The organism is Cupriavidus sp. 22TCCZM01-5 (assembly GCF_057798915.1).
This window is the reverse complement of sequence record NZ_JBYOJR010000041.1, coordinates 1-52,922: the sequence shown is the minus strand read 5'-3', so window position 1 is coordinate 52,922 and position 52,922 is coordinate 1. Positions and strand designations below refer to the sequence as shown.

Below are 52,922 nucleotides of genomic sequence, written 5' to 3'. Positions count from 1 at the left end.
GGCGATCGGGGCGTACTTGGCGATGCCGTGCGTGGTGGCTTCGGCGCGGTGGGCGGTGCCGAACGCGTCATTGACGTACACGTCGCACAGCTTGGCCATCTTCTGCGCCAGTTCGTCGCTGTTCTTCTTCTCGCCCTTGTTCACGCGGCAGTTTTCCAGCAGCACCACCTGGCCCGGCGCGACTTCCACGCCATCGACCCAGTTCTGCACCAGTTGCACCGGCTTGCCCAGCAGCTCGGACAGGCGCTTGGCAATCGGCGCCAGCGAGTCGGCCGGCTTGAATTCACCCTCGGTCGGGCGGCCCAGGTGCGACGTGACCATCACCGCGGCGCCGGCTGCCAGGCTGGCCTCGATCGCGGGCACCGAGGCGCGGATGCGAGTGTCCTCGGTGATGTTGCCGGCGTCGTCCTGCGGCACGTTCATGTCGGCGCGGATGAACACACGCTTGCCGGAGAGTTTGCCTTGGGAGATGAGGTCGGATAGACGCAGGACGGTGGTCATGACGGTGTGATGGCGCGAGATTTCGCTTGGATTTCGGGGAAACAAGCATTTTACCTGATCGTGGTCATTGCCTAGCCGATTCCGGGCCGTGTCCCGCCAGCGATGTGCATGCTTGCGCACAAGCACGCCGCGCAGTGTCTGATGGTCGACATCGTCCCCCACGAAAGCGGGGTGCGGCGTATATCCTCCTTGTGCCCCGAGTGGGGTAATGTACATAACGTCTGCACCGTCAGACACGCGAAATCACAGAGCCGGTCTATAACGGCCATAACAACAATAAGCTGCCGGGCAAGCCACAAGCATGCCGGGCGGGCAATTCGTCGAGAGTGCAGGGGAAGCAGATGAACGAAGCGGACATGCACGGTGCGATCCGTGGCTTGTACGAGGGTATTCTTGACCCTGGTGCGTGGCAGAGGAGCCTGCGCACCCTGACCGAGATGGCAGGTGCCGCGCACGCGTCGATGCTGGTGTGGGACACGGTGCGCGACCAGGTCAGCGTCAACGAGATCGTCAATCCGGTGCTCGAGCTGTTTACCGAGTACGAAGCCGAGTTCCAGTCCATCGATCCGGCCAAGCAGTTCGCGCCGCGCCTGAAACCTGGCGAATGGTATATCGACGCACGCGACCTCGGCCCGGGCGCCATGGCGCGCCATCCGTTCTACCGCGAGTTCTTCAACCGGTTCGACCTGCGCTCCTACGTGGCCTGCCTGGTCGAGCGCCAGCCGTACTACGAGGTCTATTTCTCGATGCAGCGCGCCACGTCGCAGCCGGTGTTTTCGACCGGCGATACGCGCGGCCTGGCCTGGGTGATCCCGCACATGCGCGGCGCCATCGCCCTGCGTGACCGCACGCAGAGCCTGTCGGCGCTGGCCAGCCTGTCGTCGCAGCTGGTGGAGCGCCTGAGTTTCGCGCTGCTGGTCATGTCGCCGCGCCGCCAGGTGCTGATGAGCAACCGCGCCGGCGAACAGTGGGCGCGGCGCCTGGACCCGGCCGGCAAGGTGTCGGAATGGACCCTGTCGCGCCCGTTCGGCGACATGCTGCAGGCCGCCTGCGACCCGCAGCGCGCTACCGCGGCGCAGGCCGCGTGCGCCACCGACGGCCATGGCAACAGCGCGCAGGTGATCGTGCTGCCGCTACCGCCAGCGCACGCCTTTGCCGCCGAATGGCAGGAGCCCGCCGCGCTCGTGGTCGTGCATGAGGACGGCGCCGCGCCGCCGATGCTGGGCACGGTCCTGCGCGAGCTGTACGGCCTCACGCCGGCCGAGACCCGCCTTGCCACCGCCCTCGCGACCGGCCAGGGCCTGCCGGAAGTCAGCGAACAACTGCGCATCCGTCACGAGACCGCCCGTACCCAGCTCAAGGCCGTGTTCCACAAGACCGGCACCGGCAGCCAGGCGCAGCTTTCGCACCTGCTGTCCCGGCTGGCGGCGGCGCTGGCAGGGGGCTGACCCCGCCAGGATTGCAGATGCCCTGACAAGAACAAGAAGGGAAGGCATGAACGAAGACGAGATGCACGAGACCATTCGCGCGCTCTACCAGGGCATCTTCGATGCCGATGCCTGGCAGCGCAGCCTCGCCGCGCTGTGCCAGTCCAGCGGCAGCGTGCATGCGGCGCTGGTGGTGCGCGACACGGTGCGCGACCGCGTGCTGGTCAACCAGGTGGTCAACCCGGTGGCCGAAGAGGTCGCCGCCTACCGCGACTACTACGAGGCCCTGGACCCGGCGATCCCGTTCGTGTCGCAGCTCACGGTGGGCAACTGGTATATCGACGCGCGCGAACTTGGGGAGCAGGCCATGCGCAGCCTGCCGTTCTATGGCGAATTCTTCCGGCAATACGGCCTGTCGTCGCTGATGGCTTGCCTGATCGAGCGCCAGCCGCACTATGAGGTGTTCCTGTCGTTGCAGCGGCCGCTAGGCGGCGAGCGCTACTCGCCGGAAGATGCCCGCGCGCTGGACTGGGCCATCCCGCACGTGCGCCACGCCATCGCGCTGCGCGACCGCACGCGCCAGGTGTCGACGCTTGCGCATGTCTCGGCCGAGTTGCTGGAGCGCTTGCCATTCGCGGTGATCGTCTTTGCCGAGGACGGCAAGGTCCTGCTCGCGAACCATTCCGGCGAGGCGTGGAGCCGCCGCCTGCTGCCCGTTGCGGCGCTAGGCGCCGGTGGCGGCGCCACCGTTGCCAGGGCCGAAGAATGGCGCCTGTCGCGACCGTTCCCCGAGGTGCTGCGCGCAGCCGGAGACCCGGTCATTGCCCAGCCGGCGCAGGCCCTGCGCGCGACTGGCCCCGATGGCCGCGAGGCCCAGGTCGTGGTGCTGCCGCTGCCGGCGGCGCACCACCTTGCGGTCGACTGGCAGCAGCCGGCCGTGCTGGTCGCGGTGCATGAGGCCGGCGCCCCGGCGATGGGGATTGCCGGCGTGCTGCGCGAACTATATGGACTCACGCCTGCCGAGATCCGGCTGGCCATGCTGCTGACGACGGGCATCGGCCTGCCGGAGGCGTGCGAGCAGCTCGGCATCCGGCGCGAAACCAGCCGCACCCAGCTCAAGGCGATCTTCACCAAGACCGGCACCGGCACGCAGGCGCAACTGGCGCACCTGCTGACGCGGCTTGGTGTGGTGCTGGGCGCCGGGCAGCCGCCGTCAGGCAAGCAGGCGTAGCGCGGTGTAGACCGCCATGCCCGCCGCGATCATGCCCACCATGCGGCGCGTGAACAGGTAGAACACCGCCGCGCTGACGCCGGCCACGAGCTTGTAGTTGGACGGCGCCAGCGTGAAATGGCCGTGCCAGGTCATCAGGTCGGGCAGGATGATCGCCGCGAGCGCGGCGGCCGGCGCGTAGCGCAGCGCGCGCTGGAGCCGGTCCGGTACGGTAACGTGTTCGCCCGCCATGAGGAACAGCGCGCGCGTGACAATGGTGAGGACGGCCATGCCGGCGAGCGCGATCCAGATCTCCGTGTGGCTCATGCCTGGTCCCCCTGTTCCGCCTGCGGGGCCACCGCGGCCCGGGCCGGCGCCCTGCGGCCCTGGATGCGGCGCAGCGTCGCGCGCGCGGCCAGTTCGTCGCTGGCCATGCCGGCGGCAATAGCGCCGATCACCGCCACCACCAGGCTCAGCCGGTAGGGCAGGTCAAAGCACAGCAGCGCGAGGATGGCCGACACCACCACGGCCAGCAGCGTCGAGCGTGAATTGATGGTGGCGAACATCACCGGGATCAGCGCCAGGGTGCCGGCCAGCCCAAGGCCCCAGCTGTCCGGGAACAGGCTTGCCAGCACGATGCCGATGATCGACGAGGTCTGCCACATGGCGAAGTTGGTCAGCGCCATGCCCCAGAAGTAGCCTTCCTTGCCCGGTTCATAGCCCGGCGTGCTGTAGCGCTGCATGAAGTAGACGAAATGCAGGTCGCCATTGAAGGAGCCGAGCAGCGTGCGCCGCCACAGCGGCATATAGCTGAAATGCGGCTGCAAGCCCGCGCTGAAGATCACGAAGCGCAGGTTCACGATGGCCGCGGTCAGCCACACCGTCCACAAAGGCAGGCCGGCCGCGAACAGGGGCAGCACCGCGAGCTGCGCCGAGCCCGCATAGACCAGCAGCGACATGCCGATGGCCTCGGGTACGGTCATGACGGACTTGCTCATCGCCACGCCCGTGACCAGGCCCCACGAGAACACGGCGGGCAGCGACGGCGCAAAAAAGCGCGCGCCTTCGATAAACGCGGCGCGCTCGGCCGGTGCAATGCGATGCCAGAGTCGCAACCAGGCCGAGGGTTGGGGGGAAGTCATGGGCAATGTCGGGGAGAAACGCGGGACGGCGCCGGCGCAGCGGGGGGCTGCCGGCATTGCACCATTATAGGGGCGGACGTCGCTTAGGTAAGCGGATACTTAACAAAATCCGGGCCAGCGTTGGCTGGCCCCCACGCCGGCCCGTGGAACCGGCTGCCAGGCGTGCCTCAGGGTGCGCCGCGATACACCCACTGCATCAGCGCGTCGTGGGCTTCCTGCGCCTGCGAGGCATTGGGGTGGTTGATGAAGCTCACCACCACGTAGCGCTCGCCGTTGAGCGCGTCCACATAGCCGGCCAGCGCGCGCACGTCCTGCAGCGTGCCGGTCTTCAGGTAGGCATTGCCGGCGGCATTGGCGCGCGTGAGCCGGTTGCGCAGGGTGCCGTCCACGCCGAGGATCGGCAGCGAATCGAGCAGTGCCGGGCCGACATTGCTGGCCGCCGCCTGCTGCAGCAGCCGCGCCATGTCATAGGCGCTGATGCGTTCCTCGCGCGACAGGCCCGAGCCGTTGTCCAGCACCAGCCCGGGCATGTCCAGGCCCTGGCGGCTCAGCCAGCGCTGCACCACGCGCGTGGAGCGCGCGGTGCTCGCAGGCCCGCCGCGGTCCATTTCCGCGCCGATGGTCAGGAACAGCTGGCGCGCCATCACGTTGTTCGAGAACTTGTTGATATCGCGCACGATCGTGCCCAGCGGCTGGCCATAGTGCCGGGCCAGCAGCACGGCGCCGCGCGGGACAGTGCCGCTGCGCAGCGCTGGCAGGTGCGTGAAGCGCCCGCCCGCGGCCTGCCACTCGGCCACGAAGCCGCCCCAGGTGAATTCGCTGTGCGACAGCGCGGCGATATTGAGCACGTGTTCGCCGCAATCGCTCGCATAGGCGCCCGAGAACGACGCCAGCACCGTGCCGTCCGGCTGCGCCGACACGGTCGGCGCGGCGCTCGACTGCCAGTCGCCGCAGCGGCCGTTGGTGAGCGTCAGGCGATTGTCCAGGCGCAGCTGCGCCAGTGCCGGCGTGACCGAGACCGCCACGGACCGGCTGGCGTCGTCGGGCGTCAGCGTGAACGACAGCGTCTTGAACGCGTACAGCAGCGCGTCCGGGCCGACGTTGTAGGCGCGCTGGACCTCGCCGTCGATGGTGCCATTGCCGTTCAGGCCATCGGCGAAGTAGCTGCGGTCGAGCACCAGGTCGCCGTTGATGGTGGTGGCGCCGGCCGTGCGCGCGCTGGCGACGAGCTTGGCCATTTCCTCGGGCACCAGCTTCGGGTCGCCGTGTCCGCGCAGGTAGACGTTGCCGTTGACCGTGCCGTAGCCGTCCGGCTGGCTGTCGGCATAGAGCGAAGTCTGCCAGCGGTAGTCGGGGCCCAGCAGCTGCAGGCCGGCGAAGGTGGTGACCAGCTTCATGGTCGAGGCCGGGTTCATCGGCTGCTGCGCGTTCCAGCTCGCGCGCGCCGCCGGGGCACCGATCTTGACCACGTAGAAGCTGGCGGCGCTGGCCGGCACATGCGCGCGCTGCAGCGCCGTGGCGACCTGTGCCGGCAGGCCGGCGCGGACCAGCGTGGCATCGGCCCGCGTGCTGGGGGAGGTCGTGGCGGAAGTCCTGGCAGCCTTGGCCGGGCGGGCCAGGACGGGTGGCTGGGCGGCGGCCAGCAGCAGGGCGGCGGCCGCGCAAAACAGGGTGATTCTTCTTGGCATGGCGGCCATGTTAACGCATGGCCGGTGGCTGCCGGATGACACGCTCGCCGGCCGGCTTGCGCCGGCCGGCGATCATGGCGTGCGCGGTGGCGCCAGGCGTCCCAGCAGCGACTTGAGCGTAGCCTGTTCCTGCTCGGTCAGGGCCGACGCCACGTGCGCGTCATGCGCGATGACGGCCTGCTTCGCGGCCTCGAGCGTGCGCTTGCCGCCAGGTGTCAGCACCAGGCTGTAGGCGCGGCGATCCCCGGCGGCGGGGCGGCGCGCGACCAGGTTCATCTCTTCCAGGGCATCGACCAGCAAGACCGCCCCCGAGCGCGCGATACCCAGGATGCGCGCCAGGTCCGTGAGCTTCAGTTTCGGGTTGCGCGAGATGATCACGAGGGCCGAGAAGCGCGGCGGCGTGATCTGCCATTGCGCCAGCGAGGCGACGAAGTCCTCGTAGATGCGGATCTGCGCGCGGCGGATCGCGTAGCCGACCAGGCTGTCGAGCACGCCGTAGTCGATATCCGGCACATGCGGGTCGAAGCCGCCGTCGGCCCCCGTCCCGGATGCCGCGGGGTCGGGCGCCAGCGGCTCGCGGGGCTTGCGCCGGGTTCTCACGGCACGCGTGCTTTTCGGCGTACCGGCGGCGGCTGCTGCTGCAAGCGCCGGCATGGCGGCGGGGGCGTCTGACAGATCGGGGCTCATTTGAGCAGTTTTCAGTTGCTGTTCTCGATTATCAGCATAACGCCGCCGCGCTGGTCAAAGCCATAGTGGTCTTGCGCACCGTCCCTGAGCATGCCACACGATGTCTTGTTGGGACCGGAAGTTCAGCCCAGCGCGGCGCCGCTCTCGCGCTGGTCGGCCTTGAGCGGGTCGGCCTTGAGCGACGGCACCGGGAAGGCGATGTCGTAGAGCCAGTTGTAGATCAGCGCGTAGACCATGTAGAAGCCGGCCACGGCAATGTCCATGATGAGCGCGTCGACCAGGCTGATGTCGAGGTACCAGGCCACCGACGGCAGGAACACCACCAGCAGGCCAAGCTCGAACAGGACGGCGTGCAGCGCGCGCACGACGACCGATTTGCGCAGCTGTCCGGTGAATCGCAGCATGGCCTTGTCGAAGATCAGGTTGTAGACGTAGTTCCAGCCCGCCGCGATCAGCGAGGCCACCGCGCCGATCAGCCCCATCTGGTGCAGTTCGTAGCCGAACACCACGCTGGCAAGCGGCGCGAACGCCAGCAGGCCGATGACTTCAAAGCCGACGGCGTGGCGGATCCGGTCACGGGTGTTGCGCATGGGGCTCTCCTGCAAAGTGTTCGATGGCGTGAAGTCTATCTACTTTCATGGGGATGCCAAGTTAGGTAGTATCGTCAAAACCGATACATCACCGGCCAGTCACGCCATGTCTCTTTCCCTCGACCAGCTCCAGGCTTTTGCCGCCGCCGCCGAAACGGGATCCTTTTCCGCTGCAGCGCGCCGGCTGGGCAAGGCCCAGTCGGTGATCAGCGCCGCGGTGGCAAACCTCGAGATCGATATCGGCAACGCGCTGTTCGACCGTTCCGGCCGCTACCCCGTGCTGACCCCGGCCGGCGAACGTCTGCTGGCGGAAGCGCGCGTGATCCTGGAACGCTGCGAACATTTCCGTGGTGTTGCCATGAGCCTGAGTGAGGGCGTGGAGACGCGGCTCGTCCTTGCCGTGGATGAGCTTTACCCGGAAGAGGCGCTCGGGATGCTGCTCGAGGAATTCTCGGGCCGTTTCCCCGCGGTCGAGCTGGAGCTGCTGTTCCCATTGATGGAAGACGTCAGCCGGCTGGTGCTCGAAGGCAGCGCGGACCTCGGCATCATGTGGCGGCAGGAGATCCTGCCGCCGGCGCTGGGTTTTCACGCGCTGGGCTGGGTACCGATGAAGATCCTTTGCGCGCCCGATCACCCGCTGGCGGGCGGCCAGCGCGTCGACTGGGAGGAGCTCAAGCGCCACCGCCAGCTCATGGTCGCGACCCGCACCGACAGCGAGGAGAAGATGCGGCTGCGCGTGGCGTCCGACGTCTGGTGGGTTGAAAGCCAGTGGGTGATCGTTGAACTGGTCAAGCGGGGTCTTGGGTGGGCATTCGTTCCGTGGCACGTAGTGGCCAATTCACCCGCGGCGGCGCAGCTGGTGTCGCCACCGCTGGCGTTCCAGGAGCAGGACTGGCCGGTAGCGCTCGAGTTGGTGTGGCATAAACAGCGCCCGCCTGGCAAAGCCGCTCGGTGGTTGCGGGAAAGGATTTGCGGCCAGGCATTGCCGCGGCCCAAAAACCCAGACTCCGGCCCGCGCGCAGCGCAGCCGTAGGCGTCCCACCGATGGCGCGGTTAGGAGGGGCCACCAAGTAATCCGGGTTCGCTCATCCGACGTGTCTGTAACCAAAAACGCGTGTTCGTGGTCGACGAACGGCCGAGGTGGTGAGAAGGCGGTACAGGGCATAGCCAGGCTGCCTGCCGCGTAGATGATCAGGATAGATTTACCGCTGCCCAACCGTAGCGGCCGGCGCCGCCCCCGATCCCGGCCCTTCCTGATGCCACCCCCCACCCAACGCCTTGATCAACACCACGCTAGCCGTATACTGCCGCCCCATCAGCGTCAACGCCGTCCGCTCAGCCGTGTAAGCCGTAGTCTGTGCGACCAGCACATCAAGCAGACTGGCCGTACCAGCCCGGTATCGGTTGTTGACCAGCGAAAGGGCATCCCGCGCCGCCCGCACCGCATCGTTCTGCACCACCGCTTCCTGCTCGAGCAGCCGCTGCGCCGCGAGATTGTCCTCGACTTCCTGGAACGCCCCCAGCACGGTCTGCCGGTAGTTGGCCACGGTCTGGTCATAGGCAGCGACGGCCTGCGCCTTGGCGGCGCTACGCAGGCCGCCATCGAACAGAGTGCCGGCCAGCCCTGCGCCGAGCGACCAGATGCGGTCGGGCAGCGATACCCAGCGTGCCAGCGTGCTCGCCGTCAGGCCGCCGCTGGCCGAAAGCGACAGCGTGGGATAGTAGGCGGCCTGCGCCACGCCGATCTGCGCGTTTGCCGATGCCATGCGGCGCTCCGCGGCGCCGATGTCGGGCCGCCGTTCCAGCAGCTGCGAAGGCACGGCTACCGGCACGCGCGGCGGCGAGCTGGAGAATTCGGCCTGGCCGAGCGTCAATTCCGAGGGCGGCTTGCCTACCAGCACCGCAATCGCATGTTCAAGCTGCGCGCGCGTGATCTGGATATCGATTTGCTGCGCCTGCGCGCTCTTGAGCTGCGTTTCGGACTGCAGCACGTCGGAGCGCTGGGCGGTGCCGGCCTTGTACTGGTTCTGCACGAGCTGCAGCGATTTGGCGTAATCGGCCACCGTGCGGTCCAGCAGCGCCTTCTGCGCATCGGCCACGCGCAGCAGGAAATAGCTCTGGGCGAGCGTCGCCTGCGCGGACAGCAGGGTCGAGGCGAGATCCGCCTGGCTCGCCTGCGCGCTGGCTTCGCTGCTTTCCACCTGGCGCCGCACGCGGCCCCAGACGTCCAGTTCCCAGTTCGCGCTCAGGGTGACACTCTGGCCGCTGATGGTGTTGCCGCTTGCGCCGCGTGCGCGCGACACACCGGCCTGCGCGTCCACCGTCGGGAAGAAGCCGGCGCGCGCGGCCTGCAGCGAGGCCAGCGCCTGCCGGTACTGCGCCTCGGCGGCCTTGATGTTCTGGTTCGAGATCTGCACCTGCGACATCAGCGCGTCGAGCTGGCTGTCGCCGAACACCTGCCACCATTCCGGCCGGGCATGGGTGTCCCGCGGTTCGGCGGTCTTCCACTCGCCGGTCCAGGCTTCGGCATCGGCAGGCGCTTCCTTGAACGCGGGCGAGACCGGCGCATCGGGCCGCTTGTAGTCGGGGCCGACGGCGCAGCCGGCCAGCAGCAGCGCGCAGGCGAGCGGCACGGGCGCGCCAAGGGCGAGGAGGCGGGAGAGGGAATTCATCATCGTCTTCATCATTCGGTGCCGGCAGCCGGCGCGGAGCCGTGCGGGGCGCCGCGGCGGCGTTCACGCCAGGCCTTCACTTTCAGGCGCCAGCGGTCCAGCGTCAGGTAGACCACCGGCGTGGTGTACAGGGTCAGCAGCTGGCTCACCGCCAGCCCGCCCACGATCGAGATCCCCAGCGGCGCGCGCAGCTCGGCGCCGTCGCCGCGGCCGATGGCCAGCGGCACCGCGCCGAGCAGCGCCGCCATGGTAGTCATCAGGATCGGGCGGAAGCGCAGCAGGCAGGCGCGGTGGATGGCGTCGCGCGGCGACAGCCCGTCGCGCCGCTCGGCATCGATGGCGAAGTCGATCATCATGATCGCGTTCTTCTTCACGATGCCGATCAAGAGGATCACGCCGATCAGCGCGATGATGCTGAACTCCGTCTTGAAGGCCAGCAGGGCCAGCAGCGCGCCCACGCCCGCCGACGGCAGCGTCGACAGGATCGTCAGCGGGTGCACATAGCTCTCATACAGCACGCCCAGCACGATGTAGATCGTGATGATGGCCGCCAGGATCAGGATCGGCTGGCTCTTGAGCGAGTCCTGGAACGCCTTGGCGCCGCCCTGGAAGTTGGCCTGCAGCGTCTCGGGCGCGCCGATCTGGGCCATGGCGCGCTTGATCGCATCGGTGGCCTGCGACAGCGAGAACCCTTCCGCGAGGTTGAACGAGATCGTCGACGCCGCGAACTGCCCCTGGTGGTTCACGCCCAGCGGCGTGCTGCTCGGCATGACCGTGGCGAATGCCGACAGGGGCACGCGGCGGCCGTTGCCCGTGACCACGTAGATGTCTTGCAGCGCGTGCGGACCCTCCAGGTATTCCTGGCTCAGTTCCATCACCACCCGGTACTGGTTGAGCGGGTTGTAGATGGTCGACACCAGGCGCTGGCCAAAGGCGTCGTTGAGCACCGCATCGACCTGCTGCGCGGTCACGCCCAGGCGCGACGCCGCGTCGCGGTCGATGATGATCGAAGTCTGCAGGCCCTTGTCGTTGGTGTCGGTGTCGACGTCCTCGATCCCCTTGATATTGGAGATGGCCGCGCGCACCTTCGGCTCCCAGTCGCGCAGCACCTGCAGGTCGTCGGACTGCAGCGTGAACTGGTACTGCGAGCTGCTCTGCCGGCCGCCGACGCGGATGTCCTGCACGGCCTGCAGGAACAGGCTTGCGCCCGGCTCCTTGGACAGCTTGATGCGCAGCCGCGCGATGATCGCGTCCGCGCTTTCCTTGCGCTGCGACAGCGGCTTGAGCGTGACGAACATCTGCCCGGTGTTGCGCTGCGAACCGCCGGTGAAGCCGGTGACGTTCTCCACAGCCGGATCCGACTGGACAATCCTGATGAAGCTGTCCAGCTTGGGCCGCATGGCCTGGAATGAGGTGGCCTGGTCGGCGCGGATGAAGCCGATCAGGCGGCCCGTGTCCTGCTGTGGGAAGAAGCCCTTGGGCACGATCACGTACAGCCAGACGTTGAGCGCCACCGTGGCCAGCAGGACCAGCCACACCACCGCGCTGTAGCGCAGCGCCACGGCCAGCGTGCGCGCATAGCCATCATGCAGCCAGCGGAACGCATGCTCGCTGGCGCGGAAGAAGCGGCCCCGCTCTTCCTCGGGCACGGCCGGGCGCAGCAGGCGCGCGCACATCATCGGCGTGGTGGTCAGCGACACCACCAGGGACACCAGGATGGCTACCGACAGCGTGATGGCGAACTCCTGGAACAGGCGCCCGACGATGCCGCCCATCATCAGCAGCGGGATGAACACGGCGATCAGCGACAGGCTCATCGACAGCACGGTAAAGCCGACTTCGCGCGCGCCGCGCAGCGCGGCGGCGAGCGGCTTCATGCCTTCCTCGATATGGCGCGAGATGTTTTCCAGCACCACGATGGCATCGTCCACCACGAAGCCGGTGGCAATCGTCAGCGCCATCAGCGACAGGTTGTTCAGCGAGAACCCGGCCAGGTACATCACCGAGAACGTGCCGATCAGCGACACTGGCACCGCCACGCTCGGGATGAACGTGGCGCGCACATTGCGCAGGAACAGGAACACCACCATGATCACCAGCGCCACCGAGATCATCAGCGTGTGCTCCACCTCGCGCAGCGACGCACGGATGGTCGGGGTGCGGTCCATCATCACGTCCATCGAGATGGCCGCGGGAATCATCTTCTGCAGCGTCGGCAGCATGTCGCGCACGCGGTCGACGGTCTCGATGATGTTGGCGCCCGGCGAGCGGTTGAGCACCAGCAGCACCGACGGCTTGCCGTTGGCGGAGCCAGCGTTGCGGATGTCCTGTACGGAATCGACTACGCTGGCCACGTCCTGCAGGCGTACCGGCACGGAGAATGAATTCGGTCCGCTGGCGGCCTTGTTGCCGCCGGTCGCGCCGCTGGTGACGGTGGTCGTGCCGCTGCTGGTCGTGATGGTGGTCACGGTCACGCCGTTGACCACCTTGGTGCTGACGCCGCCCGTGGCGGCGGCGTTGGCGGTGCTGGCGATCAGCGCGCCGGCCGACGCCGACGAGAAGGTGCCCGGCGTGGCGTAGCGGATGACGAGCGGCATGTAGTCGCTCGCCTTCATCGCCTGGTCGTTGGCATACACCTGCCAGTTGTTCGTGCGGTTCTCCAGCGTGCCCAGTGGCCGGTTGGCGTTGGTGGCGCTGATGGTATTGCGCACATCCTCAAGCGAGATGCCGTACTTGTTCAGCGCGGTCGGGTTCAGCTCAACGCGCACCGCCGGCAATGACGAGCCGCCGATCGTCACCTGGCCGACGCCTTCCACCTGCGACAGCTTCTGCGAAAGGATGGTCGAGGCCGCGTCATAGAGCTGGCCGCGCGACATGGTCGGCGACGTCAGCGCGATGATCATGATCGGCGCGTCGGCCGGGTTCACCTTGCGATAGGTGGGGTTGTTCGGCAGGCTGGTCGGCAGCGTCGCGCGCGAGGCGTTGATGGCCGCCTGCACGTCGCGCGCGGCGCCGTCGATATCGCGCGACAGGTCGAACTGCAGTGTCACGCGGGTCGAGCCGAGCGAGCTGCTGGAGGTGATCTCCGTCACGCCGGCAATGGTGCCCAGCGCGCGCTCCAGCGGCGTGGCCACCGTGGCAGCCATGGTCTCGGGGCTGGCACCGGGCAGCGAAGCCGATACCGAGATGGTCGGGAAGTCCACCTGCGGCAGCGGCGACACCGGCAGCAGGCGCAGCGCCGCCAGCCCCGCCAGCAGGATGCCGATGGTGAGCAGCGCCGTCGCGACCGGCCGGTGGATGAAGGTGGCGGACAGGTTCATCGCGGCCCCGCTGCCGACGCATCGCCTTCATCGCCGCCTTCTTCGGGGTCGCCGAAGCGGCGCTTGCGCCAGTCCTTGAGGCGATAGGCGATGCGGTCGAAGGCCAGGTAGATCACCGGCGTGGTGAACAGCGTGAGCACCTGGCTGAGCAGCAGGCCGCCGACCATGGTCACGCCCAGCGGGCGGCGCAGTTCCGAGCCGATGCCGGTGCCGAGCATCATCGGCAGCGCCGCCAGCAGTGCCGCCATGGTGGTCATCAGGATCGGGCGGAAACGCAGCAGGCAAGCCTGGAAGATGGCCTCGCGCGGGGCCATGCCGCCTTCGCGCTCGGCCTCGAGCGCGAAGTCGATCATCATGATGGCGTTCTTCTTGACGATGCCGATCAGCAGGATGATGCCGATGATCGCGATGATGCCCAGGTCCTGCCCCGCGAGCAGCAGCGCCAGCAGCGCGCCGACGCCCGCCGACGGCAGCGTGGACAGGATGGTCACCGGGTGGATGGTGCTCTCATACAGCACGCCCAGCACGATGTACATCGTCACCACCGCGGCCAGGATCAGCCACAGCGTGTTCGACAGCGACGCGCGGAACGCCAGCGCGGCGCCCTGGAACTCGGTCTGCATCGAGATCGGCAGGCCCAGTTCCTGTTCGACCTTGCTGATCTTGTCGACCGCGGCGCCCAGCGATTCGCCCGGGGCCAGGTTGAACGAGATGGTCGCGGCCGGGAACTGGCCCTGGTGGTTGATGACGAGCGGGCCGGTGCGCTCGCTGATGCGCGCAAACGCGCCCAGCGGCACCTGTCCGCCGGACGAAGAGGGCAGGCGCAGCTCCGCGAGCGACTGCGGGTCCTTGCGGAACTCGGGCATGGTTTCGAGCACCACGCGGTACTGGCTCGACTGCGTGAAGATGGTCGACACCAGGCGCTGGCCGAAGGCGCTGTACAGCGCGCTGTCGATCACCGCGGTGGTGATGCCGAAACGCGCGGCCGCATCGCGGTCGATGTCGACATAGGCGCGCAGGCCGTTGTTCTGCTGGTCGCTGACCACGTCGCGCAGTTCGGGCTCCTGGCGCAGGCGCTCGACCAGCCGCGGCACCCAGGTTGCCAGGTTCTGCGGATCGGGATCTTCCACCGTGAACTGGTATTGCGTGCGCGACACGCGGTCTTCGATCGTCAGGTCCTGCACCGGCTGCGTGTACAGCGAGATGCCGCCAAGCTTTTCCACCGCGTGCTGTAGCCGCTGCGTGACCACGTCGATCGGATCGCGCTCGCCCTTGGGCTTGAGGTTGATCAGCATGCGCCCGGCGTTGAGCGTGGTGTTGGAGCCGTCCACGCCGATGAACGAGGACACGCTGGCCACCGCCGGGTCTTGCGCCACGACCTTGGCCGCGGCCTGCTGCTTGAGGCCCATGGCCTGGAACGACGTGGTTTGCGCGGCCTCGGTGATGCCCTGGATCAGGCCAGTGTCCTGGACCGGGAAGAAGCCCTTGGGCACCAGCAGATACAGCAGCCCGGTCAGCACCAGCGTGGCGATGGCCACCACCAGCGTGGCCCTCTGGCGGTCGAGCACCCATTCGAGCGCGACGCCGTAGCGGTGGATCACGTTGTCGAAGAAGCGGCCGGTAGTCTTGTGGAAGCGCGACTGCTCTGCCTCGGGCACATGGCGCAGCAAGCGCGCGCACATCATCGGCGTGAGCGTCAGCGAGACCACGGCCGAGATCAGGATCGATACCGCCAGCGTAATGGCGAACTCGCGGAACAGGCGCCCGACCACATCGCCCATGAACAGCAGCGGGATCAGCACGGCCACCAGCGAGAACGTCAGCGAGATGATGGTGAAGCCGATCTGCTTGGAGCCCTTGAGCGCGGCTTCCATCGGGGAGTCGCCTTCCTCGATGTAGCGCATGATGTTCTCGATCATGACGATGGCGTCATCGACCACGAAGCCGGTGGCGATGGTCAGCGCCATCAGCGTCAGGTTGTTGATCGAGAAGCCGGCGAGATACATCACGCCGAACGTGCCGACCAGCGACAGCGGCACGGCCACGCCGGGGATCACCGTGGCCGAGACATTGCGCAGGAACACGAAGATGACCATCACCACCAGCGCAATGGCCAGGAACAACTCGAATTCCACGTCGTGCACCGACGCGCGGATGGTGGTGGTGCGGTCCGTCATGAGCTGCACGTGCACCGAGGCCGGCAGCGCGACCTGCAGCTGCGGCAGCAGCGACTTGATGCGGTCCACCACCTCGATCACGTTGGCGCCGGGCTGGCGCTGGATATTGAGGATGATGGCGGGGTTGGCATTGGCCCAGGCGGCCAGGCGGCTGTTCTCGGGGCCATCGACGATCTCGGCCACGTCGGTGATGCGGATCGGCGCGCCGTTCTGGTAGCCGATGATGATCTGCTTGTACTCGTCGGCCGAACGCAGCTGGTCGTTGGCGTCGATGGTCGACGCGCGCGCCGGGCCGTCGAAGCTGCCCTTGGCGCCGTTCACGTTGGCCGCGCCGATGGCGGTGCGCAGGTCGTCGATCGACATGCCGAGCGACGCCAGCGCCGTCGGGTTGGCCTGGATGCGCACCGCGGGGCGCTGGCCGCCGCTGATGGTGACCAGGCCCACGCCCTGGATCTGCGAGATCTTGGCCGCCACGCGCGTGTCCACCATGTCCTGCAGCTTGGGCAGCGGCAGCGTGTCCGAGGTCATGGCAATCGTCATGATCGGCGCGTCGGCCGGGTTGACCTTGCTGTAGACCGGCGGCATCGGCAGGTCGGACGGCAGCAGGTTGCTGCCGGCATTGATGGCCGCCTGCACCTCCTGCTCGGCCACATCGAGCGGCAGGCTCAGCTCGAACTGCAGCGTGATCACCGACGCGCCGCCCGACGAGGACGACGACATCTGCTTGAGCCCCGGCATCTGGCCGAACTGGCGCTCGAGCGGCGCGGTGATCGACGAGGTCATCACGTCGGGGCTGGCGCCCGGATACAGCGTGGTGACCTGGATGGTGGGGTAGTCCACCTCGGGCAGCGCGGACAGCGGCAGCAGCCGGTAGGCCACCAGCCCCGAGAGCAGGATGGCCAGCATCAGCAGCGCCGTGGCTACCGGGCGCTCGATGAAGAGGCGAGACGGGTTCATGCGGATTCCTTACTGCTGGCGGCGCGGGGCGGGGGCTTCGGCCGCGGCGCCACTGGCGCCGGCGCCGGCACCTTCGCGCTGGCGGCGGTGTTCGCCTTGCGGCGCGCTGGCGCCGCCCTCGGCATGGGCGCCGCTGGCGCCACCCCAGCCGCTGCCGTCGCGGCGCCGGCCGCGCCCGCGCGGCTGGCTGGCGGGCACCAGCTGGGCCGCGCGTGCCGCCGGGTCTACGGCTTCCACGGTCATGCCTTCCTTGAGCCGGTCGGCGCCATCGACCACCACGCGCTGGCCGGGCTCCACGCCCTTGAGCACGGCGATGCGGGTGCCGTCGCCGGGGCCGAGCGTGACCACCTGCACCTTGACCTTGCTGCTGTCGTCGACTACGTAGACGAAGGTGCCTTGCTGGCCGCGCTGGACGGCGGCCACCGGGATGACCGTGGCGTCCTTCAGCGTGTCGATGCGCGTGCGCACATTGACGAACTGGTTCGGGAACAGCATGCCGTCGGCGTTCGGGAAGATCGCCTTGAGCTTGACCGTGCCGGTGGTGGTGTCGATCTGGTTGTCGGTGGTCAGCAGCGCGCCGTCGCCAAGCTGGTTGCGCATCTGGCGGTCCCAAGCCTGCACCGGCATCTTTTCGCCCGTATTGAGCTTCTTCAGCACGGCGGGCAGGTTGTCTTCGGGGATGGTGTAGAGCACGGCAATCGGCTGGATCTGCGTGATCAGCGCAATGCCGTTGGTGTCGGACGTATTGACGATATTGCCCGGGTCGACCTGGCGCAGGCCGATGCGGCCCGACACCGGCGCCACGATCCTGGTGTAGCCCAGCTGCAGCCGCGCGTTGTCCACATTGCCCTGGTCGGTCTTGACCACGCCCTCATACTGGCGCACCAGCGCGTCCTGCGTATCGACTTGCTGGCTGGAGATCGAATCCTGCTGCAGCAGGGTCCGGTAGCGCTTCTGGTCGAGCCGCGCGTTCTGCAGCAGCGCCTGGTCGCGCGCCAGCTGGCCGACGGCCTGGTCCAGCGCGGCCTGGAACGGGCGCGGGTCGATCTCGGCCAGCACGTCGCCGGCCTTGACCATCTGGCCCTCCTTGAACAGCACCTTGAGCAGCGGGCCCGACACCTGGGCGCGCACGGTGACGTTGGACACCGGCGTGACGTTGCCCAGGCCGTTCAGGACCACGTCCATGTCGCGCTGCGCGACCGTGGACACCACCACCGGCGAGCGCGGCGCGCCGGGGCCGCCAGGGCCACCGGGGCCGCCGGGGCCGCCGCGCCCGGGGGCGCCCGGACCGCTGGCACCGCCACCGGGACCGCGGGCCGCCTGCACGTCCGGCTTGGCGCCGCGGTGGCTGTACCAGTACCAGCCGCCTCCTGCAAGCAGCACGACGAGGGCCCCCGCAATCAGCTTGCGGCGCGGGGAGCGGGCGGGTCCCTGAGGAGGGCGGGACGGCGGGTTGGGTGGTTGGCCTTGTTCGGGGTTGGACATGTCCGGAATCCTGGGAGCGGCGCGGTTTGCGCCGGCGTTCTTCGCGCGGTCTCGGGCGCGGCGATGCTTCAGTATGCCGCATCAGGTGCGGCACTAGCCCCATCTGGCGTGGGGTTCTGCCCTAGCGGGCAGCGGCCTGTGGGTTTGGCCGGGCAGCGCAAAGGCATGCCATGGCGCAAGGATAATGTGAGACGCCGGATGCACGTGTTTCCGCGGGGCGCCGGTTTATTACAGAGGATTACCAGCGCCGCCCGTGTAACCTCCGGAAACAAAGCCGCCAGCCAGATCCGGCAGCAGAGCGGCCAGCCTGACTATCATGTGCCTATGCGAACGAACCAGCCCACCCAGATCCTTGTCGTCGACGACGACCCTGAACTGCGCGATCTGCTGCGCGAGTACCTGACCCAGCAAGGCTTTGCCGTTTCCGTGCTGCACGACGGCGACGGCCTGCAGGCACGCCTGGAGCGCGAGCGTCCGGCGCTGATCGTGCTGGACCTGATGATGCCCAGGGTCGATGGCCTGACGGCGCTGCGCAACCTGCGTGCCAAGAACGACGATATCCCGGTGATCCTGCTGACCGCGCGCAGCGACGAGATCGACCGCATCGTCGGCCTGGAGATCGGGGCCGACGATTATCTCGGCAAGCCATTTTCGCCGCGCGAGCTGCTGGCGCGCATCAATGCCGTGCTGCGCCGCAAGCTGGCGCGTCCCGCGGCCGCGCCCGAAGACCGCGAAGCGGTCGCGTTCGGGCCGTTCCGCGTGAATTTCCGCCAGCGCTCGCTGCAGCGCGCGGACCAGGTGCTGTCGATCAGCGACACCGAGTTCGCGCTGCTCAAGCTGCTGCTGATGCATCCGCTCGAGGTGCTGTCGCGCGAGCGCATTGTCGAGCTGATGTATGGCACCGCCAGCGGCATCAGCGACCGTGGCATCGACGTGCAGATCTGGCGCCTGCGCCGGCTGCTCGACGAAGACGCGCAGCGTCCGCGCTACATCCAGACCGTGCGTGGGCGCGGCTACACGTTCGTGCCCGACGAAGCCGAAGATATTCCGCAGTGACGCCCATGCCGCCCGGGCTGTCCGTCTGACGGCAGGGTGGCAACGACGAGTCCCGACATGAAGTTGCGTATCGATACCCTGTTCGGCCGCATGGCGCTGCTGATTGCCGCCGTGCTGGTGATCAGCCATTTCTCCTGGCTGGCCATCCTGCGGATGGACCGGCGCCAGCAGCAGGTGGACTACTCGGTCGAGCAGATGCTGTTCCAGTTCGCCAGCATCCAGCGGGCGCTCGATGCGCGTCCGCCCGTGCCGCTGCCGAGCCTGGTCGAGGTGGCCAGCGCGGCCAGTGCCGAAGAACACACCATCGTGCCCAAGGGCCGCTCGCGGCGGCTGGTGGAGCAGTTCATCACGCGCCTGCCGCGAGGCACGCAGATCCGTATCGAGGACGAGGCCACGCCGCGGCTCTGGATCAAGCTGCCGACGCGCGCCGACTGGATCGCGATGCCGATCCTGTGGGTCCACAATCCGCCCCCCGACAACCGGCTGGTGCCGGGCGTGATGCTGGTGGTGGGGGTGGCCATCATCTTTGCCTTGCTGATCGCGTGGCAGATCCAGCGGCCGGTGCGCGACATGGCCGCGGCCGCCGAGCAACTGTCGCGGCAGCAGCCGGTGGCGCCGCTGCGCGAACGCGGCCCGCATGAGCTGCGCCAGCTGATCGAGCGTTTCAACCGCATGGTGGCGGATCTGACGCGCATCGACCAGGAGCGAAACACCATGCTGGCCGGCATTGCGCACGATTTGAAGACGCCGCTGGCGCGGCTGCGCCTGCGCGCCGAGATGCTGTCGGACCCCAAGGCCGCGGCGGGCGTGACGCGCGATGTCGACTCCATGGCGGCCATCGTCGAGCAGTTTCTGAGTTTTGCGCAAACCAGCGAGCCCACCGCGCGGCCGGTGTCGGTGGACCGCCGCGTCAATGAGCTGGCCGCCTCGCTCGCGGAGCAGGAGCGGCAGGTGGTGTTGTCGCTTGGCGCGGGCGATGGATTCCGCATGATCGCCACGCAGCTGGACCGGATCATCGGCAACCTGGTCGACAATGCCTACGTCTACGGCAAACCGCCGGTGTGCATCGCGACTACGCGCACGGCGGATGGCTACCTGCTGGTGGTTGAAGACCAGGGCGCGGGGATTCCCGAGGCGGACAAGGAACGCGTCACGCTGCCGTTCGTGCGGCTGGATCCGGCGCGCGGCGGCAATGCGCATTCGGGGTTGGGGCTGGCGATTGTGGATCGGCTGGTGCGGCAGGCTGGGGGCAAGCTCAACCTGGTGAATGCGGATCAGGGTGGGTTTCGGGTTGAGATGTTGTTTGGGGGGGCGGTGGGGGCGTAGGGGAATGGATTGTCATGGTTGGCAGGCGCTGCTGTTTCGCCGGCGTCGCCGGCGGGGCTTTGTGGTTGGGATTGGGATGTCGTTCTTGGCAGGCGCCGTTGTTTCGCCGGCGTAGCCGGCGACTTACTCTTTTGTCCGAGCGACAAAAGAGTAAGCAGAAAAGCGCGTCGCCTGGCGGCTGGCCATCAACGATACGCTTCTTGTGTTCAAGCGGCTTTGGTCTCGCGATGCTTGGTTGCCCGTTCGAACCTGCTACGCATAGTGAGTCAGAACCAGTGCCTCCGATAACCGGCTTTTGTACGATCCCCATGTAGGGCGGTGGCCGCCTGCTAACACCGGTATCGCATCATCGCCTTCGGCTGCTGCGCGGCTCACTAGTCGGCAGAACACCTGTCGTCAACGTCGCGGACGCGTGCGTTTCTCTTCTTCGTTTTCTTCTGCTCGTCCGCTCGCGGCACCGTGGGGCACGCGGCGGGCGTGCCGCGCTGCATTTAAACCTTCTTCTTCTCGCCGATGCGGCTTTCCTTGCCGGCGAGCAGCTTGGCGATATTCTGGCGGTGGCGCGCGATCAGCAGGATGGCGATCACCAGGATGGCGCCGGCCATGGCGTCGATGCCATCCATGAGCACATGGAAGAAGGGCGCGAAAATCGCCGCGACCAGCGCGGCTAGCGACGAGTAGCGGAAGAAGAACGCGATGATCAGCCAGGTGGCCAGCGTGGCCAGGCCCAGGATCGGGTCGATGGCCAGCAGGATGCCCGCCGCCGTGGCAACGCCCTTGCCGCCGGCAAAGCGGTGGAACACCGGGAACAGGTGGCCGAGGAACACGGCCAGCGCCACCATCGCCAGGCCGTTGTCATCGGCGCCGTAGGCGGGCCCGAAGCGGGTTGCCAGCCACACCGCCAGCCAGCCCTTGAGCGCGTCGCCGAGCAGCGTGAAGATGGCCGCCTTCTTGTTGCCCGTGCGCAGCACATTGGTCGCGCCCGGGTTGCCGGAGCCGTAGCTGTGCGGATCGGGCAGGCCCATGACCTTGCTGACGACGACGGCAAAGGAAACCGACCCGATCAGGTAGGCGGCGAGAGCGAATAGCAGGTTGGCCATGAGGGGATGCGCGGGCAGTGGCTGCCTTGTCTGGAATTGGCGGGATTGTAGCGCGGCGGCGGACTCATCACGACCGTGACTTCCCCAATACCGCCTGGACCGGGCCGCCACAGTCAGGCAGCGCGCATTCCACGGGCCTGGCATCGACCAGCGCGGTCAGCAGCTTCGGATCCAGGCTGACCAGGTAGCCGCGCCGCCCGCCGTTGATATAGATCCGCTCCAGGTCCAGCACCGTCGCTTCCACGTACACGGGCATGCGCTTCTTCGTGCCGAACGGCGAGGTGCCGCCGACCATGTAGCCGCTGTGCCGCTGCGCGACCTCGGGCTTGCACGGCTGCACGCTCTTGCAGCCGATCTGGCGCGCCAGGTTCTTGGTGGAAACGGAGCAGTCGCCGTGCATCAGCACCACCAGCGGCTGCGCGCGCTCGTCTTCCATGACCAGGGTCTTGACCACGTCATGTTCGGGCACGCCGAGCTGGCGTGCCGATTCACCGGTGCCGCCGTGGTCGACGTATTCGTACGGATGCTCGCCGAAGGCGACGCCCTGCCGGCGCAGGAACTGGGTGGCCGGGGTTTCCGAGATATGTTTCGATTTGCTCATGTCGGGGTGCAGCGATACGGGACAACAGGACACTATCCGCGCGGATGGTGCTGCTGGTGCAGCTCGCGCAGCCGTTCGCGCGCCACGTGGGTGTAGATCTGTGTCGTGGAAATGTCGGCGTGGCCCAGCAGCAGCTGTACCACGCGCAGGTCGGCGCCATGGTTGAGCAGGTGCGTGGCAAACGCATGGCGCAAGGTGTGCGGCGACAGCGGCACGTCGATGCCGGCATCGCGCGCATGGCGCTTGATCAGGTGCCAGAAGGCCTGGCGCGTCATGCCTTCGCCGCGCTGCGTGACGAACAGCGCGTCGCAGGCCCGGCCGGCAAGCAGCGTGGGCCGCGCGCCGCCAAGGTAGCGCCGCAGGTAGTCGCCGGCCTGCATGCCGAATGGCACCAGGCGCTCCTTGTCGCCCTTGCCGCCGACCACGCGCGCCACGCCTTCGTTCAGGCCGATTTCCACGGTCTTCATCTGCGTCAGTTCCGACACGCGCAGCCCGCTCGCGTACATCAGCTCGAGCATGGTGCGGTCGCGCAGGCCGAGCGGCGTGCTGGTGTCGGGCGCTTCGAGCAGGGCTTCCACGTGGGCTTCGGAGAGCGTCTTGGGCACGCGCGGGGGCTGCTTGGCCGGGCGCAGCAGGATGCACGGATCGGCCTGGATCATCTGCTCGCGCAGCGCCCACTGGTAGAAGCGGCGGAACACGGCGAGGCGGCGGTTCGAAGACGAGGCGCGGGTCTCGGGGTGGCGGGCGAGGAAATAGGCGTTCAGCTCGGTGTCGCCAGCCGCCAGCAGGCCGCCGTTGCCGGCCTGGTGCAGCCAGCGCGCCAGCATGGACAGGTCGCGCCGGTAGGCGTCCATGGTGTTGCGCGAGAGGCCGTCCTCGAGCCACAGCGCGTCGCAGAAGCGGCTGACCAGGTCGAGTTCGGGCGCGATGGCGGCATCGAGCGCTACGGCATCCGCGTCGGCATGCACCGTGCGCGGCTTGCGTGTCGTCCGGCTGGTACCGGCGGGGCGCTTCATAACAGCATGGCGCCTTCGTGGCGCAGCAGCCAGCGTTTCACTTCCAGGTGGAAGCCGTCCTCGGCATGATGGGCGAAGCCGCCGATACCGCTGGCCGAAACCACGCGATGGCACGGGATCACGATCGGCAGCGGATTCTGCCCGCAGGCCTGGCCGACCGCACGCGGCACGCTGCCGAGCTTGCGGGCGATGTCGCCGTAGGTGGTGAGCCCGCCGCGCGGTACCGTGCAGATGGCCTGCCAGACCTGTCGCTGGAATGCGGTTCCGGCAATGGCCAGCGGCACGTCGAAGCGCGCATCGGGGTCGGCGTAGTACGCCTCGAGTTCCGCCTGCAGGCGCAGCACCACCTCATGGCGCGGCGCCAGCAACTCCGCGGTGTCAGGCAGATAGAAGGTCTCCACGATCCGCTCGCCGTCGGTGCGCACGCCGACCTTGCCGAAGGGTGCGGGGAGGATGGCGTCGAAATTGGCGGGCATGGCAGTGGCGGGAAGCGCGAAGTCCGGATTTTAATGCGTTTTGCCCTGTACCGTCTTCACCACCTCGGCCCGTTCGTCAGCCACGAAAACGCGTTTTTGGTTACTTTTGTCGCGAGACAAAAGTGACTCGCCGGCTACGCCGGCGAAACAGCCACGCCTGCCAAGCACGACAACCCCGCCAATACCACGGAAAAGGGCCGCCCGCAGGCGGCCCATCCGCGGGTGAGACCCGGCAGATCTCACACCACCCTCACTGCTCCAACTTAATATTCTGCACCTTCACAAGATTCTTCATCTTATCGAATTCCTTCTTAATCTCCGCCGCATGCTGCGCAGGCGTATTGCCCGAAGGTTCGGCGCCGGCGGCGCGCAGACGCTCCTGGAACCCCTTGTCCTGCAGGGCCTTGACGGCAGCTTCATTCAGCTTCTTGATGACGTCATCCGGCGTGCCGGCCGGCGCCACCAGGCCATACCAGGCCGGGTCATTCGGCTCCTTCAGCCCCATCTCCCCGAACGTCGGCACATCGGGCAGCGAATCCAGCCGCTTGTTCCATGCCACCACGATCGGGCGCAGCTTGCCGGCCTTGATGTAGGGCATCGACGAGGGCAGGTTGTCCACCATGATCGGCACCTGGCCGGCCAGCACGTCATTCAGCGCCGGGCCCGCGCCACGGTACGGGATATGCACCATGAAAGTCTTGGTCGAGACCTTGAACTGCTCGCCCAGCATATGTCCGAACGCGCAGGTACCCGAGGTGGCGAACGAATACTTGCCCGGGTTGGCCTTCAGCACGGCCAGGAATTCCTTGTAGTTCTTGGCCGGGAAGTTCGGGTTCACCGCGATCACGTTGGCCACGTTGGCCAGGTTGGTGATGGGCTTGAAGTCCTTGATCGGGTCGTACGACAGCTTCGGGTTGCAAGCCGGGTTCACGGCCATGGTCGACACCGTGGAGATGCCGATGGTGTAGCCGTCGGGCGCGGCCTTGGCGATGGCGTCGGCGCCGATCGAGCCGCCGCCGCCGGCGCGGTTCTCGACCACGACCGGCTGGCCCAGGATGCGGCTCATCTGGTCGGCGGCGCCACGGCCGACGATGTCGGTGGTGCCGCCCGGCGCGAACGGAATGATCAGGCGGATCGGCTTGCTCGGAAAGCTCTGCGCTTGCGCGATGGAGGCCGCGGTGGCCAGGGCCAGGGTCAAAGCGATTTTGCCAGCTTGCATGAGATCAGGTCTCCCGTCAGGAAAGTCCGGGCGGGGGTGGTGCCCGGCAGAAAACACCACCGCTTTCCCGCAGGTGGCGGGACGGCGGTGGCAACGTCTGGTCCGGCGGCTCAGCCGCCCAGCAGGCCGCGCTTGACGTCCCGGTCCACGGGGTGTTCGCCGAGGAAGACGCGCAGTACGGCCTGGTAGAAGTCTTCGCCGGGAATCGGGCGGCCGCGCGGGGTGCCATTGATGGCGACCACGGTCCCGGCATCCAGTGAGAAGTCGAGATTGATCACGTCGCCCTTGCGGGCCGTCCCGACCTGGTCGATGGTGCGTTCGAACTGGGCCAGCCGGGCGGACAGCATCTGCATCTGCAGTTCGCTGTGGTTGTCACGCATGCCCTTCTGCAACGCTTTGGCGAATTCCGCGGGATCCACTTCCCGCAGCATGCGAAGCTGCAACCGCTTGGTCCCGGGCGTGCCAAGCACCACGGTGGCGTTGCGCGCTTTCTCGGGCAGGTACAGCGCCGCCACGTAACCCCTGAGCAGCAGCCCCGAACGCAGCGCGGTGCCGTTGAGCTGCAGTTCCTTGCCAGCCACGCGCGCGGCATCTTCAAAGCGCAGGCCCTCGAATTCCGTCGCATTGCCGGCCGCCGGCAGCACGGCAAACGCCAGGCCGGCGGCCATCATGGCAAGCATGCGGCGCGGGGTCAGGCGGGATCGGGAATACGGGCGCGGGGCAATGATCCGGCCCGGCGATGAGGGATTGCGGCGGTGCAGCATAAGGGTCAGGCATACAACTTGGTATGCCATGCTGGGCCATTTCTGGAAAAATACCAATCCGGATCTGCCCTAGTCTGCACATTCCGCCGCCTCCCCCTCGCAGCATCCGGCCAGCTGGCCGTGACAATAACGACAACGTTCACGAGATGTCTTCCGCTCTCCTGCTGGTCCCCGACTTCAGCCTGATCCTGATCGGCTGGCTGCTGGTCCGTTATTCGCCGTTCGACCGTGCCTTCTGGAGCGGCGTGGAGCGCCTGGTCTACTTCGTGCTGTTTCCCGCGCTGCTGCTGCAGTCGACCAATAGCGCCGTGTTCGATTTTTCCTCGACCTCGGCCATGCTTGGCCTTGCGCTGGCGGTCATGGCGTTCGGCATGGTGGCCGGCTACGCCGTCAAATGGGTGCTGCGCCCCGATGCCATGGACTTTGCATCGGGCCTGCAGACCGCGTTCCGCTTCAATTCCTATATCGGGCTGGCGCTGGCCTCGCGCATCGGTGGCGGCGAGGGCCTGGCCATGATGGCGGTGATCGTGGGCTGCACGGTGCCGCTGTGCAATGTGGCCGCGGTATGGGCGCTGGCGCGGCACGGCGACACGCGGCTGTGGCGCGAGCTGGCGCGCAATCCGCTGATCCTGGCCACCGCCGGCGGGCTGCTGACCAACCTGATGGGGCTGCACGCGCCCGAGGTGCTGGCGATGACGCTCAACCGGCTTGGCTCGGCATCGACCGCGCTCGGCCTGATGACGGTGGGCGCGGGGCTGCAGATGAGCGGGGCGACCGGCACTGTCGGACCGGTCGCGTGGTGGTCCGGCGTCAAGCTGCTGGCGATGCCATGCCTGGCCTGGCTCGCGGGCCGGCTGCTGCCGCTGACCGAGCTGCAGTACCAGATCGTGGTGCTGTACGCCTCGCTGCCCACGGCTTCCAGCGCTTATATCCTGGCGGTGCGCATGGGCGGCAACGGGCCCATGGTGGCTGCGACCATCTCCGTGATGACCGTCGCGGCGATCATCACCACGCCAATCTGGCTCGCACTGGTCAGCTGACGGCCTGGTCCTGCGCGAGCGCCCAGTCGATGTGCTCGCGTACGAGCGGGGTGGCGTCGGCGCGGCGGCTTTCCAGGGCGGAGCGGATCCGCGCGGCCAGCGCGCGGTCTTGCGGCCGCTGGCCGCTGGCGGCGGCGCGCAGGCCGTTGCCCAGCCCCACCGCGAGGTTGCGCAGCCAGCGTTCATGGCCGATGCGGCGGATCGGACTGCCTTCCAGGCGTTGGTTGAATTCGGCCTCGGTCCACAGGAACAGGTCGACCATGTCCGCGGCGTCGAAGCCGTTGCGCACTTCGAAGTCGGGCAGCGTGGCCCGGTGCGCGAACTTGTTCCACGGGCAAGCCAGCTGGCAGTCGTCGCAGCCATACACGCGGTTGCCCATCGGTGCGCGAAATTGCTCGGGGATCGGGCCCTTGTGCTCGATGGTCAGGTAAGAAATACAACGGCGCGCATCGAGCCTGTAGGGTCCAAGGATCGCGCGCGTGGGGCAGATGTCGATGCAGCGGTGGCAGTTGCCGCAATGCGAGGCTTCGGGCGGGTCGGCCGGCAGCGGCACATCGACCAGGATCTCGCCGAGGAAGAACATCGAGCCGCCGTCGCGGTCGAGCAGCAGCGTGTGCTTGCCGCGCCAGCCCAGCCCGCCCTGGCTGGCCAGCGCCACTTCCATCACCGGCGCCGAATCGGTGAAGACGCGGTAGCCGAACGGGCCGATGGCGGCCTCGATGCGGCTCGCGAGCTGCTGCAGCCGGTTGCGCAGCACCTTGTGGTAGTCCCGGCCGCGCGCGTAGAGCGACAGCACGGCGGTGGCGGGGTCGTCGAGCCGTGCCAGCTCATGCCGGCGCCAGTCCGGCGCGGCCGTGGCGGGCAGGTAGGGCATGCGGGCGACGATGGCGCGTACCGTGCCCGGCACCAGTTCGGCGGGACGGGCGCGCCGCGGGCCATGGTTCGCCATATAATCCATGTCGCCGTGATAACCCTGAGCCAGCCATGCCATCAGCCCTGGCTCGGCATGGCTGAGATCGACGTCCGCAATGCGCACCGAGGCAAAGCCCAGCTCGGCGCCCCAGTCCCGGATCGATTGCACGAGCGCCTCCAGGCCGCCTGTAGCGGCTGCATCGGCAGCGGCCACGGGCCGCGGAACGGGGGCGCCTGGCGCTTCGGATGCTCGGTCGGTCATCCCTGAATTGTACGCAATGCCCCTGCTCGAAGAACGTTCCCTGACGCTGGCCGATGAAGCCGCCACCGCCCGCTTCGGCGCGGCGCTCGCCGGCGTGGTACGCGCCTTGCCGCCCACGACCGTGCACGTGCAGCTTTCCGGCGACCTGGGCGCGGGCAAGACCACGTTGTCGCGCGCCATCCTGCGCGCGCTCGGGCATGCCGGCAAGGTCCGCAGCCCGACCTACACGCTGTGCGAGCCCTACGACGTCGCGCGCGCGGATGGTTCGCCGCTGACGGTCTACCACTTCGACCTGTACCGTTTCGCCGATCCCGAGGAATGGATCGACGCGGGTTTCCGCGACTGCTTCGCCGAGCCCGCCTTCAATCTCGTGGAGTGGCCCGAGAAGGCCGGGCGCCTCCTTGGGGAACCGGACCTGCACGTGTTGCTCCAATCGGACATGTCCGCGGCCGGGATCGCGGACATGGCCGGCGAGCGGCGGATCGCGACGCTGCGCGCCTATACTCCCACTGGAATTACCCTGCTGAACGCATGCTGATCAAGCGACTCGCCACCGACCGACCCGATGGACCCGACGGACTGCTGCAAGCCCGCCGCAAGTGGATGGCGCAGTGCCTGAAGCTTGGTGCAGGCACGGCCGTGCTGACCCTCGCCGGACCGCAGCTGGCCTTCGGTGCCGGCATTGTCGCGGTACGCGTCTGGCCTGCCGAGGACTACACCCGCGTCACGATCGAATCCGACACGCCGCTGGCCGCCGTGCACCAGATGATCCACGACCCGGACCGGCTCTTGGTGGACATCGACGGCCTCGATCTCTCGCCCACGCTGCGCGAGCTGGTGGCCAAGATTACGCCGAACGATCCCTATATCCAGACCGTGCGCGTCGGCCAGAACCGGCCGCGCGTGGTCCGCATGGTGTTCGATCTCAAGGAGAACGTCGCACCGCAGGTGTTCACGCTGGCGCCGATCGGCAGCTACAAGAACCGTCTGGTATTCGATCTCTATCCGGTCAACCCGCCCGATCCGCTGTGGAAGCTCGTGCGCGACACCGAGGAGAAGCAGCGCCGTTTCGCCAACAGCGCGCCGCCGCCGGGTGCGGATGGCGTGGCTGGCGCGCCCGCCGGCGCGGAGGAAGACGCCATCGGCGCGCTCGTGCGCAAGTTCGATGAGAAGGGCGACGTGCCGGCGACCACGGCGCCGCCGCCGGCTATCGCCGCGGTCAAGCCGCCCAAGCCTTCGGCGCCCGTGGTGCCCAGGCCCAACGCGCCCGTCGTACCGCCGGTCGCGCAGGGCGATCCAACGGCCGAGCGCCCCTTCAAGATGCGCCGCCTGCTGACGGTGGCGATCGATCCCGGCCACGGCGGCGAAGACCCCGGCGCCATCGGCGCCTCGGGCTCGCGCGAGAAGGACGTGGTGCTGCAGATCGCGCACCGCCTGCGCGCCAAGATCGATGCGCAGCCCAATATGCGCGCGATGATGACGCGCGACGCCGATTTCTTCGTGCCGCTGAACGTGCGCGTGCAGAAGGCGCGCCGCGTGCAGGCCGACCTGTTCGTGTCGATCCACGCCGATGCCTTCCTGTCGCCGGAGGCGAAGGGCGCATCGGTGTTCGCGCTGTCCGAGCGCGGGGCGTCGAGCACGGCCGCGCGCTGGCTGGCCAACAAGGAAAATGCCTCGGACCTGATCGGCGGGGCCAACCTCAACAAGGATGCGCAGGTCGCGCGCGTGCTGCTGGACCTGTCGACCACGGCGCAGATCAACGACAGCCTGCTGGTCGGCAAGGCCGTGCTGCAGGAAATCGGCGGCATCAACCGCCTGCACAAGGGCAGCGTGGAGCAGGCCGGGTTTGCGGTGCTGAAGGCGCCGGATATCCCGTCGATCCTGGTCGAGACGGCCTTCATCAGCAACCCGGAGGAAGAGCGCAAGCTCAATGACGATGCGCACCAGGAGCAGCTCGCCAATGCCATCCTGCGGGGGATTCGGAGTTACTTTGCGCGCAATCCGCCGTTGTCGAAGAATCCGTCGGTGTAGGGGGAGTTTGGCATGCGTGGTTTTTTCGCCGGCTAAACCGAAACCTCAAGCCCGCGCCGTACCCCCATCCTCAACCAACGCATCCCGGTCGGCATACCGCGCAGCAATCACCGAGCACACGATCAGCTGCAGCTGGTGATAGACCATCAGCGGCAGCACCAGCAGGCCCAGCGCCGGATGCCCGGCGAACAGGATGTTGGCCATCGGAATGCCGTTGGCCAGGCTCTTCTTGGAGCCGCAGAAAACAGCAGTGATCTCGTCCTCGACACTGAAGCGCAGCCGGCGCGCGACGAAGGTGGTCGTGCCCAGTACAACGAACAGCAGCATGGCGGCCAGCCCCATCACCGCGGCAATGGTCTGCCACTGGTAGTGGTGCCACAGGCCTTCGGCGGTCGCGTCGCAGAACGACGAATAGACGATCAGCACGATCACGCCGCGGTCGATCTTGCTGGTGATCTGTTTCTTCTTCGCGAGCCAGTTGCCGATCAGCGGACGCAGCAGCTGGCCCAGCGCGAACGGCAGCAGCAGCTGCAGCGCCACGCCCGTGAGCGCCTTGCCCAGCGGCATTGACGCGCCGCTGGCGCTGATCACCAGGCCCATCAGCAGCGGCGTGACGGCCATGCCGATCAGGCCCGAGATGGTGGCGTTGAAGATGGCGCCCGGGACGTTGCCGCGCGCCATCGACGTCATGGCCACTGACGAAGATACCGTGGACGGCAGCGCGCAAAGATAGAACACGCCGAGCAGCAGGTCCGCCGGCAGCGAGTTGCGCAGCGACAGCATCAGCAGCAGGCCGACCACGGGGAACACGACGTAGGTAAAGGCCTGTACGAACACGTGCAGACGCCAGTGCCGTGCGCCTGCCACGAGCTTGTCCCGTGACAGTGCCGCGCCATGCAGGAAGAACACCAGTGCCACGCCCAGGCTGGTGACGGTGCCAAGGTGCAGCGGACCGCGGCTGCTGCCGAACTCGGGGGCCAGCAGGGCAATGCCTATGGCGGTCAGCATGATCAGGACGAAGCCGTCGATCAGGTCATAAAGTTTCTTGAGCTTGGAAAACATGCTGGGCTACTTAGGCTTCTAAGGGTTTAGCCTAGTATTGGACGATACCCGGGTCTAGAATGCAAATTCATTTATTGCATTCATTTATCTCCTCGTTGCATGAATTACACACTCCGGCAGTTGCGGGTGTTTCTCGCCGTCGCGGAAACAGGCGGCTTCAGCCGGGCAGCGGACGCCGTCGGCCTGACCCAGTCCGCCATCAGCCGCGGCGTGGCGGAGCTTGAGGAATCACTTGGCGTGCGGCTGCTCGACCGCACCACGCGTGAAGTCGTGCTGACGCCTGCGGGACACGCGCTCGCACCGGCGCTCGAACGGCTGCTGGGCCAGCTCGATGACACGCTGGAGGACACCCGTCAGCTCGGCGAGCACTATCGTGGCCGTGTGGTGATAGCGGGGGCACCGACCATTTCGGCGCGGCTGATGCCGATGTATGTGGCCGCGTGCGCGGCGCAATACCCGGAAATCCGCCTGACCGTGCGCGACAACGTGCAGGCCGATGGCCTGGAGCAGGTGCGCGTGGGCGGCGTGGACTTTGGCGTGCTGATCGACCCGCTGGTGCACGAAGGGCTCACTATCGAGCCGCTGGTGACGGACCCGTTCTGCTTCGTATGCCGGCGTGACCATCCGCTCGCACAGGCCAGGACGGTCCCGTGGTCGGCGCTGGACGGCATGCGGCTGGTGCTGTTGGACTTCGCCTCCGGCAGCCGGCCGCTAATCGATCGCGTGTTCGGGCGCCACGGCATCGTGCCGCGGGTGATACAGGAACTGGGCCACTCGGCCAGCGTGTTCGGCATGGTGGAGGCGGGCATTGGCGCCTCGGTCCTGCCGACCTACTCACTGCCGCTGCCGGCGGCGTCGCCGCTGGTATGGCGGCCGCTGGTGCCGCGCGAGGAGCGGCGCATCGTCATGGTCCGGCGCGCGGACCGCTCGCTGTCGCCGGCCGCGGCGGCGGTGTGGTCGCTGGTCCGCAACCTCACCATCAAGGCGGCCGCGCCGGAGCAGGAGCCCGCCTGAACGGCTTCAGCGTGACCGGGCGGTGACCATGACCGCCTCCAGGTCGAAGCTGTCGTCCGCCTGCACGCGATAGTGCTCGCGGACCTCGGCGGGCGCGAGCTGCCACAGGTGGCGGATGGCCTCGACCGCGACCGGCGCGGTACGCATGCGCCTGACCCAGCTCTCGAACTCGATGCCGATGCGCCAGGCCGGCGAGACGCCGATGTCATCAGCGGCAAAGCCCGCCGCTTCGAACATCGCGCGCCAGGCCGGGCCGGTGTAGTCGCGCACGTGCGACGGGTCGCGCAGCAGTTCGACCGACTGCAGCCACGTGTCGCGCAAGGGATCTTCGGCGCCGGCGATATCGATCAGCACCACCTTGCCGCCCGGCTTGAGCACGCGGCGCATCTCGCGCAGGGCGGCCGGCACGTTGCGCCAGTGGTGGGCGCTCATGCGCGAGACCACCGCGCAGAAGCTGCCATCATCGAACGGCAGCGTTTCCGCCGCTCCTTGCCGCGTGACGATATTGGCGAGCCCGCGCTCTCGCGCCGCGCCGGCTACCACGTCGAGCATTTCCCGCGACAGGTCATACGCCGTGACGGTGCCGGCGACCGCCGCCGCGGCGAAGCTCGCGTGTCCGGCACCGCAGCCCAGGTCCAGCACGGTGCTGGCCGCGCGCTTGTCCGCCGGGATCAGTTCGGCCAGTTCCTGCCTGAGCTGGTCCAGGTCCGCCCCCTGCGCGTGGACGGCGCTGGTGAGGTAAGCACTGGCAGTCGCGCCGAACTGGGCGGCGACGAGTTCCTGTTGTTGCATGACTGGCTCCTGAACCGGCTCCAAGCCGGTCTTCTGGTGGTTCGGGGACTTGCCCGCAGTGCGGGTCCGGACTACTGTATGACGACTGTTTTCCCGGTACAAGTTACCGTTTTATCCTGGTATAAGACGCACCAGCCTATGGTCGAATCCTCCGATTTCCTCGCACGTCCGGACCATTCGGACCATCCGCCGGATCCGGATGCCGCCGCGCCGGTCACGCGTGAAGCGGTGCTCGGCGCCTTCCTGCGCGCGCACCGCGAACGCCTGGCACCGGCAGACGTGGGCCTGCCACCAGGACGGCGCCGGCGCACGCCGGGCCTGCGCCGCGAGGAAGTGGCCCAGCTTGCCGGGCTGAGCGCCACGTGGGTGACATGGCTGGAACAGGGCCGCCCGGTGGCGTTGTCGGCGCGGGCGCTGGCCAGCCTTGCCAGCGCGCTGCGCCTGTCGCGCGCCGAGCGGGCCTACCTGTTCGAACTGGCCGGGCGGCGCGATGCGCAGCAGGCCGGCAGCGAAGCGGTCCCGCCGGCTGTCATGGCCAGCGTGCATGCCATCAACGGCCCGGCCTACCTGCTGGACCGGCAGTGGAACGCGCTGGCGTGGAACGAGGCCGCGGCACGGTTGTTCGTTGGCTGGCTCGATGGCGGCAACCAGGAGCGCAATCTGCTGCGCGCGATGTTCCTGTCCGCGCCGCTGCAGGTGCTGGTCGACGACTGGACGCACCGGGCCGGACGCCTCGTGGCGGAATTCCGCGCGCACAGCATCCGCCATGCGGAAGATGCGCCGATGCGCGCGCTGATCGAGGGATTGATGGCCGACAGCCCGGCCTTTCGCGCGGCCTGGCTGTCGCAGGATGTGGAAGACCGCGAGGGCGGGCGCCGCGGCTTCCACCATCCGGCGCTCGGCGCGCTGCAGTTCGAGCAGCTCACGCTGTGGCCGGCGGCGGCGCCGGGGTTGATGCTGGTGATGCTGCTGCCGGCCTGAGGGCCGCAGCAGGGGAGAGCAGCCGCTTACTTGGGCTGCATGCGGATCGCGCCGTCGAGCCGGATCACTTCGCCGTTGAGCATGGTGTTGCCGATGATGGCCTGGGCCAGCTTGGCGTATTCGGCTGGGCGGCCGAGGCGCGGCGGGAAGGGCACCATCTTGCCGAGCGCGTCCTGGACCTCCGGCGGCATGCCCAGCAGCATCGGCGTCTCGAACAGGCCGGGGGCGATCGTCACGCAGCGCACGCCGTCGCGCGACAGGTCGCGCGCGATGGCCAGAGTCATGCCGACCACGCCGCCCTTCGAGGCCGCATAGGCGGCTTGCCCGATCTGGCCATCGAAGGCCGCGACCGAGGCGGTGTTGATGATCACGCCACGTTCGCCTTCGGCGTCGGGCGTGTTCTGCACCATGGCCGCCGCGGCCAGACGGATCATATTGAAGGTGCCGACCAGGTTGACGCGGATGGTCTTGTCGAAGGCGTCGAGCGGATGCGGGCCGTTCTTGCCCACGGTCTTGCTGGCGACGGCGATGCCGGCGCAGTTGACCAGCCCGGCCACGCGGCCCAGTGCCAGCGCGGCGGCCACGACGGCCTGGCCGTCGGCTTCGGAGGCCACGTCGCACTTGACGAAGGCGCCGCCCAGCTCCTGCGCGAGCGCGGTGCCCGCGGCCTCGTTCAGGTCGGCGATGACCACCTTGCCGCCTGCCTCGGCAATCATGCGTGCGGTGCCGGCGCCCAGGCCCGATGCGCCGCCCGTGACGATGAATACATTGCCCTGGATGTCCATCTGCTGTCTCCTCTGTGGCCAGTCGCGTTGGCGACTGCCGTTTACGTAAACGTCAATTCTCGCGCTATTGTACGGAGCCATGAGTGGCTGGCAAGAGGGAAAGCCATGCATCGCGAAGAAACAAAAAAAGCGACCCGGAGGTCGCTTTTTTTTGCGGTCTTTATGCCGAAGCTTACTTGAGGGCTTCGAACACGCGTGCGGTGATGCTGTCGACGTCGCCCACGCCCGCGATCTTGCGGTACTTGGGCGGGGCCACCTTGGCAGCGGGGTCGCCCTTGGCGGCCCAGTCCGAGTAGTAGTCCACCAGCGGGCGGGTTTGCTGCGAGTAGACGTCCAGGCGCTTGCGCACGGTCTCTTCCTTGTCGTCGTCGCGCTGGATCAGCGCCTCGCCGGTCTCGTCGTCGATGCCCTCGACCTTGGGCGGGTTGTACTTGACGTGGTAGGTGCGGCCCGATGCCACGTGCACGCGGCGGCCGCTCATGCGCTCGATGATGGCGTCGAACGGCACGTCGATTTCCAGCACGTAGTCGATCGCGACGCCGGCTTCCTTCATCGCCTCGGCCTGCGGAATGGTGCGCGGGAAGCCGTCGAACAGGTAGCCGTTCTTGCAGTCGGCTTCCTTCAGGCGGTCCTTGACCAGGCCGATGATGATGTCATCCGACACCAGTCCGCCCGCATCCATGACCTTCTTGGCTTCGACGCCCAGCGGCGTGCCGGCCTTCACCGCGGCGCGCAGCATGTCGCCCGTGGAGATTTGCGGAATGCCGAACTTCTCGCAGATGAACTTGGCTTGCGTGCCTTTGCCGGCGCCAGGCGCACCCAACAGGATCAAACGCATTTACGGGTCCTCAGAGTTTTGAATCTGGTGTGGCGGGAGATGAGAACGAGGGTAACGCCGTAACTTGACGCAGGACTTACTGCGCGCGCTTGGATCAGGTCACGTGGTCGGCCGGTGCGGCGCTGCGGGGGAAACGCGGCGCGGGTCACCGGACGGGCTCTATCTTTATCTCCCCACCGAGCCTTGGCCGGCCGGTGCATTCTGGTGCACCATTCCGACGGCTCTGTATCGTCAAGCATTATGCCATGAGGCGGCAGGAATCCGGCCCGAAATCGAGCCGATTCCATGGTTGCAACAGTATGAACCCCAACGCAAAGGCCATGTCACGCAACAAAGTGCTCAGGGGCCTTCTTGCGCCATGCCTTGCGCCCACAGTGCGCGCACGCGTTCCAGATCGGCCAGGGTATCGACGCCGGGTGCCGGCGCGGCCGCCGTTTCCAGCACCGCGATACGCTCGCCATGCCACATCGCGCGCAGCTGCTCCAGGGCCTCGGTCTGCTCCAGCGGTGCCGCCGCCAGCGTCGGGAAGCGGCGCAGGAAGCCGGCGCGGTACGCATACAGGCCGATATGGCGCAGCACCGGCATGGGCGGCAGCGGCACCTGGGCAAGCGAGGCGGGCACCGCGGGCACGCCGGCCCAGTCGTCGCGCGACCACGGAATCGGCGCGCGCGAGAAGTACAGCGCACGGCCGGCGGCATCGCACACCACCTTGACCACGTTCGGGTTGAAGACCTCGGCGACGTCGTGCAGCGGATGCGCGGCGGTCGCGATCGCGCAGTCGGGATGATGCGCGAGGTGAAGCGCGACCTCATCGATCAGTTGCGGGTCGATCAGCGGCTCGTCACCCTGCACGTTGACGACAATGGCGTCGTCGGGCAGCGCGAGCTTTGCCGCGACTTCGGCCAGGCGGTCCGTGCCCGAAGGGTGGTCGGCGCGCGTCAGAACGGCGTCGATCCCGTGCGCGGCGCAGGCTTGCGCCACCGCCGGAGCATCGGTGGCGACCACGGTACGCCGCGCCGACGACGCGTGCGCGCGTTCGGCCACGCGCACGATCATCGGCCGTCCGCCGATATCGGCCAGCGGCTTGTCCGGCAGGCGCGTGGATGCCAGCCGAGCGGGAATGACAACGGTGAAGTCCGGGATGCTCATGATGCGCGCCTCAGTCGGCGCTTGGCTTGGCCGGGTCGATCACGCGGCCCGGCACCGACTGGCGGGCCTCATCGGCCAGCATGACGGGGATGCCGTCGCGGATCGGGTAGGCGAGCTTGTCGGCGTGGCAGATCAGTTCCTGCGCGGCGCGGTCGTATTCCAGCTTGCCCTTGCACAGGGGGCAGACCAGGATTTCAAGCAGCCGGTTGTCCATCTTGGTGTTCCTTGTTGAGGCCGGGGGCGCCGCCCGATGCGGGCGCCGCGGCAGTCGTCGGCGCCGCGACGCGCGCCTGCACGGCGCGGCGAATCTTGTCGATCAGGCCCGCGTCGATCACGGGCGTGGTGGGCACGACCCAGATGCGCGGGTCGTCGAATCGCTCGCATTTTACGGCATCCTTCTCGGTGATCAGGATGACGTCGGCGTCGAGCGCGTCGGGGTTGCCGGCGAACGGGTCGTCGGCGAAATCGTAGTGGTCGGGCAGCGGCAGCGTCTTCGGGCTCAGGCCGGCACCGCGCAGGCTCGCGAAGAAGCGCTCCGGGTTGCCGATGCCGGCCGCGGCCAGGACACGGCGTCCGGCAAAGGTGCCGACTGGCAGCGCCATGGCCGGATCGTTGAGCCGCCAGGCCTCGTCCAGCTCCAGGCGCATGCCGTAGACATCGGGCCGGTCCGGCGTGGCGCGGAAGTTCGGATCATTGATCAGCGTTGCGTCGCGCGGGCGCGACAGCGGCTCGCGCAGGGGGCCGGCGGGCAGCATCAGGCCGTTGCCGCCCATGCGGGAGTCGAACATCACGATTTCGAAGTCGCGCTGCAGCCGGTAGTGCTGCAGGCCGTCGTCGAGCAGCAGCACATTGACGCCGGGGTGCGATACCAGCATGGCCTGCGCGCACAGCGCGCGGTCGGGAAAGACCCAGACCGGCACGTCGGCGGCGCGCGCGATCAGCAGCGGTTCGTCGCCGACGTCCGACGCCTTCGAGGTCGGCTTGACCCGGCGCGGATGCTTGAGCGTGACCCCATAGCCGCGCGACACCACGCCCGGACGCAGGCCGGCCTCGGTCAGCGCCTGCGCCAGCGCGATCACGGCCGGCGTCTTGCCGGTGCCGCCCACGGTCACGTTGCCGACCACGATCACGGGCATCGGCAGCCGCGTGGACTTGAACCAGCCGCGCAGGTAGCCGTGGCGGCGCACGCGTGCGATCAGGCCGAACAGCAGCGAAAACGGCAGCATCACCCACGCGAACCAGCCCCGGCGCTGCCACTGGGCGGTCACGAAATCGGCAAGGGCATGGCGCGGAACGGACATGGGAGGGCAGGGCGAAGGGTTGGTTGGCTGGCGCGGCGGCCGGCCGGACGCGCACATTATGGGCATTGCCCTGCGCATGCGGCAACCCCGGGCCCGGCGCCGTGCCGGTGCCCGAGCCCTGCGGAGGTCAGCGCGGCTGCGCGCTTTGCGTCGAGAAGGTCAGGCGCGACAGTCCGGCCAGGCGCGCGGCTTCCATCACGTTGACGACGGCCTGGTGCGTGGCCTGGGCATCGGCGTTGACGATGACCACCGGCGGCTGGCCGCCCGACGCGGGACCGGCCGCGGCGCGCAACTGGTCCGCCAGGCTGGTCACGTCCTTCTGCTCCATCACATGCTTGTTGACGGAATAGATGCCGCGCGAAGACACCGATACGACGATCTCCTGGGGGCGCTGTTGCGCGTGCTCGGCATCGGCGGTCGGGAGCTGGATCTGCAGCTCGGTGTAGCGCGAGTAGGTGGTCGTGATCATCAGGAAGATCAGGATCACGAGCAGTACGTCGATGAGCGGAATCAGGTTGATTTCCGGCTCTTCGCGCCGCTGGCGGGAACGGAATTGCATGGCGTTTCCTGCCTGTTCCGGTGCTTAGCCGCGCCGCTGCGGCAGGATGGCGTCCAGGAACGCCGTGGCGCGGAATTCCAGTTCGGCCACGTAGTCGTCCACGCGGCGGCGGAAATAGCGCCAGAAAATCAGTGCCGGGATCGCCACGATCAGGCCGAAGGCGGTGTTGTACAGCGCTACCGAGATACCGTGAGCGAGCTGCTCGGGATTGGCGCCCGTGCCGCCCTGGCTGCCAAAGATCTCGATCATGCCGATGACGGTGCCGAGCAGGCCCATCAGCGGGGCGACCGAAGCGATGGTGCCCAGCGCGTTCAGGTAGCGCTCCAGGTCATGGGCAACCACGCGACCGGCTTCCTCCACGACTTCCTTGGCGGCGTCGCGCGAAGTCTGCGGCTGCAGCACCACGTGGCGCAGTCCGGCCGCAAGGACGCGGCCTAGCGGCGAACTCTGTTCCAGCGTATTGACCACTTCCGGCGTGGCGCGGCGCTGCTGCGCGGCCGAGAGCGCTTCTTCGTAGAGGCGGGTCGGAAGCACCTTGCTGCGCTTGAGGGTAAGGAAGCGCTCCACGATCAGTGCCAGCGCAAGAACCGAAGCGAGCAGCAGCGGCCAGATCGGCCAGCCGGCCGCTTGAATGATCGAAAACAATTGGACCCCCGAATCGACAACCAAACACGACAAGAAAACGACCGGCTTTATATGGCAGGCCTTGGATACGCGCACACCGGGTCTCTGCACGCAGCGGCACTGCTCCGAAAATCAGGCAGCACTCTAACCCGCGCCATGGCGCGCGGCAAGACGCTGGCAACGGGTGTCTCGGCCGCGCATCGGTGCGGTGACGCACACTTTCCACAGCGAGGCGGGACAGTATTGTGGATGGATTGTGGAAACCAGCCGGACAAGCAGGCTAAGTTATTGATCCGAAAGGGTAAAGATGGCGCTGCCTGTTTTTTGTGCAGATCGGGTCTCACCGCCTTTATTTGGCTGTGGATAGCCTTTCGCAGGCATCGGGAGGGGTTTACCCGCTGCTTTCCACATGACTACGGGACAGGATTGTGGACGGCCTGTGGAAATTGTTCTGAGAAGGAAGCTAAGTCATTGATTTCAATGGGAGGATGCATCTCTGCCTAAAAAATGGGCAATGTGGCGCGCAGCAGCCCGCGGCATCCGCCGCCAAAGTCCTGGCCGATGTCGGTCTTTTTCCACACACCACAAGGAGAGCATTGTGGACGGGCTGTGGACAACCCTTGGAGATCGATCCTAACTCCTTGATTTATCAGGGGGTGCCGGCCATTGCCCGCAAAATAGGCAAGGGTACCGTGCAAAGGGCATGAAACAGGCTTGTGGCCCTTGGGATTCATCTCCCGGACCGGCTTGACGACATCGCACCGGCGCAGGCGACTAACGCTGTACATTCTCAGCGCTTGTGCCTAATGAATCTCTTTTATCCAGAGTTCCTGTGGATAACTTTGTGAACAAGCCCCGGGGTGCCGCCTGTAAGTGATTGACGCGTAAGGAAATTGGTTACATTGCCTAATTTTTGTTGCGCTCCGAAAATTCATAAGAATCAAAGGCTTGTACCTACTCATGCGGATTCCGGCAGGGGTTGGCGACAACATATCTCCCCTCTTGACATAGCCGTTATGCTGTGGACATGTCCAACCCACGCCGCATGCACGGCGACGCCCCATGCCCGAGCCGCAGAACTTTTCGCGTGACTTGCCTTCCATGCCCGCCCGAAACCCGCGCGAAGCGATTCCGGTCGGCGAACTGAACCATGCGATCGCGACCATGCTTGAGCGTGGTTTTCCGTTGACCTGGGTACGGGGCGAGATTTCCAACCTGACCCGGGCGGCCAGCGGCCACTGGTATTTCTCGCTCAAGGACGCGCGTGCGCAGATTCGCTGCGTGATGTTCCGCGGGCGCAACCAGCATGTCGACTTCACGCCGCGCGAAGGCGAGGCGGTGGAAGTGCGTGCCGTGGTTACGCTTTACGAAGCGCGCGGCGACCTGCAGCTTGGCGTCGAGGCAATGCGCCGTGCCGGCCTCGGCAATCTTTACGAAGCGTTCCTGCGCCTGAAGGAAAAACTGGCACAGGCAGGACTGTTCGCGCTCGAGCGCAAGCGGCCCGTGCCCGCGCACCCGCGCGCGATCGGCATCGTCACATCGCTGCAGGCGGCCGCGCTGCGCGATGTGCTGACCACGCTGCGCCGGCGCGCGCCGCACGTGCCGGTGATGGTCTATCCGGCGCCGGTGCAGGGCGCCGGCGCCGCGCAGAAGATTGCCGACATGCTCGATCAGGCCTCTGCCCGGCGCGAGTGCGACGTGATCATCCTGTGCCGCGGCGGCGGCAGTATCGAAGACCTGTGGTCGTTCAACGAAGAGGTGGTGGCGCACGCCATCGCGCGCAGCGCGGTGCCGGTGATCTCGGGCGTGGGCCATGAAACCGACTTCACCATCGCCGATTTCGTGGCCGACGTGCGCGCGCCCACGCCCACCGGCGCGGCGGAACTGGTCAGCCCGGACCGCGGGCACCTGCTGGCGCTGACGCGCCGGGCCGGGGACGCATTGGCGCAGTCGATGCGCCGCGAGCTGGACCGGCGCGCGCAGCACCTGGACTGGCTCGCGCGCCGGCTGCGCAGCCCGCAGGCGCAACTGCAGGAGCGGCGCGCGCGCGTCGACAATCTGGCGCGACACTTGCGTTCGGCATTGCGGGAGACCGTGGTGGCACAGCGCCACCGCCAGCAAGTGCTGGCGATGCGCTGGACCGCCTGCCGGCCCGACACGGCCGCGGCGAGCGCGGACGTCGCGCGGTTGTCGCAGCGCATGCAGGCCGCGGCGGCCCGCCAGCAGGAGCGGCAGGCGCAGCGCCTGGCACGCGTCGCGGGCGCGCTTGAACTGCTGGCGCCGCAACGTACGCTGGAGCGCGGCTATGCCGTGCTGCTCGACCAGCGTGGCCGCGCCCTGCGTTCGCCGGCCGAACTGCGTGCGGGCAGTGTCGTGGAGGCCCACCTTGCCGAAGGCGTGGCCGACCTTGCCATTGCCGCCGTGCAGGCCAAGCTGGGCGGATTCTGAGCAGGCTGCCCGCGCCGGCGCGGACAAACTAACATGACCCCAGGGGGCTTTGCGCCGCGGTTTGCGTGGGTCTTGCAAGTCTCCTACAATCGGCAATTCCCCGACCACAACCCCAACCCACAGAGACAGAACAATGGAACACAAGCTCCCCCCGCTGCCGTACGCGCATGATGCCCTGGCTCCGCACATCTCCAAGGAGACGCTGGAGTTCCACCATGACAAGCATCACCAGACCTACGTCACCAACCTGAACAACCTCATCAAGGGCACCGAGTTCGAGAACGCGACCCTGGAAGAGATCACCAAGAAGTCGTCCGGCGGCATCTTCAACAACGCCGCCCAGGTGTGGAACCACACCTTCTACTGGGACTCGATGAAGCCCAACGGCGGCGGCCAGCCGACCGGCGCCCTGGCTGACGCCATCAACGCCAAGTGGGGCTCGTTCGACAAGTTCAAGGAAGAATTCACCAAGACCGCCGTCGGCACCTTCGGTTCGGGCTGGGCCTGGCTGGTCAAGAAGGCCGACGGCTCGCTGGACCTGGTGTCGACCTCGAACGCCGCCACGCCGCTGACCACCGACGCCAAGCCGCTGCTGACCTGCGACGTGTGGGAACACGCCTACTACATCGACTACCGCAATGCCCGTCCGAAGTACGTCGAGGCATTCTGGAACGTCGTGAACTGGGACTTCGCCAGCAAGAACTTCGCCGGCTGATCCGTTTCAGCGCCGATGTGAAAAAGGGCCCGCCGGGCCCTTTTTTCATGGGCGCATCGTTTCGACTCCGCGACACGCGCAGGGCAGATCCGGTTGCCGTTTCTTTCCGTCGCGGGGAAAGAGTTACTGACGATACGAACGGGTGCCGAGCGGGGGCGGGCAGGAATGAACGTTGCTCACACGGATGTCAGGGAACCCCATCGACTTTCGCGGAGTCCGCATCATGCCCGAATTCAAGTCCAGGCTGACCGACTACCACTACGGCGGCCATAGCGCGGTGAGCAATGATCGCGGCCGGTTCGCTGCCGCAGAGGTGACGCCGGCCAGTCACGACAATCACACGATCCAGCCTTATGTCCCGTGTGGCGGGAACGAGCCGGCCGGGGTCGAACGCTATGGCATGTATGGCGTGGCAGCGGGGCGGCCGGCCAATGAAGCTTTCGCCAGCCGTGCCTATGCCGAGCCCGTATCCGGACGCTATGACGGGGACGGCTTGCGCACCGCGGAGCGGGTGAGCGAAGCCAGACTGCTCGAGCGGTTCGAGGTGGAAATCGCCGATATAGTCGACCCGGGCATTGTCAAAGCCGGAATCGAAACGGCGGTTTGCACGCTGCGCGGCACGGTACGCGATGCCGCCACCCGGATTCGCATCGAAGCGATTGCCGGCCAATGTCTTCCGGAGTACGCCATACACAGCGAACTGCTGACATCGACGCCGCCACAGGCCGCAAGCGATTGACGGCGCCATGCATGTCGTCGCCGGCCGCACCGCCTGATTCGCCATGAAGCCGCATATCCAGAAATCGCGCCGTGCTCTGCGCAAAGACGAGCCGCATGGCCGCAGCCGCTTCTACATGCAGCTGCTCGTCTTGCTGTGCGTGCTGGGGTTCGTGTACCTGCTGATCGTTCTGTACCCGCGCGGCGCGTGGTAATGCAGCGTGGTAATGCGGTCAGCGAATGCGGCCAGCGATCAGCCGCATATCGCGTCATGCAGTATCTTCAATAGCCGCTCGGTTTGCCGGATGCGCGACTGTTCGAACTGGTAGGCATCATGGTCCCCATCGGCCTTCGCCTGCGATGCGCGGATGCGCGCCAGCGCGAGGCCTTCCTTTTGCGTGCGCATCGCGGCAAACAGGGCGTGCTCGGCGGCCTTGTCCTCGGTCGCGGCCAGGGTCATGCCGCTGAATGCGTGTCCGGTATGGCAGCGAAAGCGCAGCGGGTGCGTATCGCGGAGCTGCCACATCGCCCCGCCGCATTCGGGACAGGTGATGGCCGCGCGCATGGCAATGCGGTCCAGGTCTTCAACGCCGCCCTCTGGACTGCCTGCGGTGGCGGCCTCGGTTCGCAGTGCGTCCATGTCTTTCTCCCACTGGTGTTGACCTCCGCCGGCATGAAGCAGGCCCGCAATGGCTTCCCCGATTTCGCGGGGTTCTGCTACGGCATCGGCACCGGCGGCCTCCATTGCCGCGCGCGGCATGGATGACGCTTCCGCATTGCACGGGTGCTGGATCAGCGTGCGTCCGCCAAAGGCGCGCACAAATGCCAGGCCCGCAGCCCCGTCATCGAGATCGCCGCTGAGGATCACGCCGATCACACGCGGTCCGAACGCAACCGCCGCGGAGCGGAACAGCGGATCGATCGCAGGCCGGCTGTGGTTCTCCTGGGCGCCGTGCGAGAGTTCGATCTCTTTCGCCGTGACAAGCATGTGGTAGTCGGGGGGCGCCACGTAGATGTGGCCGGCATGCCAGGTTTCCCCATGGCGCGGATATGACGCGGGCAGCTTTCCCCACCGCGCCAGCAGGCTTGGCAGCTGAGACTGGTGCTTGCCTACATGCAGGACGATGAAGACGGCGGCATCGAGATCCGCCGGCAGAGCGGCCACGAGGTCCCGCAGCACAGCGAAGGCGCCGCGCGAACCGCCGATCACCACGATATTTCGGGTCATTGAAGCTCCTGCAACCCCGCCTGCCACGCAGTGGATATGCCATGCAGGCGGTCACGAACCGGGTGCGCCGCTGGGCCGTGTCCGGAGTTCACGGTGCTTTACTGGCTGGTCGCGTCCCCGTCGCCTTCGCCGCCATTGATCTCGTTGGCCGTCTTGCGGTTGTCTATCGGCCTGCGCGGGTCTGGTTTGGCAGCGTTGCCCGAGGTCTCATCGTCGACCAGGCCGTTGCCTTCCCCGGTGACCCTGACTTCGATCGTCTCCGGTGTTGGCGGGGCTTCTTCCCCGGACGTATGGTTGCCTGAGGCCACGGCCTTGACGGGCATTGCTGGCTCCCGGATATCGGTAAGGGCGGTTTGGCTAACCGGTAACTTTGTCGCCGAAGCCGCCAGCGCGTAGTAGTGCGGAATGCGTTGCAGCGCCCATGCGGACGCCGCCTGGCGGATCTCGGTGCGGTTGCCGCGAAAGCGCCGGGTTTCGGTGAACGCATGGGGCAGGCCAGCCCGCGCTTCCAGGCGGATCAGCCACGCAAAGCATTGCGTGCCCGGGGGAGTGCCGTCCGGCGCACCATCATCGGCCACGCCGGTATTGGCGATGGCGACGTTGGCCCCGCTGAGCCTCATCACGCCACGCGCCATGGCCAGCGACACAGCTTCGCTGGTCAGCCCGTGCCGGCGGATGAGCGTGGCGCTCACGCCCAGGATCTGCGTCTTGGCATCGGGCGAGTAGGCCACGACGGCGCACTTCAGCGTGCTGCCGCAGCCAGGCACATCGGCGATATGCGAAGCAATCAGCCCGGCCGTGCATGACTCGGCCGTGGCAAGGCGCAATCCGCGCCGCTGCAGGAAGCGGGCGGTTTCCTCGATCGGATCCATGGCATGTTCCGCTGGGCTATACGTCCCCTTCGCAGCAAGCTTCACGCCAGAACTGCCTGGGCTGCGCGAGCCGGCGGGCAGTCAGCCCCGGATCTGGCGCGGATCATGGCCGAACGAGCTGCGGCTGCGAATCTGGCCGTCCCGGCCGTGGATGAACAGCTCACTTTTGCTCTGCCTTGCCATCTCGGTGGCAACCTCGATCGCATCTTCCTGGGTTGCAAACAGCTTCCTGCTGGCGGGGTTGCTGGCTTCCTCGACGGCCCAGCCTTGCAGTGCCGGCACGACATGCACATCCATGGACTTCATTTCCGGTACCTCCGGTTTGCCCGTTCCCCTTGAGTTATTCATCGGCAGGCGGGCCGAGGCAATCGGCGCGTGTCTGACAACGGCGTAGGCGAAACGCGTACGAGAATGCAGGTGCCCGCGGCCTGCGGCGGCCAGCGAGCCGTAAAGATCCACCCGAGGCCTCCCACCGCGGTGCGCGCTATTGCGCCCCGTACGGAAAGCCGAACTGCGCGCTCATCCGGTCAAGCCGCGCGCGCATGCGGGCCAGGTCGGCAGCGAGCTGGCGTGCCATGAAAGGCAGCGGGCCGGACTGCATGTCGGTCCCGGCGGTGGCCATGGGCGCGGCGGGCGATGGCGCCCGCCCGGTTTCGAGCGCCTCGGCCATCGACAGCAGCGCAGGCTCGATGCCCGGGTCTTCGCCCTCGCGCATGCCCGTTTCGTGTTCGATCGCGGCCATGAGTTCCAGCGCGCTGATGCAGACGCGCGCGGCGTGCTGGGTCTCTTCGAACTCTGCTGCCGGCACGCCGGTCTCCTTGGCCACGGAGGGAATCAGCCCGCGCAGGGGAATCAGTGTCGTGCCGAGGTCGAGCATGGCCTTGCGCTGTTCCGCGGCATCGGCAAAGCCGCTCTGCATCTTGTGGTGGACCGCTGCGCTGGCCCGCAGCAGCGCGGCCAGCCGGATGCGCCAGGCATAGGAGGCATGGGCGGGCAACGCGAACGAGAACACGAGCGCGATCGCGGTGCCGATAAAGACATCGACGGTGCGCCAGAGCGCGTCATAGACGTTCTGGTTGCCATGGCCGGCGGTGATGACCACGGTGATCGCCGCGAGCAGGGCGATATAGCCACCCTTGCCAATGGCGTGGTACGCGCAGTAGCCGCAAATGATGGCCATCAGCAAGTACGTCAGCAGCGGCATGCCGACATACGATTGCTGCACGATCAGCGCCAGGCCCGCCAGCGCGCCGATCAGCGTGCCCAGCCCGCGCTCGGCCGCGCGGCGCCGGATATTGCCGTGGTGCTGCAGCCCGCCGATCACCACCAGCACCGTGATGGTGGCCCACTCGCCGTGCGGGATGTCGATGCCAGTGGTCAGCGCGATCGATGCCAGCAGCGCGAATGCGACGCGTATCGCGTGGAACTGCCTGGCCTGACGGAAGCGAAGGTTCGTGTCGAACAGCACATCGGTGGTCTTGCGCAGGAGATCGAGCATGATCGCGTGGCGGCTGGGGGCGAATGCCCAGTGTACGTCACGTTGCGCGGCCACGAGCGACGCGTTTGCGTTGGCGGCCAGTGCCGGATGCGAGGTCCCGGGCGCTAGCGCAGGGGCACGGGGCTTCTTACTCTTTCATCCATGCCTGGTTGCGCCACGACACGATTTCATTGGGTGGCGCTGCACCGCCCGGCGCGCCGCCCTTGCGGTACGCGAGCGTAAACAGCACCAGCGAAGTGCGGCGCGACGAGTACCGGTCGCGTAGCGGCATGCCGGACCTTACCGGCCACCAGTGCGGGGGCAGCCGTCCGGCGCTGGCGTAGGCCAGGCCGCAGTATCCCCAGCCGGCCGATGACAGCTGCCACAGCCAGCGGAATCCTTCATTGGGAGGGCGGGAGCGTACGCGCATGCAGTTTCCTCCCTGCAGGACGGCTGGCGCGTTAGTGCGTTACGGCTGGCCGGCATGCCGGCCAGCCGCGCTCACGGGAGGCGGGCAGGGCGCTTTGTCGCGGCGACAGCGCTGCCTCGAATCCGTACCTGCCAACATAGCATCTGGTGGCGGCGCAGGGGAAGTTTCCTACCAAGGCGCAACGTGCCGCGTACGCTTCACACGAGCGACGAATCGTCGTCGAAGAAGCCACCGTCGTCGAGTCCGCCGGACAGCCCGCCGTCGTCCAGGAAGCCGTTTGCCGAGGCTGCATTGCGGTTGCCGGACAAGGCCGGGTCGTCGTTGCCGAAGTAGTTGTTGACGATGGTAGTGTCGCTCGCTGCCTGGCCCGTGCCCGACTGGCCGAGAAAGCCGCTGCCGCTGTTGTGGTGGAACAGGTTCTCGATACCCTGGAACAGGAACGCGCCGCCCGCCACGCCGGCGGCGGTGGTCGCAATGCTACCCAGCGTGCTGCCAAGCCCGCCGCTGAGGAAGCCCGGGCGTGGCGCCTGGACTGGCACCCCCTGCGGCATGGGTTGCGGCATCGATTGCGGCATCGATTGCGGCATCGGTTGCGGCACGGCGGCGGCCGGTGCGGGCGGCATCTGCGCTGGGGTGTGGCCCCATGCGTTCTGCGCGTTGATGAAGCTGCCGGTGCCGGCGCCATTCCCCGCGTTGGCCTGTGCGGCGGCGAGCTGCCCCTGCAGCGATGCGACCTGCGCCTGCGCCGAGGCGAGCGCCTGGTCGAGCAGCATGGCGCGCTGGACCAGCAGGTAGGCCGCGTCAGGCTGCCGGGCCACGGCGTCGGCAATGAGCTGTTGCGCCTGCGGGTCCTTGGCGCCGGCACGGGCCTGCGTGAGCTGGGTCAGAAAGGCTTCGAGTGCCTGCAATTCCTGGGGGGCCATCAGATCTCTCCTGTCCGGACTGTCCGGTGCTTGAGTACGCAGGCAGTCTATGGCGCGAGACTTAAGCGAAACTTAAGACCAGGCGAACCGGCCTTTCAGGCTGCGCCCGTGAAGGCGCGCCACAGCATCAGGCCGGCTGCCGCCATGCTCACCAGTGCGAACAAGCGTTGCAGCCGGGCCGGGGGCGCCGCCGCTACGAAGCGCCTGCCCGCCAGCATCGCTGCCACCGCACCCAGCGCAAAGGGCAGGGCCATGCCCCAGTCCACACGGCCCCGGGCGGCAGCTGCGGTGATGGCCCCCGCCGAAACCAGCGCGATGACTGCCAGCGATGTCGCCAGAATGCTGCGCGCGGTCAGGTCGGTATAGCGTCGCAAGGCCGGCACGATGACAAAGCCGCCGCCCACGCCGAGTAGCCCGCTGAGCAAGCCGGACAGCGCGCCGATGGCGGCAAGCGCCCGTGCGCACGGACGCGTCCAGCGCAGCCGGCCTTGCTGCGGGTGCAGTACGCACGGTGGACGCACTGCGCCGGGCGCGGCCGTGCCGGCCCGGCGCAAGGTGCGCCACGCATTCAGCGCCAGCACCAGTGCGAACGCCGTCATCAGCGGCGGATTTGGCAGCCGCCCCGCCAGCGCCACGCCGAGCGGGGCCACGGTCATGCCGAGCACGCCGATCAGCGCCGCCGCGCGATAGCGCACGATGCCGTCGCGCAGTCCGAGTCCGGCGCCCACCGCGGCCGACATCCCTACTGCGATCAATCCCATCGGGGCGGCCTGGGCGACGTCAAGGTTCAGGCCGAACACCAGCATCGGCACGGCCAGGATGCCGCCGCCGGCACCCGTGGCGGCCAGGATGGCACCGATGACTGCGCCGAGCGCGGCGGTCAGGAGCGAGGCTTCCATCGCGGCTACCCGGTCACTTCCGGCCGCACCAGCCACTCGCGGCCCTTGAGCATGCCCTCCCAATACAGCGCGGGCAGGACGTTGGCCTTGAGCATCCAGGCAGCGCGCGAAGGGCGCGTGCCGTCGATGAACCATTTGGGAAATGTCGGCCTGACCTTGCCGCCATAGACGAACTCGGCCAGCACGATCTTGCCGCGCTCGACCGTGAGCGGGCATGAGCCATAGCCGTCGTAGCGTGCCAGGCCCTGCGCGCGGCCCAGGCTGGCCAGCACATTGTGCGCGACGATCGGAGCCTGCTTGCGCGCGGCTGCCGCGGTCTTGGCGTTGCTGGTGTTGGTCGCGTCGCCCAGCGCCCAGATGTTCGCAAAGGCCGCATGACGCAGCGTGGCCGGATCCACGTTGATCCAGCCGGCGGCGTCTGCGAGCGGACTGGCCTTGATGAAGCCGGGCGCGCTTTGCGGCGGCACGACGTGGATCATGTCGAAATCTTCTTCCACGCTCTGCGTGGTGCCGTCCGCCATGGTGCGCACGAAGCGCGCACGCCGGCGCACGCCGTCGATGGCCGTCAGGCGGTGCTGCAGGCGCAGGTCGATGCCGTAAGCCTGCACATAGGACATCAGCGCCGGTACATAGTCGGCCACGCCGAACAGCGCTGCACCTGCGTTGAGAAAGCTGACGCGCGTGGCATCCAGAGTGCCCTGGCGCCGCCAGGCGTCGCAGGCCAGGTACATCGCCTTCTGCGGCGCGCCGGCACACTTGATCGGCATCGGCGGCTGGGTGAAGAGCGCCTTGCCGCCGCGCAGTTCGCTGACGAGCTGCCATGTGTAGGGCGCCAGGTCGAAGCGGTAGTTGGACGTTACGCCATTGCGGCCCAGCGCCTGCGCCAGGCCCTCGATGCCGTCCCAGTCAAGCTGCAGGCCCGGGCATACGACGAGCTGCTCGTAGCGCACGATGCGCGCGTCGTCGAGCCGGACCTCGTTGCGCTCGGGATCGAACGCCGCCACGGCGGCGCGGAGCCAGCGTGCCTGCGGCGGAATGCAGTCCGACATCGCGCGCACGGTGGTGCCGGCCTTGAACACGCCGCCGCCCACCATGGTCCAGCCGGGCTGGTAGTAGTGGTGCTGCGCTGGGTCGATCAGCGCAATGTCCAGCCCGGGCTCGCGCGCGAGCAGGCTGGCGGCCACGGCAATGCCGGCGGCACCGGCGCCGACGATGACCACGCGGTGGGTGCTGTCGATGACCTTGCCGGCAGGGGCATGGCCGGGTTGCCCGCCGGGCGTGGCCGGGCGGGGATCTTGGGGGCGAGGATCCATGATTGGGGGCGTTCCTTGGGGTGAGTGCTGCCCGCCGCGGTCAGGCGGCGGAGGAGATGCGGCCGGGCCGCGGCGGCTTCAGACCGCGTCGAGGGGAATCTTCAGGTAGCGCACGCCGTTGTCCTCGGGCTCGGGCAAGTGGCCGGCGCGCATATTGACCTGGACCGAGGGCAGCATCAGCGCGGGCATGCCCAGCGTGGCATCGCGCTGCGTGCGCATGGCGACGAAATCGTCCTCGGTCACGCCGTCGTGGACATGCAGGTTGCCGCGGCGCTGGTCGGCCACGGTGGAGCGGAAACGCAGCTCGCGGCCGCCGGGCTGGTAGTCATGGCACAGAAAGAGTTCGGTCTGCGGCGGCAGCGACAGGATGCGCTGAATCGAGCGGTACAGCGTGCGCGCGTCGCCGCCAGGAAAATCGCAGCGGGCGGTGCCGTAGTCGGGCATGAACAGTGTGTCGCCGACAAAGGCGGCTTGCCGGCTGCCGTCGCTGACGAGATAGGTCAGGCACGCGGGCGTATGTCCCGGCGTGGACAGCACGGTGACCTCGAGCTCGCCGATGCGCAGGCGGTCGCCGTCGGCCAGCAAGCGGTTGAACTGGCTGCCGTCGCGCGCAAAGGCAGTGCCGGCGTTGAACATCTTGCCGAACACGGTCTGCACGGTCGTGATGTGGGCGCCGATGGCCGTCATGCCGCCCAGCCGGGCCTGCAGATAGGGCGCCGCGGAGAGATGGTCGGCATGGACATGGGTCTCGAGAATCCACGCGACCGTGGCGCCGAGCGCCTGTACCCGCGCGATCAGCCGGTCGGCGCTCGCGGTGCTGGTGCGCCCGGCGCTGGCGTCATAGTCGAGCACGCTGTCGATGACGGCGCACTGGCGCGAGGCCTCGTCGAGCACGAGATAGCTGACGGTGCTGGTGCGAGGGTCGAAGAAGCCTTCGACGGCAAGGCTGGGGGCGGATGGGGTCAGTTGTGCTGCCACGATTGTCTGCCAGTTGATGTTCTGGGCAGGGGAAGATCAATTTTCGTGCCTGCTGCGCCGCTTGTTGCGCGGGAAGGGCGGGTTCCTCCAGAAAAATCAACGGGAAAGAGATGCCCGGGACCCGCGTGGAGCACCGCCTCGATCGCGCCCCTATGGCATACTCCTCTGCCATTTGGCAGTAATTGGCAGTTCATGACAGTGGGCTGCCCATCATGATGGCGCCCCCGAGGACTCTTCCTTCCACCGGCAATACCCCGGCCCAGGCCGATGCAATGCGTCCGCTGATCGCCTTCCTCGAACATGAGGCGCAGCCGATGATCGTGCTCGATCCCGACTACAACATCGTCGCGGCCAATGCCGCCTACCAGCGGCAGTTCGCGCGCAACGGGACCCAGTACGTGGGCAGGAAGTGCTACCAGGTTTCGCACCAGTACGACGTGCCGTGCGACCGGGCCGGCGAACACTGCCCGATGCAGAAGGCGCGCGAAACCCTTGGCACGGATCGCGTCCTGCATGTTCACCACACGCCGCGCGGCCCCGAGCATGTCGATGTCGAGCTTCGGCCCATTGTGGGCGCCGACGGCGCGATCGTCGCCTTTGTCGAGCGGCTCAACACCGTCAGGAGCGCGTCGGCGCGCGTCAGCGAGGACGGCCTGGTCGGGCGCTCGCCGGCGTTCAACGCGGTGCTCGAACAACTGCATCGCGTGGCGCCGTCCGCGCTGCCCGTGCTGCTGCAGGGGGAGTCCGGCACCGGCAAGGAGATGTTCGCGCGCGCCCTGCACGACGCCAGCGACCGCGCGGACGGCCCGTTCGTGGTGGTGGACTGCTCGGGCCTGTCGGAGACGCTGTTCGAGAGCGAACTGTTCGGCTACGAGAAGGGCGCGTTCACCGGTGCGCAAGCGCGCAAGCCCGGCCTTGTCGAAACCGCGCAGCATGGCACGCTGTTCCTCGACGAGATCGGCGACGTGCCCCTGGCCATGCAGGTGAAGCTGCTGCGGCTGATCGAGTCGCGCACGTTCCGCCGCGTGGGCGGACTGGAAACGCATGCCGCCGACTTCCGCCTGGTGGCGGCCACGCACAAGCCGCTGCAGCAGATGGTGGCGCAGGGCACGTTCCGGCAAGACCTGCTGTATCGCATCAACGCCTTTCCGATTCATCTGCCGGCCTTGCGCGAGCGGCCGCAGGACATCCCGCTGCTGGCGCAGGCACTGCTGCGGCGTGCGCTGCCGGCCAACCGTACCCTGCGCATTGACGACGAGGCCGCGGCACGGCTGTGCGCGCATGCGTGGCCGGGCAATATCCGCGAGCTGCGCAACGTGCTGGAGCGGGCCATGCTGTTCGCCGATGACGGGGTGATCCGTGTCAGGGATCTCCCGCCGGAACTGGCGCAAGGCCCGCTCACGCCGGCACGCACGGATCTGCCGGGCGATGCCGCGTGGCACGGCCGGATGCGCTGGCCCGACGATGCGGCGCTGCGCACGCTGGCGCTGGAATTCCCGGGCACGCGCAAGGCCCTGGCGGCCTATCTGGGTTGCAGCGAACGCACGCTGTACCGGCGGCTGCGGGCGCTGGGGCTGGCCTGAACGCCGGCCTGGAGTTCACGCAGCCCTCGCTGGTGCTCAACGACCTGGCGGCGCTGGTGGAGCGCATCAAGCTGCTGCAGGAAGAGATCGCCGCCAAGCTCAACGAACAGACCAACCGCACGCTGTTCACGCTGACGCTGGTGACCGTGCTGGCGTTGCCGATCAATATCGTGGCGGGCTTTTTCGGCATGAACGTCGGCGGCATCCCGCTGGCAGAACATCCGCACGGCTTCTGGATACTTGTGGCCCTCGTGGCCACGTTTACGGTACTGGCGGGCCGCTGGGCATTCCGCAAGGAGGGGGCGTAGCGCGGGCTGGCCTGGGTGGGGGGGCTCTTGGCGGGCGCCGCTGTTTCGCCGGCGTAGCCGGCGAGTCACTTTTTGTCCGAGCGACAAAAAGTAACCAAAAAGCGCGTTTACTTGCCCTAGCGGGCGAATATTGATCGTAGTGTGCTGCGGGTGTTGTACGGGGATGGGCTTCAGAGTGTGCCCGGCTGCCTGCCGCATGGTGCACGTCCGTGGGCAGGATTAGAGCGCTGATTGAACGAGCCCCGAAACTGTCCGTGGTCCCTGCTG

At 67.6% G+C, this 52,922-nt stretch carries 50 protein-coding genes and 1 pseudogene; 16 read left to right on the top strand and 35 right to left on the bottom strand.

The features are described 5' to 3' along the window. Positions 1 to 501: phosphoglycerate kinase (pgk, locus tag AC3FNH_RS28305; protein WP_488722428.1), on the bottom strand; the 501-nt coding region annotated here is incomplete at its 3' end. 341 nt (positions 502 to 842) lie between these two features. On the opposite strand from pgk, the gene AC3FNH_RS28300 reads away from it, so the two are divergent. Both AC3FNH_RS28300 and AC3FNH_RS28295 read left to right on the top strand, forming a co-directional pair. Beyond that, positions 843 to 1,949, top strand: a complete 1,107-nt coding sequence (locus AC3FNH_RS28300) for a helix-turn-helix transcriptional regulator (RefSeq protein WP_488722427.1) — start codon at positions 843 to 845, stop codon at positions 1,947 to 1,949. A 46-nt stretch (positions 1,950 to 1,995) separates the two neighbouring features. After that, positions 1,996 to 3,159 (top strand): helix-turn-helix transcriptional regulator, encoded by a 1,164-nt coding sequence (locus tag AC3FNH_RS28295; protein ID WP_488722426.1) that lies wholly within the window; start codon positions 1,996 to 1,998, stop codon positions 3,157 to 3,159. Here AC3FNH_RS28295 and AC3FNH_RS28290 read toward each other — a convergent pair. From AC3FNH_RS28290 to AC3FNH_RS28270, 5 genes are all read right to left on the bottom strand, one after another. After that, positions 3,142 to 3,465: an AzlD domain-containing protein gene (locus tag AC3FNH_RS28290; RefSeq protein ID WP_276099548.1), complete on the bottom strand. Its 324-nt coding sequence runs from the start codon at positions 3,463 to 3,465 to the stop codon at positions 3,142 to 3,144. The genes AC3FNH_RS28295 and AC3FNH_RS28290 overlap by 18 nt on opposite strands. Next, the gene (locus tag AC3FNH_RS28285; protein WP_488722425.1) at positions 3,462 to 4,280 is read right to left on the bottom strand and encodes an AzlC family ABC transporter permease; all 819 of its coding nucleotides are present in this window, start codon (positions 4,278 to 4,280) and stop codon (positions 3,462 to 3,464) included. Before AC3FNH_RS28285 ends, AC3FNH_RS28290 begins: the two co-directional genes overlap by 4 nt. Before the next feature lie 167 nt (positions 4,281 to 4,447). Next, entirely contained in the window at positions 4,448 to 5,977 is a 1,530-nt protein-coding gene (dacB, locus tag AC3FNH_RS28280; RefSeq protein WP_488722424.1) for a D-alanyl-D-alanine carboxypeptidase/D-alanyl-D-alanine endopeptidase, read from the bottom strand. Positions 5,978 to 6,040: 63 nt separating this feature from the next. Beyond that, positions 6,041 to 6,655 carry a MarR family winged helix-turn-helix transcriptional regulator gene (locus tag AC3FNH_RS28275; RefSeq protein ID WP_488722423.1) on the bottom strand — a complete coding sequence of 205 codons (615 nt, stop codon included), beginning with the start codon at positions 6,653 to 6,655 and terminating at the stop codon, positions 6,041 to 6,043. A gap of 122 nt (positions 6,656 to 6,777) precedes the next feature. After that, positions 6,778 to 7,245, bottom strand: a complete 468-nt coding sequence (locus AC3FNH_RS28270; protein ID WP_276099552.1) for a PACE efflux transporter — start codon at positions 7,243 to 7,245, stop codon at positions 6,778 to 6,780. A 106-nt stretch (positions 7,246 to 7,351) separates the two neighbouring features. On the opposite strand from AC3FNH_RS28270, the gene AC3FNH_RS28265 reads away from it, so the two are divergent. Then, complete coding sequence (locus tag AC3FNH_RS28265; RefSeq protein WP_488722422.1) at positions 7,352 to 8,278, top strand: LysR family transcriptional regulator; 927 nt, start codon at positions 7,352 to 7,354, stop codon at positions 8,276 to 8,278. A 169-nt stretch (positions 8,279 to 8,447) separates the two neighbouring features. Here AC3FNH_RS28265 and AC3FNH_RS28260 read toward each other — a convergent pair whose 3' ends face one another. The 4 genes from AC3FNH_RS28260 to AC3FNH_RS28245 are packed head-to-tail and all read right to left on the bottom strand — an operon-like array spanning position 8,448 to position 17,856. Further along, a complete protein-coding gene (locus AC3FNH_RS28260; RefSeq protein ID WP_488722421.1) occupies positions 8,448 to 9,917 on the bottom strand; it encodes an efflux transporter outer membrane subunit in 1,470 nt (489 codons plus the stop codon). An 11-nt stretch (positions 9,918 to 9,928) separates the two neighbouring features. Beyond that, complete coding sequence (locus AC3FNH_RS28255; RefSeq protein WP_488722420.1) at positions 9,929 to 13,237, bottom strand: efflux RND transporter permease subunit; 3,309 nt, start codon at positions 13,235 to 13,237, stop codon at positions 9,929 to 9,931. Then, positions 13,234 to 16,371 carry an MdtB/MuxB family multidrug efflux RND transporter permease subunit gene (locus tag AC3FNH_RS28250; RefSeq protein ID WP_488722419.1) on the bottom strand — a complete coding sequence of 1,046 codons (3,138 nt, stop codon included), beginning with the start codon at positions 16,369 to 16,371 and terminating at the stop codon, positions 13,234 to 13,236. The genes AC3FNH_RS28255 and AC3FNH_RS28250 overlap by 4 nt, the downstream gene beginning before the upstream one ends. 9 nt (positions 16,372 to 16,380) lie before the next feature. Next, the gene (locus AC3FNH_RS28245; protein WP_488722418.1) at positions 16,381 to 17,856 is read right to left on the bottom strand and encodes an MdtA/MuxA family multidrug efflux RND transporter periplasmic adaptor subunit; all 1,476 of its coding nucleotides are present in this window, start codon (positions 17,854 to 17,856) and stop codon (positions 16,381 to 16,383) included. Between the two features lie 324 nt (positions 17,857 to 18,180). On the opposite strand from AC3FNH_RS28245, the gene AC3FNH_RS28240 reads away from it, so the two are divergent. Together AC3FNH_RS28240 and AC3FNH_RS28235 are read left to right on the top strand one after the other, a co-directional pair. After that, positions 18,181 to 18,912, top strand: a complete 732-nt coding sequence (locus AC3FNH_RS28240; RefSeq protein WP_488722417.1) for a response regulator — start codon at positions 18,181 to 18,183, stop codon at positions 18,910 to 18,912. Between the two features lie 57 nt (positions 18,913 to 18,969). Then, entirely contained in the window at positions 18,970 to 20,238 is a 1,269-nt protein-coding gene (locus AC3FNH_RS28235) for an ATP-binding protein (RefSeq protein ID WP_488722416.1), read from the top strand. Positions 20,239 to 20,729: 491 nt separating this feature from the next. Here AC3FNH_RS28235 and plsY read toward each other — a convergent pair whose 3' ends face one another. The 6 genes from plsY to AC3FNH_RS28205 form a co-directional block, all read right to left on the bottom strand. Then, positions 20,730 to 21,338, bottom strand: a complete 609-nt coding sequence (gene plsY / locus AC3FNH_RS28230; protein WP_488722415.1) for a glycerol-3-phosphate 1-O-acyltransferase PlsY — start codon at positions 21,336 to 21,338, stop codon at positions 20,730 to 20,732. 67 nt (positions 21,339 to 21,405) lie between these two features. Continuing rightward, positions 21,406 to 21,939: an aminoacyl-tRNA deacylase gene (locus AC3FNH_RS28225; protein ID WP_488722414.1), complete on the bottom strand. Its 534-nt coding sequence runs from the start codon at positions 21,937 to 21,939 to the stop codon at positions 21,406 to 21,408. A gap of 32 nt (positions 21,940 to 21,971) precedes the next feature. Beyond that, positions 21,972 to 22,955 (bottom strand): site-specific tyrosine recombinase XerD, encoded by a 984-nt coding sequence (gene xerD, locus AC3FNH_RS28220; protein WP_488722413.1) that lies wholly within the window; start codon positions 22,953 to 22,955, stop codon positions 21,972 to 21,974. After that, positions 22,952 to 23,431, bottom strand: a complete 480-nt coding sequence (locus AC3FNH_RS28215) for a methylated-DNA--[protein]-cysteine S-methyltransferase (protein ID WP_488722412.1) — start codon at positions 23,429 to 23,431, stop codon at positions 22,952 to 22,954. Before AC3FNH_RS28215 ends, xerD begins: the two co-directional genes overlap by 4 nt. A gap of 250 nt (positions 23,432 to 23,681) precedes the next feature. Next, the gene (locus AC3FNH_RS28210) at positions 23,682 to 24,650 is read right to left on the bottom strand and encodes a tripartite tricarboxylate transporter substrate binding protein BugE (RefSeq protein ID WP_276099596.1); all 969 of its coding nucleotides are present in this window, start codon (positions 24,648 to 24,650) and stop codon (positions 23,682 to 23,684) included. A gap of 110 nt (positions 24,651 to 24,760) precedes the next feature. Further along, complete coding sequence (locus tag AC3FNH_RS28205) at positions 24,761 to 25,444, bottom strand: chalcone isomerase family protein (protein WP_488722411.1); 684 nt, start codon at positions 25,442 to 25,444, stop codon at positions 24,761 to 24,763. Positions 25,445 to 25,560: 116 nt separating this feature from the next. Here AC3FNH_RS28205 and AC3FNH_RS28200 point away from each other — a divergent pair, with 116 nt between their 5' ends. Beyond that, on the top strand, positions 25,561 to 26,454 hold the full coding sequence (locus AC3FNH_RS28200; RefSeq protein ID WP_488722410.1) for an AEC family transporter: 894 nt from the start codon (positions 25,561 to 25,563) through the stop codon (positions 26,452 to 26,454). Here AC3FNH_RS28200 and queG read toward each other — a convergent pair. Beyond that, complete coding sequence (gene queG / locus AC3FNH_RS28195; protein ID WP_276099598.1) at positions 26,447 to 27,628, bottom strand: tRNA epoxyqueuosine(34) reductase QueG; 1,182 nt, start codon at positions 27,626 to 27,628, stop codon at positions 26,447 to 26,449. The genes AC3FNH_RS28200 and queG overlap by 8 nt on opposite strands. A gap of 16 nt (positions 27,629 to 27,644) precedes the next feature. Here queG and tsaE point away from each other — a divergent pair, with 16 nt between their 5' ends. Further along, complete coding sequence (tsaE, locus tag AC3FNH_RS28190) at positions 27,645 to 28,166, top strand: tRNA (adenosine(37)-N6)-threonylcarbamoyltransferase complex ATPase subunit type 1 TsaE (RefSeq protein WP_276099599.1); 522 nt, start codon at positions 27,645 to 27,647, stop codon at positions 28,164 to 28,166. Continuing rightward, positions 28,160 to 29,659, top strand: coding sequence for an N-acetylmuramoyl-L-alanine amidase (locus AC3FNH_RS28185; RefSeq protein WP_488722409.1), 1,500 nt, complete (start codon positions 28,160 to 28,162; stop codon positions 29,657 to 29,659). The genes tsaE and AC3FNH_RS28185 overlap by 7 nt, the downstream gene beginning before the upstream one ends. A gap of 45 nt (positions 29,660 to 29,704) precedes the next feature. Here the strand turns inward: AC3FNH_RS28185 and AC3FNH_RS28180 are convergent, their stop codons facing one another. Next, the gene (locus AC3FNH_RS28180) at positions 29,705 to 30,721 is read right to left on the bottom strand and encodes a bile acid:sodium symporter family protein (protein ID WP_276099601.1); all 1,017 of its coding nucleotides are present in this window, start codon (positions 30,719 to 30,721) and stop codon (positions 29,705 to 29,707) included. 99 nt (positions 30,722 to 30,820) lie between these two features. Here AC3FNH_RS28180 and AC3FNH_RS28175 point away from each other — a divergent pair, with 99 nt between their 5' ends. Then, positions 30,821 to 31,735 (top strand): LysR family transcriptional regulator, encoded by a 915-nt coding sequence (locus AC3FNH_RS28175; protein ID WP_276099602.1) that lies wholly within the window; start codon positions 30,821 to 30,823, stop codon positions 31,733 to 31,735. A 6-nt stretch (positions 31,736 to 31,741) separates the two neighbouring features. Here the strand turns inward: AC3FNH_RS28175 and AC3FNH_RS28170 are convergent, their stop codons facing one another. Beyond that, a complete protein-coding gene (locus AC3FNH_RS28170) occupies positions 31,742 to 32,527 on the bottom strand; it encodes a class I SAM-dependent methyltransferase (RefSeq protein ID WP_488722408.1) in 786 nt (261 codons plus the stop codon). A gap of 138 nt (positions 32,528 to 32,665) precedes the next feature. Between AC3FNH_RS28170 and AC3FNH_RS28165 the strand changes: the two genes are divergently transcribed. After that, positions 32,666 to 33,508 carry an MmyB family transcriptional regulator gene (locus tag AC3FNH_RS28165; RefSeq protein ID WP_488722407.1) on the top strand — a complete coding sequence of 281 codons (843 nt, stop codon included), beginning with the start codon at positions 32,666 to 32,668 and terminating at the stop codon, positions 33,506 to 33,508. A 26-nt stretch (positions 33,509 to 33,534) separates the two neighbouring features. Here AC3FNH_RS28165 and AC3FNH_RS28160 read toward each other — a convergent pair whose 3' ends face one another. From AC3FNH_RS28160 to AC3FNH_RS28130, 7 genes are all read right to left on the bottom strand, one after another. Then, positions 33,535 to 34,293: a 3-hydroxyacyl-CoA dehydrogenase gene (locus tag AC3FNH_RS28160; protein ID WP_488722406.1), complete on the bottom strand. Its 759-nt coding sequence runs from the start codon at positions 34,291 to 34,293 to the stop codon at positions 33,535 to 33,537. Between the two features lie 172 nt (positions 34,294 to 34,465). After that, positions 34,466 to 35,131: an adenylate kinase gene (gene adk, locus AC3FNH_RS28155; RefSeq protein WP_276099606.1), complete on the bottom strand. Its 666-nt coding sequence runs from the start codon at positions 35,129 to 35,131 to the stop codon at positions 34,466 to 34,468. Between the two features lie 339 nt (positions 35,132 to 35,470). After that, entirely contained in the window at positions 35,471 to 36,280 is an 810-nt protein-coding gene (kdsB, locus tag AC3FNH_RS28150) for a 3-deoxy-manno-octulosonate cytidylyltransferase (RefSeq protein ID WP_276099607.1), read from the bottom strand. A gap of 10 nt (positions 36,281 to 36,290) precedes the next feature. Beyond that, positions 36,291 to 36,494, bottom strand: a complete 204-nt coding sequence (locus tag AC3FNH_RS28145; protein WP_276099608.1) for a Trm112 family protein — start codon at positions 36,492 to 36,494, stop codon at positions 36,291 to 36,293. Beyond that, entirely contained in the window at positions 36,475 to 37,581 is a 1,107-nt protein-coding gene (lpxK, locus tag AC3FNH_RS28140; RefSeq protein WP_488722405.1) for a tetraacyldisaccharide 4'-kinase, read from the bottom strand. The genes AC3FNH_RS28145 and lpxK overlap by 20 nt, the downstream gene beginning before the upstream one ends. A 127-nt stretch (positions 37,582 to 37,708) precedes the next feature. Continuing rightward, complete coding sequence (locus tag AC3FNH_RS28135) at positions 37,709 to 38,140, bottom strand: ExbD/TolR family protein (RefSeq protein WP_276099610.1); 432 nt, start codon at positions 38,138 to 38,140, stop codon at positions 37,709 to 37,711. A gap of 24 nt (positions 38,141 to 38,164) precedes the next feature. Further along, complete coding sequence (locus tag AC3FNH_RS28130; protein WP_276099611.1) at positions 38,165 to 38,785, bottom strand: MotA/TolQ/ExbB proton channel family protein; 621 nt, start codon at positions 38,783 to 38,785, stop codon at positions 38,165 to 38,167. 1,041 nt (positions 38,786 to 39,826) lie between these two features. Here AC3FNH_RS28130 and xseA point away from each other — a divergent pair. From xseA to AC3FNH_RS28110, 4 genes are all read left to right on the top strand, one after another. Continuing rightward, positions 39,827 to 41,212, top strand: a complete 1,386-nt coding sequence (gene xseA, locus AC3FNH_RS28125; protein ID WP_276099612.1) for an exodeoxyribonuclease VII large subunit — start codon at positions 39,827 to 39,829, stop codon at positions 41,210 to 41,212. Positions 41,213 to 41,345: 133 nt separating this feature from the next. Then, positions 41,346 to 41,927, top strand: coding sequence for a superoxide dismutase [Fe] (gene sodB, locus AC3FNH_RS28120; protein WP_276099613.1), 582 nt, complete (start codon positions 41,346 to 41,348; stop codon positions 41,925 to 41,927). A 223-nt stretch (positions 41,928 to 42,150) separates the two neighbouring features. After that, positions 42,151 to 42,666 (top strand): hypothetical protein, encoded by a 516-nt coding sequence (locus AC3FNH_RS28115; protein WP_488722404.1) that lies wholly within the window; start codon positions 42,151 to 42,153, stop codon positions 42,664 to 42,666. Positions 42,667 to 42,709: 43 nt separating this feature from the next. Further along, a complete protein-coding gene (locus AC3FNH_RS28110; protein WP_276099615.1) occupies positions 42,710 to 42,859 on the top strand; it encodes a hypothetical protein in 150 nt (49 codons plus the stop codon). A 38-nt stretch (positions 42,860 to 42,897) separates the two neighbouring features. Here AC3FNH_RS28110 and AC3FNH_RS28105 read toward each other — a convergent pair whose 3' ends face one another. From AC3FNH_RS28105 to AC3FNH_RS28065, 9 genes are all read right to left on the bottom strand, one after another. Next, positions 42,898 to 43,872 (bottom strand): chemotaxis protein CheB, encoded by a 975-nt coding sequence (locus AC3FNH_RS28105; protein WP_488722403.1) that lies wholly within the window; start codon positions 43,870 to 43,872, stop codon positions 42,898 to 42,900. Positions 43,873 to 43,970: 98 nt separating this feature from the next. Further along, positions 43,971 to 44,744, bottom strand: coding sequence for a CinA family protein (locus AC3FNH_RS28100; protein ID WP_346348600.1), 774 nt, complete (start codon positions 44,742 to 44,744; stop codon positions 43,971 to 43,973). Between the two features lie 81 nt (positions 44,745 to 44,825). Beyond that, a complete protein-coding gene (locus tag AC3FNH_RS28095) occupies positions 44,826 to 45,203 on the bottom strand; it encodes a DUF2188 domain-containing protein (RefSeq protein ID WP_488722402.1) in 378 nt (125 codons plus the stop codon). Between the two features lie 25 nt (positions 45,204 to 45,228). Then, on the bottom strand, positions 45,229 to 46,242 hold the full coding sequence (locus AC3FNH_RS28090; RefSeq protein ID WP_488722401.1) for an FUSC family protein: 1,014 nt from the start codon (positions 46,240 to 46,242) through the stop codon (positions 45,229 to 45,231). A gap of 127 nt (positions 46,243 to 46,369) precedes the next feature. Further along, positions 46,370 to 46,651: a hypothetical protein gene (locus tag AC3FNH_RS28085; protein WP_488722400.1), complete on the bottom strand. Its 282-nt coding sequence runs from the start codon at positions 46,649 to 46,651 to the stop codon at positions 46,370 to 46,372. A gap of 197 nt (positions 46,652 to 46,848) precedes the next feature. After that, entirely contained in the window at positions 46,849 to 47,574 is a 726-nt protein-coding gene (locus tag AC3FNH_RS28080; protein ID WP_488722399.1) for a DUF2076 domain-containing protein, read from the bottom strand. Between the two features lie 95 nt (positions 47,575 to 47,669). Continuing rightward, complete coding sequence (locus AC3FNH_RS28075) at positions 47,670 to 48,473, bottom strand: sulfite exporter TauE/SafE family protein (protein WP_488722398.1); 804 nt, start codon at positions 48,471 to 48,473, stop codon at positions 47,670 to 47,672. A 5-nt stretch (positions 48,474 to 48,478) separates the two neighbouring features. Then, entirely contained in the window at positions 48,479 to 49,786 is a 1,308-nt protein-coding gene (locus tag AC3FNH_RS28070) for an NAD(P)/FAD-dependent oxidoreductase (RefSeq protein ID WP_488722397.1), read from the bottom strand. 78 nt (positions 49,787 to 49,864) lie between these two features. Then, positions 49,865 to 50,752 carry an MBL fold metallo-hydrolase gene (locus AC3FNH_RS28065; RefSeq protein WP_488722430.1) on the bottom strand — a complete coding sequence of 296 codons (888 nt, stop codon included), beginning with the start codon at positions 50,750 to 50,752 and terminating at the stop codon, positions 49,865 to 49,867. A gap of 284 nt (positions 50,753 to 51,036) precedes the next feature. On the opposite strand from AC3FNH_RS28065, the gene AC3FNH_RS28060 reads away from it, so the two are divergent. Continuing rightward, a complete protein-coding gene (locus tag AC3FNH_RS28060; RefSeq protein WP_488722429.1) occupies positions 51,037 to 52,347 on the top strand; it encodes a sigma-54 interaction domain-containing protein in 1,311 nt (436 codons plus the stop codon). Between the two features lie 26 nt (positions 52,348 to 52,373). Further along, positions 52,374 to 52,655: pseudogene (locus tag AC3FNH_RS28055) on the top strand (CorA family divalent cation transporter); the annotation flags it as partial. Positions 52,656 to 52,922 lie beyond the last annotated feature (267 nt).

What these genes read in the sequence shown, in the direction of transcription:
- AC3FNH_RS28300 (WP_488722427.1), top strand. Translation starts at nt 843, where the DNA reads ATGAACGAAGCGGACATGCACGGTGCGATCCGTGGCTTGTACGAGGGT.
- AC3FNH_RS28295 (WP_488722426.1), top strand. Translation starts at nt 1,996, where the DNA reads ATGAACGAAGACGAGATGCACGAGACCATTCGCGCGCTCTACCAGGGC.
- AC3FNH_RS28290 (WP_276099548.1), bottom strand. Translation starts at nt 3,465, where the DNA reads ATGAGCCACACGGAGATCTGGATCGCGCTCGCCGGCATGGCCGTCCTC.
- AC3FNH_RS28285 (WP_488722425.1), bottom strand. Translation starts at nt 4,280, where the DNA reads ATGACTTCCCCCCAACCCTCGGCCTGGTTGCGACTCTGGCATCGCATT.
- dacB (WP_488722424.1), bottom strand. Translation starts at nt 5,977, where the DNA reads ATGGCCGCCATGCCAAGAAGAATCACCCTGTTTTGCGCGGCCGCCGCC.
- AC3FNH_RS28275 (WP_488722423.1), bottom strand. Translation starts at nt 6,655, where the DNA reads ATGAGCCCCGATCTGTCAGACGCCCCCGCCGCCATGCCGGCGCTTGCA.
- AC3FNH_RS28270 (WP_276099552.1), bottom strand. Translation starts at nt 7,245, where the DNA reads ATGCGCAACACCCGTGACCGGATCCGCCACGCCGTCGGCTTTGAAGTC.
- AC3FNH_RS28265 (WP_488722422.1), top strand. Translation starts at nt 7,352, where the DNA reads ATGTCTCTTTCCCTCGACCAGCTCCAGGCTTTTGCCGCCGCCGCCGAA.
- AC3FNH_RS28260 (WP_488722421.1), bottom strand. Translation starts at nt 9,917, where the DNA reads ATGAATTCCCTCTCCCGCCTCCTCGCCCTTGGCGCGCCCGTGCCGCTC.
- AC3FNH_RS28255 (WP_488722420.1), bottom strand. Translation starts at nt 13,237, where the DNA reads ATGAACCTGTCCGCCACCTTCATCCACCGGCCGGTCGCGACGGCGCTG.
- AC3FNH_RS28250 (WP_488722419.1), bottom strand. Translation starts at nt 16,371, where the DNA reads ATGAACCCGTCTCGCCTCTTCATCGAGCGCCCGGTAGCCACGGCGCTG.
- AC3FNH_RS28245 (WP_488722418.1), bottom strand. Translation starts at nt 17,856, where the DNA reads ATGTCCAACCCCGAACAAGGCCAACCACCCAACCCGCCGTCCCGCCCT.
- AC3FNH_RS28240 (WP_488722417.1), top strand. Translation starts at nt 18,181, where the DNA reads ATGCGAACGAACCAGCCCACCCAGATCCTTGTCGTCGACGACGACCCT.
- AC3FNH_RS28235 (WP_488722416.1), top strand. Translation starts at nt 18,970, where the DNA reads ATGAAGTTGCGTATCGATACCCTGTTCGGCCGCATGGCGCTGCTGATT.
- plsY (WP_488722415.1), bottom strand. Translation starts at nt 21,338, where the DNA reads ATGGCCAACCTGCTATTCGCTCTCGCCGCCTACCTGATCGGGTCGGTT.
- AC3FNH_RS28225 (WP_488722414.1), bottom strand. Translation starts at nt 21,939, where the DNA reads ATGAGCAAATCGAAACATATCTCGGAAACCCCGGCCACCCAGTTCCTG.
- xerD (WP_488722413.1), bottom strand. Translation starts at nt 22,955, where the DNA reads ATGAAGCGCCCCGCCGGTACCAGCCGGACGACACGCAAGCCGCGCACG.
- AC3FNH_RS28215 (WP_488722412.1), bottom strand. Translation starts at nt 23,431, where the DNA reads ATGCCCGCCAATTTCGACGCCATCCTCCCCGCACCCTTCGGCAAGGTC.
- AC3FNH_RS28210 (WP_276099596.1), bottom strand. Translation starts at nt 24,650, where the DNA reads ATGCAAGCTGGCAAAATCGCTTTGACCCTGGCCCTGGCCACCGCGGCC.
- AC3FNH_RS28205 (WP_488722411.1), bottom strand. Translation starts at nt 25,444, where the DNA reads ATGGCATACCAAGTTGTATGCCTGACCCTTATGCTGCACCGCCGCAAT.
- AC3FNH_RS28200 (WP_488722410.1), top strand. Translation starts at nt 25,561, where the DNA reads ATGTCTTCCGCTCTCCTGCTGGTCCCCGACTTCAGCCTGATCCTGATC.
- queG (WP_276099598.1), bottom strand. Translation starts at nt 27,628, where the DNA reads ATGACCGACCGAGCATCCGAAGCGCCAGGCGCCCCCGTTCCGCGGCCC.
- tsaE (WP_276099599.1), top strand. Translation starts at nt 27,645, where the DNA reads ATGCCCCTGCTCGAAGAACGTTCCCTGACGCTGGCCGATGAAGCCGCC.
- AC3FNH_RS28185 (WP_488722409.1), top strand. Translation starts at nt 28,160, where the DNA reads ATGCTGATCAAGCGACTCGCCACCGACCGACCCGATGGACCCGACGGA.
- AC3FNH_RS28180 (WP_276099601.1), bottom strand. Translation starts at nt 30,721, where the DNA reads ATGTTTTCCAAGCTCAAGAAACTTTATGACCTGATCGACGGCTTCGTC.
- AC3FNH_RS28175 (WP_276099602.1), top strand. Translation starts at nt 30,821, where the DNA reads ATGAATTACACACTCCGGCAGTTGCGGGTGTTTCTCGCCGTCGCGGAA.
- AC3FNH_RS28170 (WP_488722408.1), bottom strand. Translation starts at nt 32,527, where the DNA reads ATGCAACAACAGGAACTCGTCGCCGCCCAGTTCGGCGCGACTGCCAGT.
- AC3FNH_RS28165 (WP_488722407.1), top strand. Translation starts at nt 32,666, where the DNA reads ATGGTCGAATCCTCCGATTTCCTCGCACGTCCGGACCATTCGGACCAT.
- AC3FNH_RS28160 (WP_488722406.1), bottom strand. Translation starts at nt 34,293, where the DNA reads ATGGACATCCAGGGCAATGTATTCATCGTCACGGGCGGCGCATCGGGC.
- adk (WP_276099606.1), bottom strand. Translation starts at nt 35,131, where the DNA reads ATGCGTTTGATCCTGTTGGGTGCGCCTGGCGCCGGCAAAGGCACGCAA.
- kdsB (WP_276099607.1), bottom strand. Translation starts at nt 36,280, where the DNA reads ATGAGCATCCCGGACTTCACCGTTGTCATTCCCGCTCGGCTGGCATCC.
- AC3FNH_RS28145 (WP_276099608.1), bottom strand. Translation starts at nt 36,494, where the DNA reads ATGGACAACCGGCTGCTTGAAATCCTGGTCTGCCCCCTGTGCAAGGGC.
- lpxK (WP_488722405.1), bottom strand. Translation starts at nt 37,581, where the DNA reads ATGTCCGTTCCGCGCCATGCCCTTGCCGATTTCGTGACCGCCCAGTGG.
- AC3FNH_RS28135 (WP_276099610.1), bottom strand. Translation starts at nt 38,140, where the DNA reads ATGCAATTCCGTTCCCGCCAGCGGCGCGAAGAGCCGGAAATCAACCTG.
- xseA (WP_276099612.1), top strand. Translation starts at nt 39,827, where the DNA reads ATGCCCGAGCCGCAGAACTTTTCGCGTGACTTGCCTTCCATGCCCGCC.
- sodB (WP_276099613.1), top strand. Translation starts at nt 41,346, where the DNA reads ATGGAACACAAGCTCCCCCCGCTGCCGTACGCGCATGATGCCCTGGCT.
- AC3FNH_RS28115 (WP_488722404.1), top strand. Translation starts at nt 42,151, where the DNA reads ATGCCCGAATTCAAGTCCAGGCTGACCGACTACCACTACGGCGGCCAT.
- AC3FNH_RS28110 (WP_276099615.1), top strand. Translation starts at nt 42,710, where the DNA reads ATGAAGCCGCATATCCAGAAATCGCGCCGTGCTCTGCGCAAAGACGAG.
- AC3FNH_RS28105 (WP_488722403.1), bottom strand. Translation starts at nt 43,872, where the DNA reads ATGACCCGAAATATCGTGGTGATCGGCGGTTCGCGCGGCGCCTTCGCT.
- AC3FNH_RS28100 (WP_346348600.1), bottom strand. Translation starts at nt 44,744, where the DNA reads ATGGATCCGATCGAGGAAACCGCCCGCTTCCTGCAGCGGCGCGGATTG.
- AC3FNH_RS28090 (WP_488722401.1), bottom strand. Translation starts at nt 46,242, where the DNA reads ATGCTCGATCTCCTGCGCAAGACCACCGATGTGCTGTTCGACACGAAC.
- AC3FNH_RS28085 (WP_488722400.1), bottom strand. Translation starts at nt 46,651, where the DNA reads ATGCGCGTACGCTCCCGCCCTCCCAATGAAGGATTCCGCTGGCTGTGG.
- AC3FNH_RS28080 (WP_488722399.1), bottom strand. Translation starts at nt 47,574, where the DNA reads ATGGCCCCCCAGGAATTGCAGGCACTCGAAGCCTTTCTGACCCAGCTC.
- AC3FNH_RS28075 (WP_488722398.1), bottom strand. Translation starts at nt 48,473, where the DNA reads ATGGAAGCCTCGCTCCTGACCGCCGCGCTCGGCGCAGTCATCGGTGCC.
- AC3FNH_RS28070 (WP_488722397.1), bottom strand. Translation starts at nt 49,786, where the DNA reads ATGGATCCTCGCCCCCAAGATCCCCGCCCGGCCACGCCCGGCGGGCAA.
- AC3FNH_RS28060 (WP_488722429.1), top strand. Translation starts at nt 51,037, where the DNA reads ATGCGTCCGCTGATCGCCTTCCTCGAACATGAGGCGCAGCCGATGATC.